Genomic DNA, 57,671 nt, shown 5'->3' on the forward strand with positions numbered 1-57,671 from the left:
TCAGTAATGCTATTGTTTTCGAACGTTATGATATTGCCGTCACCATAGAAATCAAATCCGTAGGCGCCGCTCTTACGCAGAGTGGAATTTTTTACGCTTAAGCGATTTGTCTGATGATAGGTGTAAAGATTGCCATCGCCATTGGTATCGCCTCTTCCGCCATATTCAATCGTAACGTACTCAAGTGCATTGTTAACGCTATTGGAATCGTAGAAACCGAGTCCGTTCCAGGTACCCGGGGTTGGGCTGACGGCAGTCAATAGTATCGGCCTGGATTCCGTCCCAATTGCACGCAGACTGCCTGTCGATTCAACCCGCATACTGCCATTGGTTTCAAATATTAGCTTGGCACCTGCAGCAAGCACCAGATCTGTCTCTACGATTATCGTGCCGCTACGATACGGAACGCCAATCGCACGCCATGTCTGAGGATCGCTTATCCTTTGGTTGCTGCCAGTCGCAATATAGTCTTTGGTATTTCCGGCATAGACACTCTCGGTATCGAGCTTGCCAAACAAATTCGCTGGCAACTTTGCGGTGGTGTCGTTGTTGTATAGCCTGTTGCCGGAAAATGCATCGAGCAAAGTTCCATCGTAAAGCTCAAGTCCATAAGCACTACTGTGACGCAGATGCAAATGCCTCAACTGCAAACGTGTCGTACCACCAAAACTGACAATATTGGCAGTACCGTTGCGACTGTTTCCTGCGTATTCAATATAGGCATGACTCAACTGATTTCGAGCATTGTTGGAACCATAGAAAATAATGCCATTCCAGTATCCCGGTGTATGACTGGCCGCCGTCATGAAAATAGGCTTTTGCGCCTGTCCATTCGCGGTCAGCGAACCATCACTCTGCACGCGTATTCCGGCATTGCTGTTAAAAATTAGCGTCACGCCAGGCAGTATTGAGAGATTGGCGTTATTCTCGACACTGATATCCCGCGTAACGACATTACAAGGCGCTGAAATCGTCGTATTAACCCGTATGTCGCTATCGATCACGCCATCGCAACTTCTATTGGCGAGGCGAACAATAGTAGAACTCACGCCCAATGATGCATTTCCTGCCAGGGAGTCCAGCGTAATCATAAAAGTTTCATCCGCCTCATTGAGTTTGTCTCCTCTCACAGGAATGACAATTTCCTTGTTTTGCGCGTCTCCTGCTGCCCAACTCAGAGTGCCGGAAACACTTTCATAGTCCTCGCCCGCTATCGCCGATACATCAGCTGTCTGAAAATTAACGCTAAGCGCAGATGACGCATCACCACTGCGGATAACCTGTACCAGCACACCGCCATCGGCTTCAGTCGCGCTGTATGATGCATTGGCAAAACCCACTTTTGCCGAGCTCGATTGACTGTCGTTAAAAGTAAAATGTGCGCGATTGGCCGGTGCCTCACGATTTCCAGCTCTGTCCACGCCAAAGAAACGTAACTCTGTATCCTGTTCCAGCCGGAATGCGCTGGTATACACGGTTGAGTTCAATCCCGGTTCGCTTCCATCGAGAGTGTAATGAATCGCACGACACCCGGAACCGTAACCGTCATCACATCGCAAACTGACCAGTATCGGCGCAGTGTAACTACCTCCAACGGGTGAAACGCTGCTAACGGGAGGACGCGTATCGGCCGGATCTTCGCTCAGCGTTGTAGCGCAAACGAAATCACTCATTGCAGATTCATTACCCACCGCGTCGACTGCGCTGACTCCATAGCAATACTGTGTATCAGGACGCAGCTCGTTGTCCTCAAATCCTGTGGCGAACACACTGGCGATTCGACTCGCGGTTTCATCGGCCAAACGCCGATAGATGGTATAAGCGCGTACATCGTTACTTGGCGATGCCGTCCATTGCAAAGACAGGCTACTTGAGGTGTGAGATGTCACGCTGAGCTGACTAATCGGCGCAGGCGCTTGCGTATCGTTGTCATTTTGAGCAGTGACACAGGCTTCGGCGCTTTTTTCACTTCGATTTCCTGCGCCATCGACAGCTTCTACCACATAACAATATTGCACCCCGGAAGTCAGTCCACTATCGACAAATACCGGATAAGGCGTGGCGCCAAGTAACACGTCGTCTCGATAGACATTGTAGGCTGCAACGCCGATGTTATCCGTTGCCACATTCCACAAAACAAACGTTTTTCCCTGTCCTGCATTAAGCGCAACCACGTCTTGTACTTGCTGAGGCGCCAGCGCATCTTCGTCAGCAAGACTGTTCCCCAGATCCAGGCGTAGCAACGTACCTTGTATGTTCAGTTGTGGATTTATGATGTTCACGGTGACGTTGTAGCGGTTATAACTAACGTGAAGCTGATCAAGCACCTGATCAAAGCCGGTACCGTCAGCATCGAATTCCGAGTTTAGAAAATCAAAATCACTTGCTACACCGAGTTCATCGTACAAGCTTGCCAACAATGCTTCTAGCGCTACAACATTCGCATCGATTGCCTCTCTGGCCGGTGCGTTCACAATCGTTTCGTCTGACTCAAAATCCTGATCAATATCTCTATCCTGCACAGCAAACCAATTGCGTAATACGAGATCCGAGATGGGGTGAATATTTGTCACGCCACCGGCATAGGCAATACTGTAAAGACTTTTTGTTTCCGTCGTCTTTGCGCGGAGTAAAAATGGCGGTGCCATGTTTTGTAGCGTTACCGCGTAGTGACCGTCGTTGTCTGTAGTCACTGACTGACGTCTACCGTTGACGTCACGTATGACAACTTCCGTATTGCCGAGCGCGGCGCCAACCGCAACAGTTCCTCTCAAACCGGTTCCATCGATACCGTCACCTCCTCCACAACCCTGGAACAAGGCGATGATCACCCCTGATAAAAATACTTTCTTACATCCGTTTAAGAGTCTCATTACCTAATCCTCTTGTTTATCGTTCTGGAAAAAATAAACTCCCACGCCAACTCTCCCCTTTGTCTCATCATTGTCGGCAGAGATATTTTTCTTGCGCTCCGCCAACCATTGATCAAACTCCACCAGCAAATCCATAGATCGCTGATGACTAAATTCTCTGAATTCTTCGATGATGCTGAGCGGCATCTCGTGATATGTCACCTGACGCTGAAAACGTGCATCTTTCTCATCCTGTGCAATATTGTGAACCGCTGTATCCAGATGATCGGCGACATGTTTGGATAGCACCCGTACCAGTTCTGGTTCATCCTTGCGCGGGATATAGCCCTTGTTCAGCAAACGAACATACTGTTTATCAACTCTCTCTACAGCGCCAACGCGAAGCAACTCATCAAGCACTGCGCGAGAACTGATATCACCGCTATAGCGCGTCACCAGTTCATCAAAACTGCCCGGCTCACCACGCAACGCCAATATTCTGGGTTGCCCTGTCGAATCGACGAATTCCGCATCCTGCATCCAGCCGCTAATGACGCGTGTTGCGCGATTTAATGGTCCACGCGTCTGTGGCGCCTCATCGGCAGGAACCTCACTCAGGCGCACCACTTCCTTACGACTCAAGCCCGTGATCACCGCAACATGGGAATGGGTCGGCGCACGACCGGGAATCGCGAAATCTGTTTTCGCCACATGCACGTAGGAACGGCGGGCGATCTCGGAAAATTCGCTGTGTGACATGTCGAAGCGCAGCAGCAGCCGGACCAGTGGGTTCAGCATATTAAAAACCGCCTTGCTTAGGGTTGTTTTGATATCTCTCATATGCGGGAAAATAATCCCACGTGTGAGATTTGTCAATATTTCACGGGATTATTTTCCCGCATATCTTGACCTGTACGATAGACAATACATGAATTTGCGTTCATATCTTTTTGTATTTTTTATTATTATGAATTTTATCCAAGATAAAATCTACGCTGCAAATTCAAGCAGGGGAATTCCTCCCCAACGATACGCCGTGAAAACCGCTGAGGCTATGAGTTGGGAACGCGATATACATCCGGAACCGATCTTGCTGCATAGCCTTTCGAAAATCCGATTTTCTGCCAACTAAGGAGTGCTATGCGCTTCCTCATTCTCACCGCAATCTCGACATTATTGATGACGCCATATTCTGCATGGTGCGCGCAGACCATCGATGCGGATGGATTTGATCGTCTCTCTCAATCGGGCGTAAGCATCGACCGTGCGTGGAAGAATCTAGGGCCATCCCTCGCCGGTGGAGATTTTAATTTTTTGTTTGATATTGGCGGCTACAGTACAGATTCCGTGTTTGCGATTCCTACCGATACTGGTCAGGAGCAACGAGTAGTTGATCAAGTGCAGGGGCTTTTTTCTCTTGCCTTGAATATCAAGGATCTGAGTGTCGGAGGCTTTCTTATTGGAGAGCAACTTCAACTCAACACTAATACAGACACCGCAATGCCCTCTTGCGATAGCCCGGACTTTCAACGACAGTGGCGAAAATCAGATTTCGTGACAGGAATTCGTACAGCTTATCGTGAAAAATTTAGATTCATTTTTGGTTACCACGTTCTCGAAAACCCGATAGTTAACACCGACGGCTCAGGAAACAGGGTGTTCTCCTCTACCTTAAACCCAGATACTAATTGTCCTGTGACTTATACCAGCACACATGAATACTACAGCGAGTTTTCACTCAACGGGTACCAGTTACGAAGCGCAATTAGTAACTGGGTACTGCAACGTCTAGGTCTGTCGCGGAGATTTGGCTTACCAGTAGAATTCGGTTCGCTCGAACCCGAAGTGAAATATGTTCGCGCTAGCAAAACCATTCAGATTGGCCTTGTTTATCGTGACGACAAGTATCTGGTCAATCACGACCTTCAGCTTGAAGCCTATATACATGCTAATTCAGATGAGTTCAGCATTGATGGTCTATTGTTTACCTACCGTTTACCATTGCTTAGCTGGAAAAAGTATTGGGGCAACACCAACAAGCGAAACATTCTCGTCTGGTCGGGAGACAAAGGAGGAATCAGTTTAGACGTCGAGGCCTCATACTCGAATGAAGTATTTTCCAACATGCTCGGATACTCCTGGCGCTTTACGGTTAAAGAATTTTTTCTATTTGATGAAGTACGCTTTGGCGGCTCACGTAATCACTATCCGATACTACTACGTTTGCCATTACGCAATGAAACCTTGAGCTATATGGAAATGTCAGTTCGCTTCTAAGTCGCCACTCCCAGTCACTTTAGTAAGACGTGGTTCGACGGAAAGTTCTCTTTAATGCATTGACCAGGGTTATTCACGACACTCGCTATTCGAGGCAATGTCACAATCATTTGGCACACTCGAGCGGAATCTGAAATAATGCCTGGCGGGCAACCAATAGACCGGAACCACGGACGACACTATGGAAAACGACAAACTGGGAAAATCAGTAGCAATAATTGGTGCCAGCTATTCTGGACTGCTGGCTGCCAATGTTCTTTCCCCCTATTTTGACAAGGTAACCTTGATAGACAGAGACGACATCCCGTTAGGAACAATCAACACCCATCGTCGCTATACACCTCAGTCGTATCATACTCACGTCCTGCTCTCGGGCGGCTTGCGGGCGCTGGAAGATATCCTGCCCGGCATACGCGAACGACTACTAAAGGAAGGCTCAATCGTCTCCGACGCGCTAGCCAATGTGCGTTCTCTCTTTACCAAGGGTTGGCTACCGGTAACGCGAAGCGAGATCGAAATATTTTCTCAGTCACGCAGCCTGCTGGAGGGAGTCATCAGACAAATGACAGTGGAGCGGGTAAAAAATCTGATACTCAAACCGCGCACGCGTTTAAGTCGTCTGGTGCTCAGTCCACTCGGGGACCACACCCTTGCCCTTGAAGACGAAAACGGCACGGGTCAATATACGTTCGATTTTGTTGTCGACGCACGTGGGCAGACGAGCGATATTTCCGGCCTGCTTGATTCAATTGGAATCAGCACCCGTAGCATTCATATGAAGCCAAACATCACCTATATCACCGCCTGGCTACCAAGTGTCAATACGCCGGAGAACACCAATGGCCTGATCATTCTTCCCAGAGTAACTGAAGGCCCTACTGGGGGAGGATTATTCAAGATTGAAAATGGACAGACTATGTTTACCCTCTACGGGTATAACAAAAACATTCCACCGCGTGAATGGATCGATATTCTCTCATGCAGTCATGGACTATTGTCAGACATGCTTTATCAGGCGGTAAAAGACGCCGCTCCTGATCGAATCGATGTCTTCAAAAAGTCGGAGACTAAGATAAACTACTACGCGAAGACAGGAGACTGGCCTCACAATATTTTAGTTGTAGGAGACGCCGTTTCATCTTTTAATCCGGTATATGGACAGGGTATGGCGACCAGCGCAATATCCTTACAGAAACTTAAACAGGGACTGGGAACGGCGAAACCCATAGCCAGTCTTCAACGGGATATCACACGTATTTATGAACAGGCCTGGTCGATTTCGGGTAACGAAGATTTACGTTGGCCAGACACGCAAACAGATTATCGCCAATTCGGTATCACGGCCATTCATCGTATTGGCGACATGATAAATCGCGCCGCAACAAAAAACCGAGATGTGGCCATTGCGTACATAAAAGTCTTACACATGTTGGAACCTCCCGAAACGATGTTTCGTCCGGATTTACTGCTCAAAATATTCGCTAACCAGAAGACGCCCGCCGAGGCAGAGCCGTGTTTGTTTTAGTATTCCTAGCTGTGTACAATCAACTTTTAGTGAGTTTCTCATTTGCAATTACTAGAACCAAAGCAGAATTTTTCCCCGATTAAATTTAGACAGACATAAAGTTTAGGTAGCTAACACACTATTCTTCACATATCTGCATTCGCACACAGGTCTTTTCTGCCACTCTTTCCCACAACACTTCTCCACCCAACTCATCTATACGTGTGCGTATATTGTTTAAACCCTTCCCTTTGATCCATTGCTGTGGCGAGCCAGACTTCCCATTGTCCGAAAAATTGATCTGAAAACGGTTTTCAGTAGAGACCATTTCGATAACGACTTCGTTCGCTTGCGCATGCCTAATAGCGTTGGTAAGTAACTCGCTGAGAATATAGTAAATATTAAACTGCTGACGTGGGGTAAGTGAAATTGCACTCTCGTCAACAAGCTTCCAGATGACTGACAATCGACCTATTTCTGCTCTTTTTTCAAACTCATCTTGCCACTCAAGCATCCAGACTTTAATGCTTTTCTTTCCGTTATCGTCAATCGTATAGATAATAGCTCTCAAGGTCTTTAAACAGTCTCTGACGCGTTCCCCAATATCTGTCCCGTCCGATAACTGCGCAATCGCCAGCAGCTTTCCGCCTAGTTCATCATGTAAGTCGCGCATAATACGTTTGCGCTCCTCCTCTCTTACACGCTCATGATGCCATTGAAGAGAAAGTAGCTCTTTTCCGATGTCATATATCTGTTGCAACAAGCCAAGGTCGTCGGCATTGAACAAATTCCGTCCACCATTTTTCAAATTCATGATAAGCCGAGTATCAATGCCTGGCACCTTGGTAGACAAGGCCAAACCCTCGTCTAATAACAAATGCCCTCCATCACTGTTTGCACGGTCTATCGATACAGGCCTGAACAAGGCTGACAATAAAGATCGCCAATTGTTCTCAACTTCATCTCGATTTCTATTCATGACGATACTGTTCAGTATCACCGGCACCGCATGCAAGATGCCGACACTATTTCGTGTACGTGAAAGAACAAACTGCCGCAGCGGCAAGTATACCCAGGCAACCAGAATAATACTGGAGAAGAATGCCAGGTTGCGACTGACATCCAGTACATACAACATAAACAGATCAATTAGCAAAAATAAGAAACCCAAGCCTATCCACGCAATGACGGGTTGCCAATATCGGTCAATTTCCATCAATCGATAGCGGGATACGCCAATCGCGACCCCTACATAAAACAAAAACATTAGAGAAAAAACCACTGATGCATCCACCTTCGGTACATTTCCAAGCATGACCGGAACAAAATAGATCGAGGTAGCAACACCCGTAGTAAAAAACGCAAAAAGCAGCGTCCAACGTATCGCCGTACGAGAAAGCGGGTTGTTTTTCGCCATCACCCATTGAACAATCATGAGGACGGTCATCATTACAAGCATCAACACATTGCTGTGAATATGGTAGGCATGTAGCGGCCATTCATATATCTGCCCAGTCTGATTTACCCACAGTCCCATCATAATCAGATACACCGTTATGACGTATCTGCGTCCAAATAGCTTTGTTGGGTAACAAGAAAATATTACCAGCAGCGAATACACAAAAAGAAGACTACCAAACGTACCAAGTACCGACAGTAGATAAAATAGTGTCGGATCTAGCGTTATCTCACGAGAGATGTAAATCGATGTGCTATAGACAATAATGTATGTACCTACACCAAGGAACAAGAAATACCTGGCGAAATATTCTTTTCTTCTAAAACTCCACACCATAACCGAAATTATAAGAGCACATATTGCAATAAGCTGCGTCAACCAGAATCGAAATGGGATCTTCATCAGTATGGAACCTGAGTTCCATTTTTTCAGCGAAACGGTATTCCCATCGATCAAAACAAGTTCTGGACTATTCATAAGTATTCTGTAGAACATCGTATGGTCTACAAAAAACTGGTTATACTGCTGATAGCTAGGCAATTGATCAGGAATCTCCAGCATATTTTTCACTGTCGTTTCCATACGCAGGTCAGAACCTCGCAAGGCAAGCACTCTCTTTCCGACAAGATCTTCAGAATAGGAGCCTGCCACGTCCACTACTTGAACCTGTTTACCTAGATCACTATTGACAACAGACAATCGTACGCCTGTCCATGGAATCCATGTTGCCAATACATAGATGGCTATCAACAACATCAGAACAGATACTAGAAAGACAAAATTTACGAGTTGTATAGGTGATTGCGTTTTCATGAAAAACTCACTACTCGATTGCTGTTTAACAAGGATAGTAACCGGTTTTTGGCAGCGAGAGAATAATGCAAAAGATGTCGCTCTTATACCAAGACGTTGACAACTTGTTTTCCGATTCCTGCGTGGTGAAGTATGGTCAGCAGTAGACACCTCAACGTTGATGAGCACTGGACTTCTCCACCCCCTATACAGGGGGGGAATAACTTGCCTTCTTCTGGCTATTCTTTTATTAATTACATAGTATCGTTATACCCAATAGTTTTAAGGTTTGAAATGAAATCAGCCCTGGTACTGGAAGATCACGACACAACCCGTTTGTGGTTGCAGTCGATTATTTCGGAAACACTCTCAATTGATGACATCGCGCTGACGACCACGCTTGAGCAGGCGAAACTGACATTGCTTGAGCGCGAATTTGATCTGGCCCTGGTAGATATCAATCTGCCTGACGGGGATGGGACTGAGCTTGTCCGATTGTTAGCGGAGTCACATAAAAACACCCATACCATCATGGTCACGATGTATGATGACGACCAACACTTGTTCGAGGCATTAAAGGCGGGGGCAAAAGGTTACTTGCTGAAGGACCAAAGCAGAAACGAGATCGCGCAGCGCCTAAAGGGAATAATCTCCGGAGAACCAGCACTGACCCCAAGCATCTCGCGACGCATTATTGCGCATTTCAATAAAGAAGTTCGGCCACAACAACATCACACACTTAGCGAAAGAGAAGTTGAAGTGTTGGTGCTTGTAGCAAAAGGTTTTCAACGGGCCGAGATTTCCGAACTGCTTTGTATAACAACCAACACCGCCTCCGGCTACATAAAAAATATTTACAAGAAACTTGAGGTGTCATCTCGCTCCGAAGCAGCGCTGGAGGCCGTGCGGCTTGGATTGATCAACTGAAAAACTATACGATTGTCATTAGCCCGATTTTTTCAACGAAGCCAATTCGCATGGATATAAGTCGTCAATCTAACTGGCGATCGATAACGCCAAACCATTTCACTCCTGTCCAAGTTTTTCGTCAACGCCCTGACTTTGGGACTTCTTTCTCCTATCAGCGACTATCCCGAAGCAGGGTATGCTTCCAACAGAATTCCCTACCCCCCAGATAGGGGATGCGAATTCCCCGGGGTCTACCGACTATGTATCTGGTGCACTATTTCCCGGCACTGTATAGCCGAACCGACCTTAACGAATTGAGGGGATTTGTATGTCTAGACTGATTACAACAGCAACACTTCTAACGGGGCTCGGACTCGCTACTGTTTTCATACCCGTTGCTGCTGCCCCGGCACCGACAGGAATTCCCGCTGGATCCGTGTTTGGACCGAGTCCTATCTATAGTCCGGGAATAAAGCCCAGTATGGTTGTTGACGAATTCGGACCGATAGACAGTGAATTATCAACTTCCAGGCGACAAGAAATCACTCGTGCAATCGCGGCCTGGAAAGCAGAAGGCATAAGTTACGGTGCCTATTTCGATATGACACGAATTGAGAGCGGCATAAAATATAGCTTATCAAGTGGCGCGCGTATTGATCTCGACGGTAGTTCCGCTACTCAAAGCGACGCAGGCGGTACGTATTACGAATTCTCGATTACTCGGAGCAGTTTCAAAAACTATTTGATTGACTCCGGAAAGCTGGCCATAGACCTTGGCGCTGAGCATATCTTTCTCGATGTCGGTAGCGTCGATTACAGTCAGGCCAGTTTTGATGCGGAAATCATCGCGGCGTTCGCTACTCATATCGGCAATCCAACATTCGATATTCGTTCACATCTAACAGGGCTAGGATATGCGACAACGAATGACATTGCTACTGCTGTAGGCAATGCAGATGTTACTTTAGTTAGCGACAGCTACTGGCAACAATGGGTGGCATACGACAAAGTCATCGAACGAGAATTTTTCAGTGCATGGACAAGCGCATTAAAGAGCTATGCCAGTTCTTTAGGAAAAACTGTTTATTTATCTGCAAATCGTTATATATCCGATGCCGATAATTTCATTGCAGCCGATCTGTTTGACTACACTCTGGCTGAAACATTTCTCGACACGCTAAACTACCCCTACCAAAACCTGTCCTATGCCTACAAGTCGGCTGTCGCGTTTGGAAAACGTTTCTGGTCCTGGAACGCTCCCGCTAACACAGCAACACTCAATGGAACAGGCGATCCGTACGCAACCGTCGCGGTGGGTAATCTCGATAAGCAGTTTATTGCAGAAGCCTACGCCAATGGTGGTATTTCTCAGGTAATGGGGGCTGGTTGGTCACACTATCACAACTACGGTTTTACACCTGCAGCGGTGGCACCTTACTATGCACTGGTCACAGGGCACTCCGATTTGTTTAATCATCCGGAAGCCGGTGAGATTGCCATTCTCTATACGGAAGCAGGCATCGCTACCGATCCCGGCGGTGTCGGTGGCTCATTCAAAGGCATAAGCATGATGCTGAGCCAGGCGCAAAGAGTGTGGGATGTTGTATTCGCAGCAGATACTTCACGACGAGATGGTAGCGAGACAATGACACTCGCCCAACTAAACAACTACAACGCGCTCGTGTTGCCTGGCACCTCGATGCTAAGTGATGCACAAATTACCATCCTGGAAAACTATCTGAACAACGGCGGAACCGTCATTGGTATGGGAAGCATCGCGACCCATGACGAAACTGGCGTCGATGTAAGCGCGACAAGAACATTTGATAACCATTTCGGCGTCGACAATGTAGATACGACGACGTATACCGGTACCCTCATTTCAATCCAATCTGATCTGGGGGCTGCGGCAAACACCAATTTACTGGCTTCGAGTGCAATCACCACGCAGGTCAGCGCTTTCAAGACGGCAATAGATAGTAGCGTCGCACCAGAAATCACGACCACGCTGCCAGCGACCGTTCATCTGACTCGTTTTGAGGTTAGCGCCGATGGCTCACATATTTATCACCTGGTGAATACCAACTTTAACCTGGTCAGCAATACGACAACTCCCGTGGCTGCAGGCGAAACGCTAACGCTGCCAGTACCACCCAACTATGCAGGTACTATCAATATCGATATCGTGTCTCCAGAAGCGGCAGTGGCGACATTGACCTCAACAGGCACTGGCGCGACTCGCACCGTTACCCTGCCTACTCTCAATGTGTGGGCCATAATCAAAGTCGGTAGCGCTATGCCGACCAATACCAGTCTTGATCACAAACCGTGGTCACAGATTCATCTTGTCGATAACGCGGCGGCAAGCATTGATGACAGTACCGCAACAGGAGGCTATCGCCCCGACACATTGAACATCACAGGTGATATCGAATGGGATAATTGGTATTGGAAAGGCGGCAGCCACGATACCGTACCGTTCAATATTCCTTTCTTTGCCAGCGATGATATAGGTCTGGGATCGATCACACTATTTTATCGCCACAGCACTGACAAGGTTAGCTGGAGTTCATGGGCGGCGTATCAAACACTGGATGTCAGCGCCGCAGGAAGTACAAGCATTGATGTGTTTAGTTTCAATGCGCCTCTCGGAGAAGGACACTACCAGTTCTATACACAAGCGAGCGATAGCGCCGGCCAACTGGAGTCCGTTGTTGCGGGCGACAAAACAGGCTACGGTGTAGACAGCACTCCCCCGGAGCCACCAGCAAGTTTTGTTGCTGCAGGTGGCGTGAGTACTGGATATTGGCAGAACAGCGTTGATACGCCAGTGTTTAGCTGGACAAGCGCGATAGACAACCTTTCTGGCGCCTCGCAAAATATCCATCTCAGTTTGCGAAATTCACTCGGCACGACAGTCGCCAACTGTGTTTTGCTTGGCGGCGAAACTCAGTGGAATACCGCGACGGAATGTTCTCCTGGCGATACAGTTATCGTACCCGGTAGCCTGGCAAATGGTCGTTATGAAGTGTTTTTTAGAACACAGGATAAATCCGGCAACTGGAGTGATCATTATCCCGTATTTAGCTTTATGTACGGCACCAATACCTTGTCTGATGTCGTCAATCCCGTAATCGAAGTCGGCGATGGTCAGCTAAAAATCAGTTGGACAGCACCGACGGTTATCAACTATACGCATGTACAAATCTACAAAAAATCTGCCAGCGATAATGTCAGTGAGTGGATAAACCCGTATCTCACGCCAGATGCTACGACTAACTGCTACATTATTTCTGGACTGACTAATGGCGTCAGCTATGACTTGATGCTCGAAAGTGCCGGCACAGGCGTAACAGGCAACAGAGTGGAGCTCGCTTCTTCCTATACGCCGACCGTGTCTGGCGGTGTACTCTCGTGTACATCAGCGTCAACCGAACCAGCTCCTGTGACAGATCCACCCGCTGATCAGACAGACCAAACCAGTGGTAATCTCATCGAGGCACCGCTTGATGAATCTACTAGCGAAACAACACCAACTGACCCTATTCAACAGGAACCATCACCGTTGGATACCACAACAACAGATACCAGTACCAAAACAAAGAAGGGAGCCGTTAATATTTTTATACTGGCATTGTTGTGGCTTTTAACAATTTGTGTAAGGGGATGCGGCAAACGCCGTACTTCACTGCCATGTAGCTGAAGCCGAATTTTTTTGATATCACGTGTACGCGTTCGCAGCGTACACGTGATGGTGATTCAAGCATATCGGCGATAGATCGGTGAATCTTCGCCGTAACCAGTTGCTTTATTCCCGATACGCTATGGCGTGTACACCTATTTACTGAAATCAATTACTCCATGTCTAGAAGTACTTTGACCTCCAGAACACATCCGTCTCCGCTACTCCCGTTTTCCTCAACGGAATTCATGCGCCAAACCGCATCACCGCCGAGTTCCTGCGCTCGCAGACGTATGTGATGACACCCCCGCCCTGTCTGCCAGGTTTCCGGTGGTGAATCAACGCCATTATTATAAAAATGTAAGTACAGCCACGGATCAGTATAGCTAAGCTTGAAGGTAATCAGGGTTGCTGAGGAGTGTTTTAATGCATTGCTAACCGCCTCACTGCAAATGCGTGACAAATTTATTTTATAGTGAGAATTGAGTGTTATTGCGGGGATTTCGCTCGCAATATCATGCCTGAAATTAACGCCAGCGGCGTTTACCCGTTGCTCCATTTGCTGTACATAGCGCTCAAAATAGTCTTCCAGACTTTCCACTAAGGAATTGTCCAGACTGTAGACTACCTGCTTCAAGGAATCCAATGCCTGAAGCGCGCTGTTTTGAAGCGCCGGCGTCGGTGCCTGGTGCGAAAGAGTCAACAGGGAGCTGGCTACATCATCGTGAAGATCGCGCATAATCCGCTCGCGCTCCTTTTCCGTCGCTTGATTCTTGGCATCTTGAATACTGATAATTTCGCGACTCAGAGACAACAGCTGTTCAACAAATTGCAAATCTTCTTTTCCAAACAGACGCCTTCCCCGGTCTGCGCAGCATAGTACAATAACTCCCGGAGCACCTGGAACAGGAACCAACATATTTAACCCATTCTCGCCGAGCTCAGATTTACTTTGTGCTTTCATATCGACCAACCTGGCCTCTAGTGGTTGATACAAATCTTTCAACACCTTTCGCCATTTTGCACGAAACTCGGAATCGCTGTATTTACCCAGGCTAAGCGCAATCACATCGCGTGTTACATGTGAATTATCATCATGGCTTCTTTTTAGATACCGTTGATACAGCAATTGACGCAAAGGAAAATATAACCAGCCTGCCAGCAAAACCGATAAGGCGAGACTAATCGACTCGGAGGCGTTAACCACATAGGCGAGTAAAATATCTAAAACAAATACCAATACCCCACTGATCAACCACAACCACGTCAGCACCCACCACTTATCGAGTTCGAACAAGCCAAAACGAGAAACCCCAGCGCCGACTCCCAGGTAGAGTAACAACACGACGCCCAGCGTGTTCCATGGTGTGAGTATCGGTGCGCCGTTTAGAATCAATGGTACAAAATATAAAATCAGGCCTAGCCCGGTACTGATAGCTACGGCAAGCACAAACCAGGAAGTCGCCGCCCGCTCTATCGGTTTTCTGGCAGAACGTCGCCACTGTACCCAGGCAAAACTCAACACAAAAATGAACAACGGAATATTCGAGTGAATATGAAAAGTGTGGATAGGCCAGTCAAACCATTGACCCAGCTCATTAGCCCAAATCAATGTTGGTACAAGCAACATCAAAATGCCCAGTGGAAAACGACCGATACGCTGAGGATAAAACCATAACAGTGTAACAATCGCGTATCGAAATAAAAGCCCGCCAAAATGTCCGATAGAGGAAAGCATCAGGAAGATCTGAGCATCCATCGCAATATCACGCGAGACATACACCGATGTGCAGGACGTGATCAACAGAAATCCGAGTCCGGATGCGAGAAATAAGTGTGACTCTATCCGTCGTGTACCGTATGCCCACACGCCAATTCCAATCATGAAGGCGAAAATCCCAAAGGCATTGGTTAGCCAGAAACGTAGAGGTACATCACTCAACTCACGAATACGGGGCTGTAGTTCAACAGTTTCACCACTACTGAGGTATAAAATAATCTCGTTTCCGGCAACTATTTCATATAATTGTTCCTGATCGCTAAAAAAACGATTGTATAACGCAAAGGTCGCTAATTGATCAGGAATATCGACAGCGTTTTGCATACCCATATCCAGGGTAAAACCATTGCCACCTATGGCTCGTATCGTATCGCCTTGACGGATTTTATTCTCAAGCGATCTGTCAACCGAAGTAATAGCCAGAGCTCCGTCGATGAATGTCGTCTGTATTCCCAGTTCACGCTGCTCCAGCACCAGCATCAGTGTCACAAACAATTGAACAAGCACGAGCATACCCGCGAACAAAAGTACGCGCTGGGGGAGAATAATTGAATTTAAAGAAGTATGAATTGCCGCAATCCTCACCCCCTATATAGGGGGTATTACGTTTCTGTATTAAATCGTAATCAACTTTCTGTATTTTTTCTTTCCTCCTCTACACATATCACGAATAGCTGACTAAAATAAATACCTATGAAACGTGCACTAATACTTGAGGATCATGACTCCATCCAGATTTTGGTAAAGGAGGCATTGCAGGTGTCGCTTAATATCAAAGACATTGATATAGCCGCCACCATAGAACATGCCGATTTACTGATTGTCGAAAACCACTACGATATAGCCATCATTGATATCAATTTACCCGATGGCAACGGCTTGAACTTCGTTAGTCGATTGAAAGATCGATCCCCGGAAACCTATCCGGTAGTCCTAACTATCTACGATGACGACCACCATGTCTTTGAGGCGCTAAAAGCAGGTGCAAAAGGATATCTGACCAAGGAACAAGCACACACCGACTTAGTGCAACGGCTCAAAAGAATTCCTGTAGACGAGCCGCCGCTGGCGCCTTCTGTCTCACGGCGCATCATTACCTATTTCAATAGAGAGGGTAAACAGGGAAAACATACTCTAAGCGACCGGGAGGTTGAGGTGCTGGTACTTGTCTCAAGGGGATATCAACGTAGCGAGATATCAGAAATGCTTTCTATCACGACTAACACCACGTCTGGATACATTAAAAACATCTATAAAAAACTAAACGTGTCGTCGCGCTCTGAAGCTGCATTGGAGGCAGTAAGATTAGGCCTGGTGAGCTGATGCAGTGACTCTTTTCCGCTGGACATTTGCTCTCGAACCCTTGCAAATACTTCGTGTATCTTTGCCTATGTCAAAACGAAGCCGAAAACAACGTGTCGCACAAAATAGACAAAGGGTTGATACTCACGTACCAACCCCTTGTGATAAGTTTATTGCACCTGATGCATCCAGTAATTGTGCGAAGTCGTATACAGGTTTGTACCATCCAGGAACATATCCTGAAGATCGTACGAACCACTGTGCCATCCCAGTTTTACTGACGTCTCTGCGCCATCTGCCGCAGCAAACTTCACAAACTCCTTGTAGTCAACGCCAGTGGAAGGCGCCCGATTGAGCAGCGCATACACATCGCCGGCGCTATTCAGAGCAAAACCGGGGGCATTTGATTGCTCAGTCACAATCGTCGTAGTCGACGAAGATATGGTGTATTTCTTGATCGTGTGACTGCCATTAACCGGGATGCTGTAAAACAGATTGCTACCTGCGCCATCGACTTCCAGGTCACCGATATTCTGGGTCTCGGTCAACAAGGTCTCTGCAGTACCACCGGTCTTAAGTACCCGTTTTAGGCTAGCACCCTCGGTCCAATAGACATAGGCACCGCCCTGCATAATGCAACTGATGGTTGAAGCCGACGTATACAAGGTTGTCACCGTTCCATCTAGAAGACTTACTTCAAACACACGACCAGAACCTGCCGCATACAGACTTGTACCGTCTTTAGTAATCTTGTCGAGCAGAACACCAGGCGTGGCGAACGTCGTCTCTATCCAGTCAACCGTCATATCGACCGCGATTTTATGTATTGATGAAGAACCGCTTTTCACAACATAGAGAGCGTTATCAACATCATCGGCGACGACTTCAAGTGTCCCCGTCCCCATTGCAGCTAGTGATGTGTCCTGAACAGTTGTTATGATTGCACCGTCAAATCCTTTAAGCCCTGTACCATCGGCCCAGTACAAACTCGTCCCTAATCTTGCCACCGTGTTACCCTTGCGAGCACCGGTTGTGGTGAACTGCGTATAAGGCGCAAACGGCACGGTTCCTTTGATCGCGCTGTCGGCGCTGACGATACCGGTTCCATCGTCCAGCGTCGCAGCATAGTAATACAACACACCGTCCGTCAGACCCGTACTATCGGTGTACGCAGTTGAGGCACTGTAATTGACAGCCTCTGGGTCCGAACCAGCCACAGTAAACGGAAAAGTAGCAATTGGAACCCCTGCGGTGTCCACAGTCGGTGTCGTAGAACGATAGATGCGCAAGGTTATATCCCTGGACATCGGATTAATCCAGGCAATATTCAAATCCAATGCAGATGAGACGTTTCCACCATTCACCCCAACTCCTGGCGCAGCAACTACCGGTGTATCCTGTACCGATATCGGCAGAGTACCACCGGTAAGGTTGTAGGCCGCGACATTAATACTTGCCAATTGCGAATTCGTAAGACCGCTTACACTAGTTGTCAAACTCGCCCCTGCACCCGCATAAACGGCCTGGCCGTTTACCATGTAGAATTCAATGATCTCACCTACAGGCTTATCAATCGTTAATTGTACTTGTGTGTCCTTTGCCAATGTACTGACAACACCAACACTGGCCGGTGCGATTGGCGGAGCTTTAAAATAGGCCTCAGGTAGTTGAAATATTTTCCCGTAGGCCGTACCAACGAGATAGAATTCGTTTGCAGTCGCATCCCAAACAATTCCTCTACCTCTTTCGCCAGCAATTTGCTCAACACTGGAATCAAGTAGTGACATGCGATAGGTTCCAGCCTCACTAACAAAATACAACCAGTCACCGATCACTTCCAGCACGCCTTTCTTACTTGTAGTATTCTCAACACTGACATGCAACTTGATATCGGTTTCGGTTCCGGTGGATAGCAGTATTTCCCTTATAGGTTGATCCATACCTTTTTGCCAGGCATATAATTTAGTGCCATTTGCATTCAGTGCAATCTGCGTCGCTGGAACAGCGCTTTCAACCGTTGTCGAACCGCCCGCAACCGATACAGAAATAATGCCGTTTGTATCAGCGGCGTACAAAATTCCATTCGTCGCATCCAATTCAAGATCCGTAGCACCAACCAGGCCGGTTACCAGTTCAGTAAAACCGCCACCAGAAAATACATTGGCCTTTGCAACTTTGATGATGGTGCCACGCGTCAATACAAACAAATCGGAGTCGCTCTGCGCCATGTCGAAAATCGAATACGCCGAGGTCGTGCCCAATGTCAATGTTCCGGTACTCGTCGTGCTTCCAGTTGTTGCATCGTGTGAGTATTTGTAGACATTATAACCGGCACCGGAGTACTGGGTTGCTTTGTCCAGACTATCGACTGCGTAGGCGACCACACCGGTCCCTCCACCAACGGGATAGGCGACTACGGCTGAACCATCCAGCGGGTATTCGTATACAGTGCCGGCAGATTTGTTGAGCCAGAAAATACTGTTTCCTACTTTTTGAGGCTCAAGGTGAGCCACATAAGTTGAGGTTCCGTATTTCAAGGCAAAATCTGATAAAGACGGCGTATACGGTCTGATATCGTAATTGTTTGTTGCCGAGTAAAATTTCTTGGTCGTTCCAGACGCATCCGTATAGTCATATGCGGAATAAGTCTCTAACAGATAGTAGTAGACCAATGGATTACCAGCACCGTCGTAGTAGCTTGAAATAGTATGAACAAAATCGATCTGCCCGCCATCGGAGGCAGAATCGTGTATGAGTGTGGCGGTATCCGGTGTGGGGTTAGCGCTGTTAGAAACATAGTATCTGAATTGATTATGCCCCGCCAGATTGCCACGTCTGAGCGTAACGCTATCACCTTCCGTTTTATTGAAACTAAAGCTTCCGGCAGAATCACTCAACCTCAATCCACTCGTAAAACTCAATGACTGCGATTCGCTACTACCTTCCACTTTGCTTATCGCAAAATAGCACAGATTAGCGGTACATAACGTTGGGTTAAAAGTGTGAGAACCGCTTGTAAAAGGGCCGCCTTCTACTTTGGTTGCGGAACTTATTGTGTGCGGATAGATCGTCGACGTGTGATAGTAAACATTGTATCCCTGCCCCGTCGTCACCGGCCATTCAATCGTGGTCATTCTTCCCGTGGCAGAAATCGAAGCAAATTCGGTGGGTGCACCCAAGACTTTTATTGCAACCGGTTCAGAATATTCTGACATGAAACCTTGTGCATCACCCGCCTGAACACGCATATAAAGCGTAGCGTCACCATTTGCGTCCAAAGTTGGCGACAGGATACTCATATTTACGGTAATCGTTCCCTGGGCACTGTTCTGCTCAACCAGTTTGTAAGCGACGATGCCGTCTCTGAAAGTAGCTAGATCACTATTTGTGGAAAAGGAAATGCCATACGAGAATTGGGCGTCCATCCCGTCCAGGCTCAAGGTTAATTCCTCACCCAGCACCGAAAGAACTGTTGGCAAACTAGTCGGTATTGGAATCGAGCTACCGTCAACAATAGTCTCCTCTGTACCCGTAGTAGCATCCCCTCCAGGGTTATTGACGAGATCACCTAATGGGCCATTACAAGAAGATATTACTAAAACGAATGATGAGATAAGTAGATTCTTAGTGAAAGACATGAGTCACCCTGGACGTTTTTTTACAATTGTTTTAGGGATATCGGACGAAAGTATTATAGCGACAGCATATAAATGTGACTTTGCGCACACTATAGCCATAGTAGTATCGATCAGTTTTACCAGGAAGATGAGTATTGCCAAAAAGATAACTCAGTACCGCTCGCGATGCAGATCACCTGTCTATTTCTGGCAGAATATACATATTATTTCGGAACAATCTGGTGCTATCTATTCAATATACTTGACAAACGTTGCTTCAGGCATTCCTGCCAAAATCTTTGGTCGAAAAGAAAGGGGCGTCTATAACGCCCCTTACCGTATTTCCCTTTAAGTCTTCCTGCTATGGCCACATAAATGTTCCCAGTGCGTTTGAGTTTTTATAGTCGATAGCTACATCACCAACTTCCTTCACACCCATCAGATTCTCGCTAAAGGTTTTACCATTTGCGTAGAATGAAACGGAAGGATATACCGCTGTGGCGTTTGTACCTGGCATAAAGCTCACGGTAGTGAAACCGGCAATCGAAGACAGATCCGTCGGCGATAGGCTTGTATCAGTTCCGAGCCATCCAGTCGTCGCGTAGACATTCAAATTGGCCTCCGGTCCGTTTGTGGTATTTCCATCTTGATCCTGTGTATAGAGTACCAAGTATACTCCGTGCGTGTAGTCGACATTGTCCTGGACCTTAGATAGCCCTGATACAACACCACTCACAGATAACGCAAAGTCGGTCGAGTAATTCACCAGCGGATTGATATTTACCGTATAGTTTGTCGCGTTCAACGCATCGTAAATGTTTCTGATACTTACTAGTGTCTGGTCGGCTAGTTCGGCATAAGATTCCATAATCAACAAGTCACCGGTAACCAACTTGCTAAGCGGTGGAAGATAATAGTTTGCATCGGGTAGATTGTAACCCCAGCCGGTTCCGTTCTTGGTCAAAAGCGTCATAGTTGCCGACGAAGTAGAAAATGTTCCAGTGATCGTATTCGTGCGTGTCACCAGATCAGCCGGCGCAAGACTGAAATCGAGATTTACGGTTGTGTCCAATGCTGTAAGGTTGCGCATTAGGATCATTTTGTTTGGTATACCAGGGCCATCGAATTCCATCGACACTAAATCCCCGGGATCCTTGCTCATATTCATCGGCGACGTTGCAACTCCGCCCAGTGTGTCATTCAAACCATCAACATCGGTATATGTCAGGATTCGGCTTGCTCCCGTGGTAGGTGTCCTCGAAACATCAACAATACGCGAAGCGGCGCTTGAGCCGACCATATCGAATGCCGGAACATCGACGATATTGAAGTTATAAATCACAACGGCCTTTAACCCATCGATACTGAACGCTACGGAATAGTTGCCATCGGCATCGCTAACAGAAAAATCAAATGTTGACGCAGTCGTCGTCGATGAAGTAGCGCTCACAAGTGACCAACTACCCAACTTACCATCGCGAAAGGCGGCTTGGGTAAAAGACGCAGGCATAACAAATTGAACATCACTTACTGTTACCGGAGTCGGCGTGGTTGTTGTATCAGTACCGGTTGAAGTATCAGTTCCAGCGGTAGTATCCGTACCGGTTGAAGTATCAGTTCCAGCGGTAGTATCCGCACCGGTTGCACTATCGATAGGCGTTGTCAAATCAGTTGTCGTCGGATCTTCTGTAACTGTCGAAGTATCATCTGTCTGCGTTGCTGGATCCTGATTGCCTGGATCGTTCTGAAGTAGCGCTTCATGCAAACATGCAGTATTCAAGGTAAGCATGCCTAGAATAGGTAGAATAAGTTTTGATCTCATCGTCACAATACACCCGCTCATTTTTGTTCGTGTTATAGGTAGTCATCGGACGGTCAGCACTATCCTTAACCAAATATCCATATTTTTTCCAATATTTTTACTATCTATGTCTTTCAGCTGCCTGGTGACGCTTTCAGAGGAGAATTATTCGGAATAATATCCATTCCGGACACGCATACGACGGACGATGCTTAAAGGGTAATTCAGTCACCGAAATCGAATGTATTTGTATGAAGCAATGCGATGACGACTATTCGTACGCAAGTAGTCGACTCAACATCAAGATATCTTGTTTGAAGACGAGAGATAAAATAATCGCCCCGCACTGCGGAGCGATTATTTTTGCAATATTGGCGCTTGTTAGTCGTGGCTAAGCGTGACTGAACGACCATTAACCGCCTGTACTGGACGAGCATTATGCCCCTCGTGTATCAAGCTTTTAAAATATGCAATTTGCTCGGCTGAGGCTTCGATTTTGTCTTTGAGCACATTCCAGGTAACGATTTCGGAACACGGTGGCGTAGTTAAAGAACCCTGGTAGCCATAATATTCCTCTTCTTCATCACCCAACAAACGCACCGGGCTTATGATTTCATCTGAGTGCGCGATCTCTGTTGTGGCTTCTTTCGGTGCAATATCCCAAATCTTTTGCAACGTACGATTGTGGTATCCCTCTCTTATAAATACACCAATAACCGCTAACTTACCGTCCGCTGCTTTGTTTACAAAGTGAACTTCCATAGGATATTCGTGACCGCTCACTACGTGTTCGGAAGGGCTGTGAAAGTGAAATTGCAACAGTTCGAATGTCTTTCCGTTAATTGTCAGCGTACTGCCGTTTGCCACGTTGACTTGTATAGTGTGTCCGTTATTAACCACATTCAGGCTGGTGTACTTGTAATTTATATTCAGACGTGGATTTTCTCCACGACTATGTGCACCAAGATCAATCGGAGACTGAGCCAGACCATTTCCGCATGCCTCCGCACCTTCGAGATCACCCCACGCAGATGGACCATGCACCAGATCAGCTTCGTCATAATTCCATTCTGCTGCGAAAGACGAGCTTGCGAACGTCAAAACAAGTGTTGCTATTGCAAATTTACTTTTCAACATCAGTATTTGTTCCCTTCATAAATGTGAAAAACATTCTTCCTTCTGGAGGAAAAACACACTTTTAAACTGTCTCAGCGTTGAAACAGCGGGCGCAAAAATCTCATGTATATCAACATACTGACAAGCAATATTATTTTATGCCTAAATAAATTTAGGCTTACTCTCTATTAATATATTTTTTTTCAATACGCGATGAACAATTTTTGTTCATATATTTTAGGGACAGATGCACTTTTTCGCTGCGTGTTCGACATGGTCATTCAGAAACGGATAAAATTTGTCACCTTGTTAATGATTCGAAAACTCAAAAGAGCATCTTTGATGCTTGTGTATCCGACAACCAAAACCTCAATTCCGAATACATTCTATTTAGCAAACTGTATTCATTGTGCTGACAACAATAGCAAAACTCTCACTTGTATTACGACTCGCCTCTCATGCGTATTCTTTTCGAGTCTATACATAGACAGGTATTTCGACACAAGCACATTTAGCAATAGAAAACCTCACAATACCTCTTCCCGTTAGAAACATTCTAGACCTGGGCCAGATCAACTGATTAATAGGCCATTAATCTCCACATGCTATTTACCCTGATAGTGCAATTTTTATAACTCAGAAACGCATGCATCAGCACGGTGTGATGCCTACATATTGAGGTGGTCTATGTCCGTTTCCCGGTCTCTGTGGCGATTTGCAATCTCCGGTTTGACACTCCTGTATTCGTTCAATACGCACGCACTACTAATAGGCGCGGACGACAATATCGCATCAAATTTATACGTCAAAAACTGGAGTTATACGGGTAGTTTCGATATCAATTCAATGACAGGCCTCGATCTTAGCAGCGGAAACTATTTGATTAACTCAGCAAGTATTTCCTTCAGTTTTATTGACGATCAGCAAGATCTATACTTCAGCTACTATACGCGAACAAGTTACGACGGTTCCACCTACACAGGGACTAATGAATATTTTGACATGTATTTCCTTGATCCTCAGGAAACGGTTTCTATAACTTTGGGCGATACTAGCCAAACTCTCGTTGGCGACTATTACTCCACCCCTAGCATTTTTTCTCATCAATATACGAATTCTCGCACGGTTCCTAGCGGCTATTACGTCGAATCGAGTTGCGGGTGGCAGGATTCAGTCTATGGTTGTACTGAGTGGGTAGATACTTCTTACACGGTTTATGACTATGATTACTTTTACAAGCGAAACCAGGGTTACGCCATTGATCAATACGTTGTGATGGATCTCGACAGCATTGCCATTGAAGATCTAATGAGTGACGGTCTATTGAGTTACAAACTGGTTATCACAGGCGACATGATTTTTCAAAATGCCTATCTCAATATCGATTATTCGCCTGCTTATACAATGTCTTCCAATATGGCATCGGTACCTGAAATAAACACCGTGGCATTGTTTGGTTTGGGCTTGCTCGGTTTGGCTGGATTTATTGGTAGGAGAAAGTCCGACGATATCGACAATCACTTTGCTTATTGAGGAGCGGAGTCCTAGCCAACTGGCACCATACCAATCTTGCCCAAGTACCCTGTCGGTTTTTCGCCACAGACTCCAGAAACATAATCCGCTTCTCTATAGATGAGCCAGTTCTCTAGTATGGCCACTCAATCATGCTTTATGTATTGGCTGGGTGGCAGTTCGGATCGACTATCCTATAAAATTTGAATTGGTTGCCGTTAGAGACTAGAACTACAACATTTTCGCCAATGGTAGTCGAATCTCGGTTACTTTGCATGTTCAACACATCACAAGAGTGCGTTGTACCTATCTGAGCTTATCTAAAAACATGATTGGTGTAAAAAGCTCTATGGTGAACATGAAATAGACCAGCGGATTATAATCCGAACCTTTATTACAAAAACTGCATGAACTTGGATTTGTCTGTGAAAAAGACAATCGTGATGACAAGGCTTTGCACTGCGACGTAGAAGATGCGGAAGGCCATCGTATTTCCATACTTGGAGACAAGGACGATGCCTTATCCAACTATCGACGCGAACTGACATTCATAGGATATGGAGATGAGTAAGAGAGAACACATTTTAAATAGAACCAGGGAAGAAAATCTGAAAAACACCAGGGCGACAAATAGGGGTTCTCTATAACGAACTCCCATTCACCTACCGAAGACAATAATCAGAAGGAGCCTGATTTTTGAGCCCGTCTCGTCGCTAAAGTAAAGAACGCTCGAAAAAATACCGGCTACTCAATCTCCGCATTGTGATAGACGTTCTGCACATCATCCAGATCGTTTAGCATAGCCAGGAATTTTTCGAACACGGCTACATCGTCACCACTGACGGTACACATGGCTTGTGGGAGAAAAGTGATCTCATCCACTTCCAGTTCCTGATCGCCAAGCAAACTCGCCAGCGCAGTCTTGGCCTTGAAGTATTCGTTTGGCGGGGTGAAAACAGTGATCATGCCGTCTTCGCTTTCGATGTCACTCACATCGACATCCGCCTCTAACATCGCCTCAAGAACCTTATCTTCATCCTCGCCCGCAAAACTGAATACCGCACGATGATCAAACATGTGAGCAACAGCGCCTTGTGCGCCAATCTTGGCCTTGGTTTTGGTAAAACACTGACGGACATCGTTGAAGGTACGCGTATTATTGTCAGTCAAACAGTCAACGATGACATTGCAACCACCGGGGCCAAAGCCTTCATAGCGAGCCGGTACGAAGTCTTCGCCACCGCCACCGCTGGCCTTATCCAGGGCTTTGTCGATGACATGCCCGGGAACCTGGTCTTTCTTCGCCTTGTCCATCAAGCGGCGCAGGGCCAGGTTGTTGTCGGGGTCTATGCCCCCGCTTTTCGCGCAAACATATATTTCGCGACCGTATTTGGAATAAACCTTGGCCTTGGCCACAGAGGTCTTGGCCATGGCATTTTTGCGGACTTCAAATGCTCTTCCCATAATGTTGATACTCTTCTGTCTATCAAAAGGGCGTTTGCCGGGGATTTTACTGGAGAATAGGCGTGTTCGTCCAAAATAATTAGCAAGCCCACATCCCCGTGAGGGCAGGTAAATCGACTAACTTCTTTGAACGGATAGAAGTTGGTGTTTAGTTCGGCCGGTACTCGTACCCCTACAAAATACCCCGTCTGTCGCTGAAACCTTTACCCGGCCGGCAAAGACTGGGCTATTTTTAAGTCGACGCTTTTCGCTGTACTACCGCTCAGCCCTGGCGCCCAACGATGTGCAAGCTCCAGCCGCGCGCAACACTAATGGGAACATGGTTCCACGCGGTGCGACTATCCGGTTCTGCCTACCTGGTTCCTAATGGGCGCTCTAGCAATAAACCGAATGAGGCACCAAGCAATCCCTTTCACAAGCGAAAAAAGCTGCTGTCATCACTATTATTCGGTCTAACTGAGGTCGGACTCCCCGCCCATTTCCCAAAAAAGTCTCTCGCTCTGTAGCCGACTGTAGCTATCCTTATGCGTATTTTTTCGATAGCTAAGGCATCCGGTATACGCGAAATGGTTTCGCAAGCTTGAAAGTCATGCGTAGATTAGACTGGTGCATCCGCGTGGATAAAGGAAACGGTTCGACTTCCAAAGCTGTTGCAAAATTGACAGGCAGATATTGTTGTTTGATACTGGCGACAAGACCAGGGCTTCTCCGATGACCTCATCAATAAAGTAACAGGCAGTCAGTAAAGTACCCGTGAAAACAACTTCGCGTTTTGCGCATAAATTAGTAAAGTCGCTTGGCATAGAGGAAATCTTTGCCAGACTTGGTAGTGCTTTACCATACACCTTTCGATTCATTCCGCTGCACTACAACTATAGTGCCAATGACCAACGTACTATTTATCGAGATGACGTGTATTTCAACGTCAATATGTCTGACTATATGCAGTGGCATATTTTTGCCAATCTTCCCGAGGCGTCCTGGCTTTGGGCCAACCGTCTCTGCGAAGATGGATCTGTGGTGTTTGACATCGGCGCAAATGTAGGCGTATTCAGCCTGAAGTTAGCGCAACGTTGCCAAAAGGAAGAAAAGAAATTCCGTATTCATGCCTTTGAGCCTAATCCGGCTATATGCCAGGCGTTTGAGGGCAACTTACAACTAAATCCTGCTCTCGCGGATCAAATTCATGTTGAAAAAGTCTGCCTGAGCTCGGAGTCAGGAAAAATTCCTTTCCATATAGACGATGCGAATACAGGGGGCGGCTCGGTGTTGGCGAAAGCGACTGCGGCAGCCCGTGAAATACTGGTTGATGCCATAACACTTGACGAGTTTGTCGCCAGGAATGAATTGGAACGAATAGATTTCATAAAAATTGATGTTGAAGGCTCAGAGCCGCTGGTATTGGCGGGCGCAATCGAGACGATTAAGCAACACATGCCTTTCCTGTATATAGAAATGACAAATCCCTGGTTTAGAAAACTGGACTCCTCTAACCAAAAGATCATCGACATGCTAATAGAACTGGGATACCGATGTGAAGAGGTTGAAGACACAAAGGTGCTGGCTTCGCGACCGCTTAACCAGGCACGGATAGACGGTGACAATCAATTCAACATCGTCGCATTCCCACCGAATTTTGTGCCATGATTAGGCGCGTAAGATTGCGGATTGCCTATCCTATCATCTCTTGAATGACCATATAAAACTTGTCCTTCTCAACCGGCTTCGTCAGATAGGCATTCATTCCGGCTTTTAAACAGCTATTCTTATCTTCGATTAGTGCATTTGCCGTCAGAGCGACTATCGGTGTAACGCAGCCTAGTCTCCGCAATTCTTTTGTCGCAGAAATACCGTCCATAACTGGCATCTTGATGTCCATTATAATCAAGTCGAAGTATTTTCTTGTCGCGATGTCAATTGCAGCCCGTCCATTATCGGCTATCTCAACATCCACACCGGCCCGCACCAGCATTTTCTCAATAAGAATCTGATTCACTTTGTTATCTTCGACAAGCAACACCGTTGCGCTGATGTCGGGTAACATTTCGGTTTTGACCAAATTCAGAGAACTACGATTGAAAAACTCGTTTAAATCTTCAGGCATTTCTTGCTCGATCATTTCTCCGCAATCGATGCTAAAGAAAAAAGTACTTCCTACGCCAAACCGGCTTTCAAAACGCATTTCTCCGCCGAGTTCTTGCGCCAATTGACTGGAAATAGCCAGACCCAAACCAGTCCCACCCGTTTGCAGTGAAGTGTGTGCATGAACTTGCTGGTAAGGTTGAAAGATCTCTTGGAAATATTTTTCTTTAATGCCAATACCTGTGTCTCTCACCGAAAACAATAGCTTTCGATTCTCACAGTCAAAACTCGTATCGACAACTATCTTACCTTTCTCCGTAAACTTTACGGCATTACCAAGCAAGTTGATCAATATTTGTCTTAATCGAACCCCGTCTGTTTCAATCAATGCGGGCAACGGAAAATGGTAATTCAATTCAAACCCAATGGATTTCTTAGCGGTTATTTCCTTGTAAAGCGATGCTGTCTCCTCCAACAGCGGACCGAGCGCTGTCACATGTCTCTCTACGATTAATTGTCCCGCCTCAATCTTTGAAAGATCCAGGACATCGTTGATGATATTTCGCAGGTGCGTGCTGCTGGCCGCGATATGTGCTATTGCTTCTTCTCTTTCCTGCTTACTTAGATCATTATGCAAGAGTTCTTCAACAAATCCGATGATGGCATTCAATGGCGTGCGTATTTCGTGGCTCATATTGGCGAGAAAGGTACTCTTTGCGGAGTTTGCATCCTCAGCCAATTGTTTGGCCAGGCGAAATCGCGTTTCATTCCCTGTCACCAGGGCATATACAATATTGCCGATCAGGGCAAATGAAACAAACCCTATCGCAGAGAGAATCAGCAGATACACACTCGTTTGCGTATGACTTTCATTGGCATCATTGATAACATTATTAATTTCGACACCTTGAAAGGCCAGCATAGCGCGTAGCTGTTGAAGCATGCCCGCTTGCCTATTCAACATTCCGTCAGCCAATAGCTCTCTCGCCTTTAAATCCTCACCTTCCACCAGTAACCTGGCCGAACGATTTTGATGCTCCGACACTTCAGCGACGATAGGAGATATGCTTTTCCAAATCTGTAACTCATAGTCGGATAGATTTTCCATCGCAAGTAGTGCATCTCTGGCTTCGATAAAGTGGACTGCCTCACTTTTAAGCTCCATAAATAGCTCATCGCGTTCGAATACGTCAGATGTGGCGGTCATACGGAGCAATAGAGAGGTGCGATTCATCGCAGCGTCCCGCATTTCACTAATGAAGTGCGTGTGCGAATTTTCAGATGAAACACGACCTAAGTGAGAGAGCACCGCATTATTGAGAAAATGAGAACCGACTACCAATATCATCAATATGGCAAATCCGGTGACGAAACCCAGAATAAGAATTGTTCTTGATGATTTTGGATTCACGATATTGGTAATGTGCATGACTTTCCTAGGCTATCGGCTTCGGCCATAATTCCTAAATTAAACACTGTTGCTAAATAGTCATAGTGTGTTGCCTGCCACATAGACAAAAAACAAAGCAAACCCATTTGATTGTGATGAACATTCTTTTCAGACGGTCTGTATAACTCCTTAACCGGAGTATCCCAGTCGCGCCGAAATTTTTTTTCCTGCGTCAACAAGCCGTTCTACCCATTCAGATTTTCTGCGTTCGATCGGGGCAGACACCGAAAGCCCTGCGACCACAGAACCCGATGAGTCCCGTATCAATACGCCGATACAGCCAACCCCGAGCTCTGCCTCCTCATCATCGAAGGCATATCCATTGCGCATGTCGCGCTCGATTTGTTGAGCCAGTGCTGTTTCATTACTCAAGGTGTTTTTAGTAAACCCCGGTAAGCCGGTGCGTTGCGCAAACTCGCGTATCGACTGCTCACCCAATTCTCCTAACATCAACTTGCCGACGGCCGTAACGTGCAGTGGCGCGCGACTGCCGATGACCTGTTCGACTCGTATCGCGTGTCGGCCGGTCACACGTTCCACATACACAACCTCGTCACCTTCGCGCACGGTCAGATTGACCGTCTCGCCGACCTGGTCGCGCAACCAGGCCATCACGGGTCTCGCCTCGCTACGGATATCGATACGCGAGCGCACCTGATCCCCCCAGCGCAACAGGCGGTTGCCAAGGTGATAATCCCCACCCTCGGTACGCTCGACCAGACCATGCACAATCAGCGAACCCAGAATGCGAAACGCGGTTGAGGAATGCAGGCCTGTGTCAGCGGCAAGAAATTTGAGGCTGACGGGCTGATCATAATTGGACAAGGCATCGAGCAGACTCACCGCCCGATCTATTACCTGAATACTGCTGGTGATTTCATTCATAAAATTTCACATTGTGAAAACGGTTACATATTGTGAAATGCTACCCGATTAAGTATGGTATGGCAAGAAGTAGAGCAAAGCAGTCAGTTTTTCCTGACACATACACCTGACAAGCTCACACCGAATTCATAAATATTAAGGAGATCAATACTATGTCTGCGATACCTGATTCCAGCATCAAGAATGCCCCGGCCTTTTGCGAAGGCATACAGCACTTTGGCGAGGAGTGGCCAAAGTTCGATACCCTCGGCGCGAGCCCGGTAATTGCAGAAAATCAGTCGGCGGTTGCCAATCCCCGCGACCCGAAGGCGGGATACCAGACCTTATTAATGGCCGACGCCCTGCGCTACCTCACCCTGCAGGTTTGTGGCGCCAAGGGTTCAGGTCACCCGGGCGGTTTCGCCTCCAGCGCCGAGGCCTATGCCGCGCTGGTCATGCTTGGCCATACCAATATCATCACCGAGGTCGGTCACCACGCACCCGGTTTCTATTCCGCTATGTTCCTCGACACCTCGCTGGAGGAAATGGGTATCCGCACTGTCGCCGAGATGCGTGCGCGCTTCCGTGAGCGTCACGGTCTGCTTGGCCACCTCTCTGGCGCGATCCCCGGCATACTCGCCCCGGCGGGCCCGCTGGGTCAAGGTCAGCACTTTGCACTCGCTGGCGCGATGCTACACCGCGACAAGCTATTCCCGTTTACACTCGGTGACGGCGGTATGGGCGAGCCCTATATTCTTTCTGCTATGCAGCACTTCAACGTTGCCTACCCTGATATCACCAATTTCCTGCCGGTACTAATCTGGAACGGCTATAGCCAGGAACACCACTCCATGGTGTCGCGCATGTCGAATGAAGAAATGGCAGCGTACTGGTCAGGTCATGGCTTTAAGAAGATTGTTATCGTCGATGCCAAGGACTTTGACGACAGCGGACAACAAGGTGCATACGTTGACAGTTCGCGCTTCTCATTTGAAAAGCGTAACGCGTTTGCCCAGGCGGTACTCGAAGGTGTCAATGAGGCAGCGCAGTCTGCGCTGAACGGCACGCTGACCTGCTTCATCATCAAACAGATGAAAGGCACTGGTGTACACACCGTTGGTTCCAAGTCGCACAATCTGTATCCGAACGACACGCTCGACCAGCAACACATCATCGATGGCCTGCAGCGTCGCGCGATTTCACCGGCCGCATGGCAACTGGTACGCGACAACTTTGTTCGCGCCGGTGGTGGTCCTGCGGTAAAGACATCGGTCACTGAGTCCGTACTCGATATCGCGCCACTGGGCAAACTGCCAATCACCGATTTCGCCGTCGGTGACAAGCAGGTGCCGTCCACCGCGATGGGCGTACTGGTTGGCGCGGTTGGCAAAATGGACCCGCGTTATGTCGTTACCAATGCCGACGGCAACGAAGCGTCTGGTATGAAGAACATCAATGACGTACTGAAGATTCGTCACCCGACCGAAGACGCCCTGTATAACCAGACACCGACAGGTCAGGTCTACGAGCCACTGAACGAAGACGCGTGCGCCGGTCTCGCGGTTGGTCTCGCGCTGTTCGGTTCGCGATCCATCTGGTTGTCGTATGAAAGTTTTGCCATCAATGGCTGGCCGATCTTCCAGACCGTCACGCAGGCGATGGCCGAACTGCGTCGCAAGACACCGGCGGCAATGTGTATGTTTACTGCCGGCGCGCTGGAACAGGGTCGTAACGGCTGGACGCATCAGCGCCCTGAAATCGAAAACTACTTCGCGGCACAGATGCGTAACGGTAACGTCTATCCATTGTTCCCGTGTGACGCCAATGCGATTCAGGCCGCCTATGAATGGGGTACGCAGCAGCACAACAAGGGTATCGCAATCATAGCGTCCAAGAGTCCGCTGCCGGTCTATGTTTCTATGGAAGAGGCACGCAAGGGTATCGAAGACGGTGCGATCACGATTTACGAAAGTGAAAAAGGTAGCAAGGGTACTGTTGTAATCGCCGCGACGGGTGACATGGTGTTCCTGCCGGTATTTGAAGCAAAGGACAAGCTGGAAGCAGAAGGTTATCGCGTACGCGTCGTTGCGGTAATGAATCCGCGTCGCCTGTATCGCGAGACAGATGTTTCCTGGGACACCGTATCTGAGCCTGACAACCGTTTCATGCCTCGCGATCAGTTCAATGCCATGTTTGACGGTGATCTGTTGATCGCGGTCAGCGGCGGACCGAGCGCCTCGCTTGAACCGGTATTGTTGCGCACACGCGCACCGCAGCGCGAAACCATTTGCTGGAAGCGCGGCGAAACCACGGCTTCACCGGCGGAAATCATGGGCTTCAACGGCATCACCGCCGCGGCCATGGTTAATGCTGCGAAGTCCATCGGCAAGTAAACAACACAGGAAGCACTGAGCATGAGCCAGACAAAAATCGTTGTACTGGATGACGATCCAACCGGTTCGCAAACGGTTCACAGTTGCCTGCTGCTAACGCGCTGGGATGTGGATACATTGAAAGCAGCCTTGAAAGATGCGTCGCCACTGTTCTTTGTGCTGACCAATACGCGCGGCATGGACGCCGCGCAGGCGGCAGATGTCACGCGCGAGGTGGTTAAAAACCTGCACATGGCGCTTATAGAACTCAAGGCCGTCGGCAAGGCAATCAACCCCATCATGGTCAGTCGCTCCGACTCGACATTGCGCGGACACTATCCGGTCGAAACCGATGTGATCAATGACGAAATGGGGCCATTCGATGCGCACTTTCTGGTGCCGGCTTTTTTCGAAGGTGGACGCATCACGCGCGATGGTGTGCACTATCTATTGGTCGATGGCAAGCCAGTGCCGGTTCACGAAACCGAGTTCGCACGTGATTCAGTGTTTGGCTATAAGCACAGCTACATGCCCGACTATGTGGAAGAAAAAACGAAGGGACGCATTCCTGCATCTGCGGTAAAGCGGTTTACGCTGGACAAGATACAGGGTGACGCATTGACGGATTTGCTTGCGTTACACGATAACCAGTGCTGCGTCGTCGACTGTGAACAGCAATCCGATCTGGATCAGTTTGCAGCGCAAATTCGCAAGGCAGCGGCACAGGGCAAACGTTTTCTGTTCCGCAGTGCGGCCAGTTTGCTGACCTCGCTGGCGCAACTACCACCGCAGCCTGTTGCCGCGTCTTCCATGCGTGAGTACGTGCGCAACGGCAAACCCGGCGCGGTCATCATCGGTTCGCACGTGAAGAAGACAACTTCTCAGTTACAAGAACTGTTGAAACAACCAGACATAACTCCGATTGAAATCGACGTCAGTCTGATCAGCAAAGAGCGAGACGCCCTGCTGAAAAACGTTCTTGAGACTGCGCTAATGGCGCATCAACTGGGAAAGACATCGGCAATCTTTACCAGTCGCGTTGAGCTGACCTTTGCCGATCAGCAAACACGTCTGCAATTTGGTGAAAGCGTTTCCGCATTCCTGATGGACGTCGTACGCGGTTTGCCACAGGACATTGGTTTTCTGATCAGCAAGGGTGGCATTACTTCTAACGATGTGTTGAGCAGTGGTCTGGCCTTACACACATCACGCGTGGTCGGACAGATACTCGCCGGTTGTTCGGTGGTGCGCTGTCCAAAAGATCACGCACGCTATCCAAATCTGCCAGTGGTAATTTTCCCCGGCAATGTAGGTGACGAATTCGCTTTGGCAACCGTCTATCGGCGTCTCAGTGGCCTGGACCAGCACGCGCGTTCTGATAAAGAACAGGCGGCATCCGCCTAAAAGGAAAACAGGAGCTCTCATGCGTGCAAATCTGAAGCAGGTTCTTGGTGCGAGTCCCGAGCGTGCCGTAGGATCGTTTAATATTCTTGATGTAGATATGGCCTTCAGTGTGATTGATACGGCTGAATCCGTAGGCGTCCCGGCGATCATTGGAATTGCCTCACGACATTTCCACGCCATCAATACACCGCGATTGATTCCGTCCATCATCGACGCCATGGAACAATCCTCCGTGCCTCTGGCCCTGCATCTTGATCATGCATCGCCACAGCAGTACGACATGATACGTCGTGCCCTGGATCTTGGTTTCTCCAGCATCATGATTGACGGTTCCCTGTTACCCTTTGATGAGAACGTCGACATTACTGCGCGCGTGGTTCATACCGCGAATGCTTACGATGCAGGCGTTGAGGGCGAGATCGGCGGTATTGCCGGCGAGGAAGGCGTTGCGGATACTCATGGCGCAGAACTTGAAGCCCTGCCCTATACCGACGCCAGTGAAGCCAGACGTTTTGTCGATGCCACTGGTGTAGACGCTCTCGCCATCGCCGTTGGTACAGCGCATGGCATCTATGCCGCCGCGCCACAAATCAGTTTTGATACCATCAAGGCCTGTAACAATTCTGGTGTTCCGCTCGTCATGCACGGTGCTACCGGCGTCAGCGACGACGATTTGCAATACGCTGTACGATGCGGCATACGCAAGATCAATTATTTTTCCGGTCTGCTACAGGATGCCATGAACACCGTACGCGCCAGCAGCCGCAATACTGATAATGATTTCCTCGCTTTCAAGCAGCGCCTGCAAGGCAACTGGCAACAGACGCTGCGACAGCAGATGCGACTATACGCATTGCATGCACTCGTACCAGCGGAGGAAGAAGCGTAATCATGCACGCCGTCTCTGAACAACTCGACGCCGTCCCGCAGGCGAAAACTGGTAAGACACAGCTTCTGCAATTGATGCGCGCTTACTTGCCCGTCGACGCCATCCTGCACGAAGCCGAAGACCTTCGTCCGTATGAATGCGACGGTCTGTCTGCCTATCGTCAGTTGCCGATGATGGTGCTACTACCGACCACAATTGAACAGGTGCAACACATCATGCGCATCTGTTACGAACACCATGTGCCGGTTGTTGCGCGTGGCGCAGGTACTGGATTGTCCGGCGGCGCCTTGCCACTGGCACAGGGTATCGTGCTTAGCCTGACGAAATTCAAATCGATACTCGATGTAGACGCACTGGCGCGTACTGCACGCGTGCAACCCGGTGTGCGGAATCTAGCCATTACCGACGCGGCAAAACGCTTCGGACTGTATTACGCACCGGACCCCTCTTCACAGATTGCATGCAGTATCGGCGGCAATGTGGCTGAGAATTCCGGTGGCGTGCATTGCCTGAAATACGGCCTGACCGTACACAATATTCTCGAACTCAAGGTTGTTACCGTCGACGGCGAGTTGCTCACTATTGGCAGCCAGGCACTCGATAGCGCCGGTTTTGATTTGCTGGCCTTGATGACAGGTTCCGAGGGCATGCTCGCTATCATCGTCGAGGTGACCGTGCGTCTGTTACCGATTCCGGAACGCGCACAGGTAATCCTTGCTGCATTTGACGACGTAGAAAAGGCCGGCGCCGCTGTTGGTAATATCATCGCCGCCGGTGTTATTCCCGGTGGGCTGGAGATGATGGACAAGCTCGCAATACAGGCGGCAGAAGATTTTGTTCACGCCGGTTATCCACGCGATGCCGAAGCGATTTTATTGTGTGAGCTTGACGGCACCAATGAAGAAGTCTCCGAGCAGGTCATGCAGGTGCGCGAGGTGCTTGAACAAAGCGGTGCCACAGAAGTACGGACCGCGAAAAACGAACAGGAACGCGCGACATTCTGGAAAGGCCGAAAGTCCGCCTTCCCTGCTGTAGGTCGCCTGGCACCGGATTATTACTGCATGGACGGGACAATTCCACGCAAGCGACTGCCGGAGGTGTTGCGCGGTATCGCTGATTTATCGAAACACTATAATCTTCCGGTCGCCAATGTCTTTCATGCCGGTGATGGTAATCTGCATCCGCTGATACTGTACGATGCAAACAAGCCAGGCGAGCTTGAACGCACCGAGGAATTTGGCGGCAAGATACTGGAGCTTTGCGTCGAGGTGGGTGGCACCATCACCGGTGAACATGGCGTAGGTATGGAGAAGATCAACCAGATGTGTTCGCAATTCGACAGCGCGGAGCTAACACAATTTCATGCAGTGAAGCATGCGTTCGACCCTGCCGGTCTGCTCAATCCTGGCAAGGGTGTGCCGACACTGCATCGTTGTGCAGAATTTGGCGCCATGCATGTACATCGCGGTCAACTACCCTTTCCGGAACTCGAACGTTTTTAACGGATGGAACAAGACGTGTCGGATATAGAACATCAACTACAGCAACAGATCGAAGGTGCACTACAAGACGGCAAGCCGCTGAATATTGTCGGCGGTAATAGTAAGTCGCACCTCGGTCGCGCCTCGCACGGTGAAACCCTCAGGGTCAGCGGACATCAGGGTATATGCAGCTATGAACCCACCGAGTTGGTCATTACCGCCCGCGCGGGAACGCGCGTGGAAGAAATTGAACAGGTGTTGAGTCAACATAATCAGATGCTGCCATTTGAACCGCCGCACTACGGACCAGATGCCACCATCGGCGGTACCATCGCATGTAATCTTTCGGGGCCCGCACGTGTCAGCAATGGCGCAGCGCGTGACTTTCTGCTCGGCACGCGCATGATTAACGGCAAGGCACAGGTATTACGCTTTGGCGGTGAGGTGATGAAAAACGTTGCCGGCTACGATGCCTCGCGCCTGATGTGTGGCGCGATGGGAACGCTAGGTGTTTTGCTGGAAGTCAGCCTCAAGGTATTGCCAAAACCCGCCACCGAGGTGACACTGGTGCAGGAAATGACGGTGAGCAAGGCTATACAATTTATGAACGAATGCGCCGGCATGCCGTTACCTGTATCCGCGAGCGCATGGTGTAATGGTCAGCTTTATATTCGTCTCTCAGGAAGCACCAATGCGATAAACACAGCGCAGCGATATATCGGTGGTGAGGTACTGGATTGCGCCGCGGCGTTCTGGTCGCAAATGCGCGAACACCAGCTGGCTTTCTTTCAAACTGACAAACCATTGTGGCGAATTTCCCTGCCCTCCACCAGCCCACAATTTTCAGTGGATGGTGAGACACTCATCGAGTGGGGAGGCGCATTGCGCTGGCTGATCACCGACGCACCGGCGGAAACAATATTTACGGCGGCGGCTACGACCGGCGGACACGCTATGTGTTATGCAGGACATAATCGTGACGCACAGATTTTTCAGCCCCTCGACACAGGGCTTATGGCGCTACACCGTCAGCTGAAAAATTCTTTCGATCCACACGGAATATTCAATCCAGGCAGGATGTATCAGGAGTTCTAATGCAAACCCAAATACTGGACAGCTATCGGCAAACCGCGGAAGGTCTGGAGGCCGAATCGATATTACGCAGCTGCGTACACTGCGGTTTTTGTACCGCAACCTGTCCTACTTACCAGTTACTCGGCGATGAACTCGATAGCCCACGCGGTCGCATCTACCTGATGAAGCAGGTTCTCGAAGGCAAGGAAGTCACGCAGAAAACACAGACCCATCTCGATCGCTGTCTGACATGTCGTTCCTGCGAAACCACCTGTCCGTCCGGCGTGCAATATGGTCGACTAATAGATATCGGCCGTCACATTGTTGAACAAAAGGTGAGTCGTCCCTTGATCGCACGCATACAACGCAAAATGTTGCGTACTGTTGTACCCAATACCGGATTGTTCAAAACAATGCTCGGACTCGGACAGGTATTCAAACCACTTTTACCACGCGCATTGAAACGCAAGATTCCTGCGATGGGAAAGGCCGTTGCCTGGCCAACCCGACAACACACACGCAAGATGCTGATACTGGAAGTCTGCGCACAACCCGTTACTGCGCCACAAACCAACGCTGTCACTGCGCACGTACTCGACAGCTTAGGGATACAGCTGGTACGTACCAACGGTACCGGTTGTTGCGGTGCGCTCAGTCATCATCTATCCGCACACGAAGAAGGTCTCGACTATATGCGTCGCAATATCAATGCGTGGTGGCCGCATATTGAACAGGGCGCAGAAGCCATTATCAGCACCGCCAGCGGTTGTGGCGTAGTAGTAAAGGAATACGGCAAATTACTGGAACACGACAGCCACTACGCCGCCAAGGCGAAACGAATTTCTGAACTGAGCAAAGACATTAGTGAAATATTATCGGCGGAAGACTTGTCAGGTTTCCGTAAAGAAACGCCAGTAAAAATCGCCTTTCACTCTCCTTGCACCCTGCAACACGGACAGAAGTTGGTCGGCAGTGTCGAAAACATTCTTCGTAGTGTCGGATACCAACTCACCGAAGTCAGTGATCCGCATTTGTGCTGTGGTTCTTCCGGAACCTATTCCATATTGCAATCAGAATTGTCGCAACAATTGCTGAACAACAAACTCAACAGCCTGGAATCAGGTACACCGGACATCATCGCTACCGCCAACATCGGCTGCCAGATGCACATGGCCACCAAAGCAAAGGTACCGGTAAAGCACTGGATTGAACTGCTACGCGATTAAATAAAATTGAAGAATCGCCACTCGAGATCTATACAACAGTAGCTAAGCCACAGTTGAGTTAGATAATGCTTCTATTTCTATGGCGGAAATTCGCTCAAGCGCCCTCTGAACGACTCTGCTTACGCATCAAATACGTCGCAATCAATATCGCGGGCAAGCCCAGCATCGCCGCATAAACAAAAAACCCAAAATACCCCTGCGCCTCAACTACGATACCTGAGAACCCGCCAATAAACTTTGCCGGTAATGTCATGAGCGAGCTAAACAAGGCATATTGCGTCGCCGTATAAGCGGAGTTAGTCAGACTTGAAAGATAGGCAATAAACACCGAAGTCGCGATTCCGCCGCTGAGATTATCGGCACTGACCACTAGCGCGAGCATAGTAGTATTGGGTTCACTTAGCGCCAGCGTAGCGAAAAGCAAATTGGTCGCAGCAATTAATACCGCCCCCAAGACCAGAGGTCTAAATAAGCCATAGCGCACTACTAGCACGCCACCGAGGGCTGCGCCGGCAATCGTCATGAAAAAGCCAAAGACCTTGGTCACATTGGCAATCTCGATCTTGCTAAAACCTAGATCCAGATAAAAGGGATTGGCCATCACGCCCATGGTGATATCGCTGATCTTGTACACCGCGATCAGGCCGAGGATGATCATGGCCTGTTTACCATTGCGTTTGAAAAATTCCACGAAGGGGCTAATTACCGCTTCACTAAACCAGACAGCGAGCCTCACCACGGGAGTGTTGGCGCTTTTAAGGTGCAGTTTGTTTTTTATCTCTTCCTGTAAAGCTTCGGTATGTTGGTTCTGTGCATGTACTGGCTCACGAATAATCAATGTTGTTGCTATACCGATCAACATACACGCCGCCATGCTGATATAAGCCGTAGGCCAGTCCTGAAAATCCGCGATGTAAAACGCGCCAGCCCCAGCCACCAAAAGTGCCAGCCGATAACCCAGGACGTAGGTCGCCGCCATGGCCGCCTGGAATTCTTTATCCAGGGCTTCGATACGATAGGCATCAATACTGATATCCTGAGTTGCGGAGGAAAAGGCGACCAGCAAGGCAAACCAGGCGATCACTTCAATATGAGTGGAGGGATTCGTCGAGGCCATTCCCAATAACCCGATTGCAATACCCGCCTGCGCGACAAGCATCCAACTGCGGCGCTTGCCCAGCAACCTGGTGAGCAGTGGTATTTTCAGGTGATCGATCACCGGCGCCCAGAATACCTTGATCGAATAAGTAATGCCTACCCAGCTGAAAAAGCCGATCACACTTTTTTGAATCCCAACATCGTTTAGCCACGCGGACAACGTGGAAAACACCAGCAGGAAAGGCAATCCAGCGGAAAAACCCAGGAACAACATGCCCAGAACTCTGGGTTTGCTATAAACCCGGAACGCTTCGGCCCAGCTTTTAATTGGCGCATTGTTCGTCGAATTCATACAACTTCCTCGCGATTAGACAGAATGCCTAACAAGAACTATTCCGCTAACGCAGAATTTGTGTAGATTATAGTGACGAGTTGTGAAGAAATCAGTACGAAAGCACTGAATGTTGGGCTTCCCTGCGAGTTTCCGTTTTCCAAAATGCCACAGCATCTCCAACCGTTTATTGGTATGTAGATCGCTATCGCATCTATTGTTTGGCGCCCCAACAAATGAGGCAGTAGCAGGACACGCTATCCCGTACTAGAGTTTGAAGAATCTCATCGTGTCAACCAGGCTATGGGCCTGACTCGACATCTCCTCCGCCGTACTCGCCAACTCTTCAGACGAAGCGGCGTTTTGCTGTGAAACCCTGTCGAGTTGACCAACAGCAGTGTTCATCTGAATGACACCCTCAGATTGTTCCTCGGATGCGCAGGTAATTTCGCGTACGAGTTGCGCCGTACGTTTAATGTCAGGAACTATTTCATTGATTAGCCTTCCAGCCTGCTCGGCAATCTTCACGCTTTTCGCTGCGGTGTCGTTAATTTCCTGCGCAGCCGCCTGGCTACGTTCCGCCAGTTTGCGCACCTCATCCGCCACAACCGCGAATCCCTTGCCATGTTCACCGGCACGCGCAGCCTCTATCGCGGCATTTAAAGCGAGCAAATTGGTCTTGTAAGCGATGTCTTCGATCATGCTGATACGCTCCGCGATATCACTCATCGCGCTGACGGTATCCACTACGGCCTTACCGCCTTGCTCTGCCTTCTCCGAAACTTTGCCGGCAATCTCGTCAGTCAACTTAGAATTATCTGTATTCTGATTGATCGAGCTACCCATTTGTTCTAACGAAGCACTGGTTTCTTCCACGCTAGCTGCCTGTTCACTGGCTGCCTGACTGAGTGTTTGCGCGGTTGAACTGACTTGCGCGGATGCGCTGGAAATATTGTCTGTCGCAATTGTAATTTCTCCAATGACCTCACGTAACTTTTCGACCATGTCAGACACGCTTCGACTAACCTGTGAAATTTCATCTCGACCTTCTGTCTGGACATCAACTGCCATGTTCCCGTTTGAAACGCTTTCGGCGGCAATAACGAGATTTCTAAGCGGATTGACGATGCTGCGTGTAATCAGTGTTGCGAAAACGGCGGCGACTCCCATAGCAACCAACAAAACAAAAATAATCACGCCGATAGTTTTTTTCGCTACGCCATCAAATTCTCTATCCGCTTCGAGCGACTCTTCAGTCATGGACTTGTCGATGAAGGCTAAGGACTCGAGTACGGCATCGCGCATCTCGTCCAGTTCACCATCGATCTTTCGAATCTGACTCATATTACGGTCGGCGTCGTCTGCTATAAGCGGAAGCAGTTCCATTTCAAACTTTTGTATATACTTATCCAATGCCTGCGCAAACTTGCGCGTCTCACGATGCTCTGCATCTGTATCAGACATATTCGCCAGTTTTTTTTCGCTTTCCAGCGCTACTGATTTAATTTTTTCCAGATCAGCGCGTGTTTCATTCAAATCGCGATTAATAATAGAGTCGCCAATAACGGCGTAAATGCTTTCCACCCAGGCACTAATATCTTTAATCGCCATAGCGTCGCTTGCCCGCCCGGCGCCCTCGTCCTGTAATTCGGAGAGTTCTATTGTATTGACTATTTGATATGAGGCCAGACCGGCAAACAACAGAATAACCGCAAAAAATGCCCCGTATAATCGCTGTCCGATACGAAATTTGGAAAACATGTCTTATTACCTATTGTTTCTACATTCTGTAATCTTAGTTTTCGACATAACAAATCAAAAGATTAGCTCATATCACTATTTTATTTACATTATCCAATAGCGGTTTCAATACAAAGACTTAATTAACTTGTATTCCAAATAGTCTTTTGTCATCTCTCACACTAATGTACTAGGCTTTAACCTCTCTATAGAAATGGTTTCACAAAATATGTTGCGCTAAACGCTCTAGCGTCGACAAAAACTACTGAATGTTTGTGTTTTACTAGCCTGACATTTTTATGCGCGTGTTATCTACTGCAACTATGTGAGTGACAACGCCTCTTTGTATTACTCGATTTTTAACGTAGATAATCACCGAAACCCAACAAAAATATGACCGGTACTGGACAGACTGCAATCGTCGTTGTTAGCAAGAAACGAGACCACTTCATCTTTTTCGACATACCGTACATAGCTGCAATGCCACCACCACCGCCGAGCATAGAATTACCAGGCATGTTTAACAAAAGCCCGAGACAAACGTACTGATTTCGCATTGCGTGTGGTATCGCTAGACGGTGTGGCCAGGAGCATCTATCAGATGTCGTGAGTTGTTGAAGAATCGGCTTTAAATGCGTCTTTCGCTCCCCTGCTACGTCTACGTTCCAATCACCTTGCAACCATCGCCCACACGCAAAGGCCAAGGACAAACCCGCAATCGTACTCAAATAGACCAACACCACGCCGGTTTTACCGAATACCAGCATCAGCAAAATACCCAACTCCACGCCTGGCACAAAAGGTATTGCCAACAACGCGATGTAACACAGACTTCCGATAATCAGACCGCTTGTCGTTTGGTTTTCACACAAGCCAATCAAATATTGTTTCCATTGCAACATCAGAGGTGAATCAGAGAACCAACTCACAACAGTGACCGCTATAATTCCGATCACAAGCAACCGGAAAATCAGAGCTACATTCAGCATCGAGTTGGCTCCATGTTTTCGTTGTGGTAGGCGCATGGTGATCACTCCTTTGCGTTGTTCAGCGTCGCTCCGTTATTGCCAGAGCACGGAGTGAGTATCCCCTGTTGGTATTCGCAAATGAATTCCCTATAATGACAAACCATATTTGCACATGCGCACATGATTTTTCCTACCAGAGGGGCCAGTATTTGAGCACTATTCATACGGAATCCACCCATAGAGCCCAAAACATGTCGCTGGAATGGAGTGATCTGGCGGTCATCCTCGCCGTCTGCCGTAGCGGTACTTTGGCCGGTGCGGCCCGCGTTCTCGGCCAAAACCACAGCACCATATTTCGAAGAATCAACGCTATAGAAGAAAGAACCGGAGTGCGTTTTTTCGAACGCCTGCGTGAAGGCTATGCCATGACAGATGCCGGCCGCTCTGCCATGCGCTATGCCGAACGCATCGAGGCCGAGGTCCATGCGCTTGGTCGCGAGGTACTCGGACAAGACTTACGTATCCAGGGCAAGATCCGCGTTACCGCGCCTGAGGGAATGTTATGGAAGGTGTTGCCGCCAGTATTCGATGCCTTTGTGAAGCGACACCCCGAAACCAGTATCGAAATCCTCGGCGGCCACTCCATGGTTGACCTGGGACGTCGCGAGTCAGACATTGCTGTTCGCGCCACCGCCAAACCACCCGATATCAGCCTCGGCAAGAAATTGTGCAATTTTCGTTTCGCTCTCTATGCCTCGCCGCAATTCCTCGACAGCATGGACGAACGTCCTATCCATGAACAACCCTGGTGTTTCATCGAAGGCACACATGAATGGCTGGTTCCCTCGTTGTGGAAAAAACCAGAGCAGGCAGAGCGAGTCATTGCATTCAGCAGCGCCAGTGTCTTTGGTGTACTCAACTGCACTGCCGCTGGCATGGGCTTGACGCTAATGCCCTGTTATCTTGCCGACGCCGAACCACGGCTGGTGCGCGTCAGTGAATTTACTGGACCAACATTAGAGTTATGGATACTGACGCATCCGGATTTGCGCCACACCGCCAGAGTGAAGGCATTGATGGCATTTTTATTTGAGAACTTGAGTAAGGATGCCGATTTGTTTGAGGGCAGCAGACCTGCGGGGAAGCCGAGGCTGATCTGGGGGGCATGATGCATTTGCGCATGTTATCGCATGAAGATACACAGATCGATTGACAGTTCCGCTTCATTTTCCGATTTTATACGTCGAACTCCGGCCGCGCGGATCTCGCAATAGCATTTCCTTGCTTAATTGCCTCCTATCCTCGATCAATGGCATCTCTATTTCGCATTCTCTGCAACTCCACATCTGATAATATCTTTACTCTTACCTGCCCATAGTTTTTAATCGAAAGGCTTTTTGGATCTTATGACTAGCCGCATTGATGTGTTGATTGGTGCATAATACCGACTGCAGCCCGGAATCAGGCTAATAGCATTTCCATACCGTTTAATGGCGTAATAGCATGGAAAAATTACGGAAAATGATTGATGTCGCAGGTCTACTAAAGCCTGGAATAGGCAGAAAATTTGCGCTTTTCATATTATTATTCAGCTCTGTCGTCACCTTAGTCTCAACAATCGTTCAGCTGACAATTGAATTTAAACGCGATGTTGGCGATATAGAACGCTCACTTGTCCAGATTCGCACAAGTTATTCAGAAAGTCTGGCTGGAAGTCTATGGGTTGTCAGCAAGCAAGACGTAAAGCTACAACTCGATGGCATTTTGCGCCTACCAGACATGCAATATCTCGAAGTCCGAAATGAGAATGATGATATTGTTTCGAAGGTCGGTACTTTTATTGGCGTCCGTGTTTTGCGCGAAGAAACGCCACTCTTCTACAAACACCAAGATAAACTTGTATTCGTTGGGACATTAATCAGCATAGCCAGCCTGGAAGGCGCTTACCAACGGCTAATTGACAAAGCACTTGTCATTCTGCTTAGTCAGACCATAAAAACCTTTCTCGTATCTTTTTTCATTATTATTCTATTTCAGTACTTGATTGGGCGTCATTTAGCGAAAATTGCGCGTCATTCCGAGGTACTGGATGCGATTACGCCTGAGCAAAACCTGGAACTCGACAGAGATGACGCAAATTCGAAACACAAAGACGAGCTAAGCCACGTTGTATCCGCTATCAATAAAATGCGGTGTCGCTTAAGCAACGCATTTAGAAAATTGCTACACAGTGAAGAAAATACACGAATGATGGTTGAGTCAGTTCAAGACTACGCCATTTTTCGCCTTGATGTCGATGGGCATATCAGCACATGGAACAGTGGCGCACAGCGTATTTTTGGCTATGCCGCGTCGGAAATAATAGGTAAGCCATATAGTGTTTTCTTTTTACCGCACGATATTGAAAACAATGTGGTGCGTCAGTTACTGGAAAATTCCGTAAAAAATAATCGTGCCGAAAGCGCAGGGCTTCGCACACGCAAGGATGGAACCGCGTTTTGGGCAGAAGGAACGCTTACCGCGCTTTTTGATTCCAGTAACACTCCCAAAGGTTTCTCATCTGTTACGCGCGACATTACAGAACGCAAGACAGCGGAAAAGGAACAACAGCGACTCAATCGCGCTTTGCGCCTGCTAAGCGACTGTAATCTACTCCTCGTCAATGCAAAATGTGAGTACGAATTACTAACTGGCGTCTGCCAACTCATCGTCAACACAGGGGGTTATATCGCCGCTTGGGTGGGAGTACCAGAAAACGATCAAGACAAAACAGTTAAGTCCGTCACTCAACATGGATTTGACCAACAGTTTTTCAACGAGTCTCCCGTCTCCTGGGATGAGTCACTCAGCATTGGACGCGGCCCGACGGGTATTGCGATACGAACACGTAAACCGCAATTCTTTCAACAGGGTCAAACGAATTCCCAGATACTACCGTGGCGATCAACCGCAGAAAAGCACGGTATACAGTCTGGTCTTGCCATGCCTATGATTTCCGGAGATGAACTCATCGGTATACTATCCCTGTACTCTTCTGATCCCATGGCATTTACACAGGCGGAAGTAAACCTTTTCGAGGAGTTAATCCGAAATATTGTTTTTGGCATCGAACGTCTGAGATCTATAGAAAAACACGCCATTGCTGAGGCTGCCAGCGAGGCAAAATCCACATTTCTTGCGAATATGTCACACGAGATTCGCACACCGCTTAACGCCATTCTGGGTTCAACCCAACTGCTACGCCGCGAAAATCCCACGCCGAAACAATCAGAACGGCTTGACACAATCGATACCGCTGGCGAACATTTGCTCGACATCATTAACGCAGTCCTCGATTTATCAAAAATTGAGGCTGGCAAATTTTTTATTGAATCAAGGTCAGTTAGCGTTGTTGAAATCATGGCCGGCATAAACTCCCTCATGGAGGAGCGTGCCACTGCAAAACATCTGTCCTTCAAAATAGAAATCGAAAAAGTGCCGAAACTCTTAGTAGGAGACGCCACTCGAATAAAGCAGGCCCTGATAAACTATGTAGGAAACGCTATAAAATTTACCGAAAAAGGCATGATAACTGTGCGCGCTACTACTTTAGCGGAAAGTGATGACGATGCAGTTATACGCTTTGAGGTGGAAGACACCGGCATTGGAATTGCCGATGAAAATATTCATCACTTGTTCACCGCATTTGAACAAATTGATAGCACTTCTACACGCAAGTATGGTGGCACAGGTTTGGGTTTGGCTATAACGAAAAAGCTTGCCGAATTAATGGGGGGCGATGCTGGCGTAGAAAGTAAACCCGGCATCGGCAGTAAATTTTGGTTTACTGCACACCTAAAGAAGGAAATATTACCGCGAGCAGAACATTCTTTTTCTGATAACAATCGCGATCAAATAGACATCGAAAAAGATTTCAGTCGAAATAGAGTATTGATCGTGGACGATGAACCTGTCAATCGAAAGCTATTGATCGATATATTGAAGATACTAAATCCTCAAGTTGACCAGGCGGAAAATGGTTCAGAAGCCGTTGAACTAATAAAAAATAATCCATATGACCTAATCTTCATGGACATGCAAATGCCTGTCATGAATGGACTGGATGCAACGCGAAGGATTCGAATGTTGCCGAACGGTAAGACCGTACCCATCATCGCTTTAACCGGAAATGCTTTCTATGAGGATCGCCTTCGATGCCTAGAGGCGGGAATGACCGAGTTTGTTTCCAAGCCATTCAGTGTAGTTCAGCTATTGAGCAATGTCCGGAGGTGGCTATCCGAAACTGTACATTCAAACGACAAGGAGCTTGTCTAATGTTTCTTAACCAAGTCTACAATTTACGATTAAGAGTCGTTGTCATATTCGTTTTGGCATTTTTTTCTGCACATCCCAGTTACGCGTCTGCACTGCCTGACTGTTCTCGCACATATACCCTGGCCTACCACGACCATGGCATGCTGTATTCGACCACACTAGACGCAGGCATCGATAGAGACGTTGCTATCGAAATGGTTAAAAGAAGCGGCTGCAATGTCGAAATCTCTGTTATGCCGAGAGCTCGCATATGGACCTGGATAGAGTCTGGCCAACTTGATTTCAGCATGTCGGGAATCACCAATGCATCGCGTGATAAATTTGCCGATTTTGGTTGGTATCTGTACAACAAATATTATTTTTTAGTCCGAAAAGACGCAAACATTGATAGTCTTGCGGAGTTTGAAAATAATCCCAAACTTGAAATCGGTGCAATCCGTAGTTTTCGTTATAGTGAAAACGCGAACAAATTGGTCGACCGATTGGCGTCGCAACATCGCGTTACCGACGTACCGGATCATGCACAGTTGCTCAGCATGCTCAAGCTAAACCGTATTCAGGGTATGATTATCGAACCATTCAATTACACACAGGTCGACAGTCGTGAGCTGAATGAAGTTACGAAAATCATCGACACTGGCGATCAGCCGGTACTACATGGACTCATCATGTCAAAGAAATCCCTGTCTGAGGAAGAGAGAACGAAATGGCGTAATATCATCGATGGAATGAGAATGGATGGAACGCTGCTCAAGATCATGAGCAAATACTTCGACAAGGAAATGGCAATATCGATGGTTGATTTCTAGTCTGCACGGGAGTGCCCCCCTGCAAACGCCAGTGTTTAGATATTTAACTTATTAAAAATAAAACCTGGCAAATGCCTTAATGCCATCATGATCACCCACCACTTACCTGGCACATATTCGGTCGTCTTGCCCGACTCGACTGCCAGCACAATCTGTTTCGCCACAGATTCAACACTGGCTAGCTTTACTCCCTGTGCCTTCAAGTGTGCCGTCATGGGCGTATCGGTCGGGCCCGGCTTTATAAGCACCACTTTCACTTGTGTGCCTGCAAATCGGTGTTGCAAGCCTTGTGCATAACGGGTCACCAGTCCTTTTGCCGAACCATAAATATAATTGGACTTTCTGCCGCGATCACCAGCCACTGAGCCTATAATCAGTAATTTACCACTATTCGTCTCGGCCATATGCTTGGCAAAGGCTTCGGCAAAGAGTACTGGCGAGACGGCATTGATCTCCAGGGCTCTCTGCATTTGTTGCAAGTCGTTCTGACAAGCGTCTTGATCAGGCAAATCTCCATGTGCGATCAGAACAATATCGCAACGACCCTGTATTGCAATACTGTCAACCGTCGTTTGTATAGATTTCGCATCGACAAAACTTGTCTGAACATTCTGGATATTGGTTTGCGGACTACGCACTTTGAGATCGGCGGCAACTCGCTCGAGTTTTTTTTCATCACGCCCAAGCAGTACCAGTTCAGCAGGCCGTTTTTTCAACCACAATCTGGCGCAATGTGACGCAATCGCCGAGGTCGCGCCCACAATGATAATGCGTTGTATGTCGCTCAACTCAACTCCCCATTAATCGTCGTGACAAACCGGAACTGATACCGGGATCACGGTATTGACAGAATTCATTCAATCGCGGATAAGCCGACTCAAATAAATCACGCGGCATACGCGCATCTTTGGCCGGATAAATTCCTCCGCCTGCCTCTCTCACTATGGCGTCGAGGCGTTCAAACAGTTTCAGCGTCCTGTTGCCACGGTTGGCGAAATCCAGGGCCAGGGTTACACCGGGTCGAGGAAAACTCAACATGCCACGCGACTGTCTGTTGCCAAAGGTTTTGAGTACCGTTAGAAATGAACCTTCACCGGTACGCGAAATTTCTTTTAGCATTGCCGCCGTCGCATCATTCCCCGCCTCACGTGGGATCACGCTTTGATACTGATAGAAACCTTTGGGTCCATACATACGATTCCATTCGAGAAGATTATCCAACGGATAAAAAAATGATTCATAGTGACTGACGGCACACCCTGCCTGAAATTTTTTCATGCGAAAATAGATGCTGTTGAAACAGCGCAATGTCGCCTTATTAACCAGAGAAAAAGGTGGCTCTAAAGGCATGCGCAATGTGTCGTGTTTACGCGACGGCACCTGTTCAATTTCCGCTGGATTTGCGCGCATGAACAGGCCGCGCGTATTTTTTCCAGACAAACAGTCCACCCACGAAACCGTGTGTTCCCAGTCTGCTTCAGAACTATCCGCTAGATGGAAAAACTCGCCGAGGTCAGCATAGGGTATAGTCTCTGTTTCCAGCCATGGTCCCTTAACCGCTTGCAACTGTATTTCAGCTTTCGCAATAACACCCGTCAGTCCCAACCCGCCGACAGTCGCTTCAAACCAGTCACGACGCGATCCAGGACCGCAGACAATAACTTCGCCGTCGCTGCGAACCAGTGTCAGTTCGTGAACATGATCGCCAAAGCTACCCTGGCGATGGTGATTTTTTCCGTGGATATCGTTGGCAATGGCGCCCCCGACAGTCACTATTTGCGTGCCTGGCGTCACAGGCAGCATCCAGCCACGTGGAATCATCAGTTGCTGTATATCTCGCAACAACACACCGGCTTCGCACATGAGCCGTCCGGAGTGTTCGTCAAATTCAATAAAGTAATTGAGACCGCCGGTCATCCACAGGCTTCCCTGTGGATTCAGACACACATCGCCATAGCTACGTCCCATGCCGTACGCAAGTCCAGGTAATGCCGCCTGGGTAATCACTGTATGGATATTGTCTGGCGTTTTTAACTCAACAACTTGATGCGGATCAGCTGACAAACGTCCCCACGAGGAAACCAGTTTCATCTGCCCCCCGCACCAAAAACATAGCGTTTATCCAGTTGGTACTTGATCAAATAACCTATTGCAAGACCCATAACTCCGCCAAGATAGCGCATTTCTTTATTTGCGAAGATAGTGTGAAACATCCACTCAAAACCCCAGAATATCGCCGTGGTCAGAACACCCATAGTCACGTAGAGTGTAAATGTTTGCGCATCGTGTTTTGTGTCTCGGGCGCGAAAGCGAAAAATAAAACGTTTGTCGAGCACATATTTGACCACCAGTCCAACCCCCGTGCCAATCAGAACGGAAAGTGTAATCGCGTAGTCGCCAGGGTATACCCTTATGATAATATCCTGGGCACCGATGTTTGCCACCGTCGCGATAAATGCGAAAATAGCGTAGTCAAACACCAGTCTGGTCTTGGCAAACATGGAACCATCGTTACCCGGATGAAAATAATGCATAATACCCCAGTCTCCCATTCTCCCCTAGCACGCGCACTCGGTTTATTGAAACTGATGCGACCGATGCAGTGGATTAAGAATGGTTTCGTACTGGCCCCTCTGTTCTTTTCTGCCCGTTTTTTTGATTTGGTTGCCGTCAATCAGGCGCTTCTGGCCTTTGGTCTGTTTTGTATCGCAGCATCGGCGACCTATATTGTCAACGATATGCGCGATATCGAACACGATCGTCGCCATCCGGAAAAATTGATAAGCCGGCCACTGGCTTCGGGTTTGGTTAATCTCCCCACGGCATTGATACTTTTAATTTTCCTCTATGGCATACTCATCTTCGCCTGGTTTTTCGTTCCCCTGGTGATGATGGTTGTCACAGGCTATATCGTGCTTAATCTTGCCTATTCCTTTTTTCTCAAACATCAGCCTGTTGTTGATATCTTCACCATCGCCATCGGTTTCGTATTACGTGTTTACGCAGGTGCTTTGGCGATAGATGTACCGCTGTCGGCGTGGATGTTTGTCACCACCTTGTGTCTGGCCTTGTACCTCGCATCGATAAAACGCCGGCAAGAACTCAGTAAGAATGGTAGCAGTAGTCGTCGGGTATTAAACGCCTACTCCGTTCCACTCATTGATCGCTACGCAGAAATGTCGGCCACCGGTGCCTTGCTTTTTTACAGTATGTTTGTGATGTCAGCAAAACCGCAGCTGGTCATTACCGTTCCACTCGTACTCTTTGGACTGTTTCGCTATTGGTATGTGGTAGAGCAACTCGATGGCGGCGAATCACCTACCGATGCACTCTTTGCCGATTGGCAACTATTACTCACCGTCTTGTTGTGGGTGGCGGCGTGTGCCTGGGAACTGTGGCCGGGAACGATGTAAGCAAGCAGTAACCGCACAAGCGTTACGGAGATTGCACGCAAGTTTGGTTAAAACCTGACGCTGAGTTATAGTCGATGTTTTTCAATTCGAGCGGGGATTATTTGGATGAATTCTGCGGGAATTGTATTACGTCAATCTTCTGGCATGGAATGGATCGCCTTGCTATTAGCCTGTTTTTTCTCCCTGCTACTGGTTACCTATCCCATTTTCGATTTTGATTTTTACTGGCATCTCGCCAACGGTCGCGAGATGGTCAACTCTGGAAATATCGTCAGCGAAGAAATCTTTTCCTACACCCATCCCGGTGAGCATTTTTCCAATCACGAATGGTTAGGACAGATTTTGTTCTATCAGGTCTGGGACACGTTCGGTCCGATGGGATTATTCACATTCAAACTATTCATCGTGACTGCCATTTCATTCCTGTTATTTCGTATCGTACGCAATCAAGATCAGACATCGGGTATCGCATTATTACTAACGGTGTTAGTGGTATTGGCCGGGTTAAACCGCTATCACATTCGACCCGAATTATTTTCCCTGTTTAGCATGGCATCGTTGGTTTTTCTGCTATATGGCTATTGCGCGCAAAAACTTCCACGTGGCTTGATATGGGCAGTCCCGGTAGTCATGCTTACCTGGGACTGGTTACACGGTGCGGTATACGGTTTCGCCTTTCTTTGTACATTTGTTATTGCTGAAAACATGAAGTTTCGTTTTAAGTGGTTCGAGCGCCAGACGCGTCTCTCAGCCCCCAACCTGAAATATCTCAACATCTGTTTTGGCGTCACGCTACTCGTGATGCTCGCCAATCCGTTCGGTATTCGTTCCTACGGCATATTCGTCGGTTATGTTGTTGGTGAGGCCGATTTCAATTCCGTGATAAGCGAGTTCACGCCGATCAGTTGGGAATATTCCAAAGTGTTTATTCTAATGTTGACCTGGCTCCTGGTCATGATGGTCAGGAACTGGCGTCAATTGGATTTTACACAGCTCGCAACCAGCGTGATGTTTTGTCTGGCCGCATTGCGATTCAGTCGCATGGGTGGCGCGGCGGCGATTGTCATACTGCCACTCATCGCGGACTTGTTAAAGATAAGCATGCAGTCTACAAGAAAACAGTTTGAAAGACGCATACACTTATTCTCGGTTGCTACAATATCGGCGCTGGTATTCTGGTATAGCTACGCCGTCAAATTCGGCGCTGAAGAGGCTGAAGCAGACAGTGAAAAATATCACTACGTAAAAGCCTATGATCTATCTTTTGGCTACCATATGAACGACGACATGTATCCTGCCGGAGCTGTACATTTTGTCGAAGAGAATCAAATCTCGGGCAATCTATACAACTCAGGCAATCTTGGCGCCTACCTCTCCTATCAAATTACACCGGAACGCAAGATTTTTCAGTACAACATGGGACGTGTATTCGGCAATCCCATGCACTATGTCATGCACCCCGAAGAATTGACAAAGTGGAATATTGCCTATGCCCTGGTCGACACCGAAGCGGAAATGAATCTTTTTCCCAATGCACAATGGGCCAATGTGTATCGTGATAAATCTTCCGTACTCCTGATCCGACGCACGCCAGAAAACGAAGCGCTAATCAATCGTTTTGAAATTCGAATCTTTAGTCCTGTGTATTCGGACGCCAGCCTGCTGGAAATGGCGCAGGATCCAGAAGTGTTACAAACACTGGCCATCGAAATGGGCGACTATCTCGACTATCGCCATGATCCCCGAATTGCCGCGATATGGGCAAAAATTTTACGCAATCACGAAGAATTGCGCAGCGAAGAACTTTTCCAACATTTACTAGGCAAGGCGATCAAATATAACCCAGATAGTAAATTGGGAGACTTATTGGATCATGCCTGAAACCGGGGTAATTGTCGCGACACGAACTATATTCGGTATAGATTACTCTCAAAGTACTTCAAGTTCTCAAGCGCCGACCAGTTGTGCGGCCGTTTTTATTTACGACCAAGAGACCAATAGAAGTTGCTGAAAAAAAAATAGCATGTGACTGTCTTATGGTTGTGATTTCATCCCATCGAATACGCATATAGACCGCCTAACCTGTTGTCCTAAATAGTGTAGTTGGTAGAACTTGTGTGACAGAACGACTCCGTGTTAGTCCACCCATTACGATATTTGGTGACCAACGCCACTTTTTTACAGATTTTCGGTCAAAAGCCCCCACCCCCAGCCGCTATGACATTGGGGGCGCAAATTTTCCATAATTATTCACAAGATGGATGAACGCGCTTCCTATAATCCCCGACAAACTATATATAAAACCCATATGGCCGTAGCAAAAGACGCAGTGAATTCGGGCATTATTGCCTTAATTAAGGTAGGTGCCGATACCGGAAAGATGGCGATCACTGAGCTTTCTATGCAGGGATGTAGCTCTCTCACCAAACTACCACTGACTAAATCACAGCCGGTTATCCTGCATCTGTTGCAAGAAAAAGCAAACGGCAAATACGGGGCGTACCAGCCCATCTCGGCGGTGGTACAGTCGGCGACGCGGGATAAAACGAATATTTATCAAGTCACGCTATCCTTTAAGGGTGCAATCGCAGCCAATCAAGGCGTGGCCCAGATTTTGGAAAAAAAGCAGGGTGCAATAGCGCGTGATAAGCAGGGACACGCCCACTCTGCCCTTGGAATGATAGAAACCAGTCTCGAAGTCACTCATCCTTCGTTATATGTCATTCCGATGCGTTGTCATTTATGCGATCAGGAACATATTCCATTCATCTCACTGCAAAGTCGTACGATGGAAAGCAAAATGAATATCTTTGGTGTTCCCCAATACCGGAATGCCTTACCAGGCAAGGAATTCTGTGACTACAATTTGCTACGCATCACAGTTTGTCCCAAGTGCTTTTTCGCCTCTGGTGAAACAAGCGACTTTATTCGTGAAAAAGAAAAAAGCGCCACTGAACCTTTTAGCAAGGAAGTGATAGTTGAACACTGGCTTAATAGCATAGCCGAACGTCAAACACTGATAGGAACAAACTCAATCGGATTTTTTAGCGAAAACCGTAGTGTCGAACAGGCGCTGATCTCATATGATCTCGCCGTCTTGAGCAGCAACGCCCTGCTCACAATACAGGAGCAAAAACACGAACGAACCCGCAACTACGAAGTGGCCCGTAAAGGCGTTGCCAGCATGTTGATTAAAGCCGAATTACTTATGAGCAACAAGAAACCCAAAGAGGCTCAACTGATTCTCAAAAATGCCTTGAAACGTCTCCTGGAAATATTTCCGTTTCTAACAAAAGAGTCCAGCATAAAGGCTGCCTTTCTCATGGGTATGTTGGGTCTATATTTTGAGAACGGCAAGATTGCAGGCGAGAACTTGAATTTTCTCCGCCAGTACGAGCAAAACAACCGTATTCGCTTTAACAGCGAAGAACAAAAAACACTAAATACCAGCCGAAAGATGCTGGAAGATGCGTATCAGAATCGAGCGGACTTTAGCTTTAGAGCTTTAAAAGGGTTTGATAAGCCATATTGAGAGACATGTAATCCACGAGGAAGAGACTGTAAACCACTTTGTGAAATACACTTCTAACCAGTTATTCTTCTATGATTGACGATTTTTCACGTCTCTTTAGCTTTAAATCGAAACATTAGAAATATGGCATATCGAGATAAGTATTCTCCACTTGTGTCATTCCACACCAATAGCGTTGCTTTCGAATCGATAACTTCCTAAACTGAAGTGGCGCTAATTGCGCCACTTCTTCTATCCTATTAAGCCGCGTTTTGACTTTCAGGACTAATTCGATTTTGTTCTATATCTGCGATGTTGTTTTCACATTTTTCACCATGCACTAAATGATCGTTCATATAAATTTCCCGTATAAAGTAATCTCCATCCCCGTCTCGCAAGAGTGCAATTCCGTTTACATTGGACAGTGGGACGTCCCCAAGATGTTTTTCTCGGAAAAATTCTCTGATACCGTTAACAATTGATATTGACGAGGGATCTCTGTTTTCACTGACCATACGTGCTAACTCTATGCTCCTCACTTCTTGATCGATGTTTTGTTGCAGAATGTCCTTTGTTTTGCCAACTATTTCCGCTTGTTGTTCTTTGTTCCTCCCTTGAATTGACGATGAAAAATGAGCACATAGAACACGTGTTCTATTATTGTATAAGACCACTAACCCAACACATGGACCAACCCCTTCAGTTCCAATAGTATCGGCGTTTATATTCTGCAAAGCACTCATCATTACTCTGTGGTTAACACGAATATCCATCCTATTTCTCCTTACTTTACAGTAATACTGTTTATCAAATCGTCAAACAAGTCCACTAGTCGAATTCTGACTTTATTATTCGTCCAGTCGTGTCCGCGATAAAGAGGGGGAAACGTAACCGCTTGTGTTTTGTCCAGCGGCGCGTGAAACTTCGGGTCATCCAAATCCTGACAAACCAGAGTACCTGCTGTACGTCCGTGGTTATTGCCGTTGTGATGTACTTCATATACTTGGTCCATAACAGTGATCACGCCGTTATTTGCATCAAAGGACCAATAGAGATTCAACCAGGGGTGATCGTCATGGGCTGCCATTGCCATCAACATCTGAGTCTGGGGAAAGCTTTGGTTAAAAGTCAGAATATTATGATAATAGCGATTGGCATTATCCTCGAACTGAAGATTAAACGGAAGCCAACTACATTTCAATTGCGCCGGCGCCCAACCCTTGCTACACGTTAATTGAAACTCAACCTTGCATCCTTTTCTTGAAATGAGATCCAGGGTTGCATCGACCTTGTGAAATAGTTTATCTATGCTGACTTTTTGTTTGTCTTCTCGCTCAATCTCTAAAACATCTGCGAGTTTTAGTGTCGCCACATAGGGAAGATCCCATGACGTAATAGTATCTATGTAGTAAAGACACTCTCTTTCTATTTTGTCAATCACATCCAGATGATAGTTCTTGACCAGTTTTGGATTATTCTTCAACTGGTCAAAAGACGCGTATATATCAAATAGATCAAGAACTGTTTTATTTACTTTGTTTAACACGCCCTGGTCGACGTATGGCGTCAGGGTTATGTCGACGCCCGGATAGTACTTTTTCAGGGCTACACTGATTGCGACATGATCGACCCATGGCTGACAAATGTACGACATGGCAATTTCTGCATTAGAGAATATTTTGTCGTCTGGCGACAAAAAGCTAGAAAATGCCTTGTTAATCGAATCGGTATCGCTATGGTCGATATTGGCATTCCCCGAATATCGTATATTCGTCGACGTTGAATATTTCGCGCTAAGGCTTTTAAATTTACTTACAAAATTCACGTCAACTTTTGTCTTTGTTCCCCATGCATTAATCTCAGCACTAAGATCTACTTTCATTTGCTCAAACTGAGATTTCGATGATGATTGAAACTTATAGTAGCCAATAAAGTAACCACCCCGGTTTTGACCTGTTACAAAATGATAGGAATAACGATCGATAAACTCATCAATTCCGCCACCGGTATTGTCGTCCAACATACTTAAGGCGTCAGGTATCACGTCTTTTTCACTGCCATCCATCATCCACTCAATTTTTTTTGTCTTTATCAGTTTATAGAAGGTAAAAACGATCGAGTATTCGTCAACCTCCATTTCCTTAATGACCTGAACCGCCCCATCCACCTTGGATCCCCATCCAGAGAACGAGAACTTAGAAGTGACATCCAGCATCTCGTTGTATTCCTTAACAGACTTAATACACTTAAATTTTGAATCGGTTTCGTAATTAAGGGTTTCCTTGAATTTCATGGTTTCCTCGCGAAACACTCTTCCTTTTGTCTCACCTCTTAACACATCAATACCAACTCCAAACAGATTTCCGCCAGCATATACTTCCAGGGGAGAGGCATGACGAGAACTCATCAAGCTATTACTAATACCTGGAATGACCTCAGATGGTTGGGTAGCCATTTATAACCTCCGATAATTATTGACAATTTCCTGTACGAATAACTACAAGCCGTATTGTTGTAGATATTCGTTTTCAGTTATCGACACAAGGCTAAATTAGCGCATCACCGAAACAGGTGATAT

General features: G+C 47.6%; 37 protein-coding genes (1 of these 37 only partly in view). 19 read left to right on the top strand and 18 right to left on the bottom strand.

Features of this window, described 5'->3' with window-relative positions; genetic code table 11:
• A protein-coding gene (locus tag OEZ43_05760; GenBank protein MDH5545078.1) for a chitobiase/beta-hexosaminidase C-terminal domain-containing protein crosses the window boundary here: on the bottom strand, window positions 1–2,873 show its 5' portion. Its footprint begins 598 nt before the window's first position; 2,873 of the gene's 3,471 nt are visible here — the first part of the coding sequence; the start codon lies at window positions 2,871–2,873; its stop codon lies beyond the left edge, outside the window.
• A gap of 3 nt (window positions 2,874–2,876) precedes the next feature.
• Complete coding sequence (locus tag OEZ43_05765) at window positions 2,877–3,692, bottom strand: DUF6502 family protein (protein MDH5545079.1); 816 nt, start codon at window positions 3,690–3,692, stop codon at window positions 2,877–2,879.
• A gap of 300 nt (window positions 3,693–3,992) precedes the next feature.
• Here OEZ43_05765 and OEZ43_05770 point away from each other — a divergent pair, with 300 nt between their 5' ends.
• Both OEZ43_05770 and OEZ43_05775 read left to right on the top strand, forming a co-directional pair.
• The gene (locus OEZ43_05770) at window positions 3,993–5,129 is read left to right on the top strand and encodes a hypothetical protein (GenBank protein MDH5545080.1); all 1,137 of its coding nucleotides are present in this window, start codon (window positions 3,993–3,995) and stop codon (window positions 5,127–5,129) included.
• A gap of 181 nt (window positions 5,130–5,310) precedes the next feature.
• The gene (locus OEZ43_05775) at window positions 5,311–6,654 is read left to right on the top strand and encodes a hypothetical protein (protein ID MDH5545081.1); all 1,344 of its coding nucleotides are present in this window, start codon (window positions 5,311–5,313) and stop codon (window positions 6,652–6,654) included.
• A gap of 118 nt (window positions 6,655–6,772) precedes the next feature.
• Here the strand turns inward: OEZ43_05775 and OEZ43_05780 are convergent, their stop codons facing one another.
• On the bottom strand, window positions 6,773–8,905 hold the full coding sequence (locus OEZ43_05780; GenBank protein MDH5545082.1) for a hypothetical protein: 2,133 nt from the start codon (window positions 8,903–8,905) through the stop codon (window positions 6,773–6,775).
• Window positions 8,906–9,178: 273 nt separating this feature from the next.
• Between OEZ43_05780 and OEZ43_05785 the strand changes: the two genes are divergently transcribed.
• On the top strand, window positions 9,179–9,811 hold the full coding sequence (locus tag OEZ43_05785) for a response regulator transcription factor (protein ID MDH5545083.1): 633 nt from the start codon (window positions 9,179–9,181) through the stop codon (window positions 9,809–9,811).
• Between the two features lie 310 nt (window positions 9,812–10,121).
• On the top strand, window positions 10,122–13,496 hold the full coding sequence (locus OEZ43_05790) for a hypothetical protein (protein MDH5545084.1): 3,375 nt from the start codon (window positions 10,122–10,124) through the stop codon (window positions 13,494–13,496).
• 151 nt (window positions 13,497–13,647) lie between these two features.
• Here the strand turns inward: OEZ43_05790 and OEZ43_05795 are convergent, their stop codons facing one another.
• Window positions 13,648–15,762, bottom strand: coding sequence for a hypothetical protein (locus OEZ43_05795; GenBank protein MDH5545085.1), 2,115 nt, complete (start codon window positions 15,760–15,762; stop codon window positions 13,648–13,650).
• 186 nt (window positions 15,763–15,948) lie between these two features.
• On the opposite strand from OEZ43_05795, the gene OEZ43_05800 reads away from it, so the two are divergent.
• Window positions 15,949–16,578, top strand: coding sequence for a response regulator transcription factor (locus tag OEZ43_05800; protein ID MDH5545086.1), 630 nt, complete (start codon window positions 15,949–15,951; stop codon window positions 16,576–16,578).
• Window positions 16,579–16,727: 149 nt separating this feature from the next.
• Here the strand turns inward: OEZ43_05800 and OEZ43_05805 are convergent, their stop codons facing one another.
• The 3 genes from OEZ43_05805 to OEZ43_05815 form a co-directional block, all read right to left on the bottom strand.
• Entirely contained in the window at window positions 16,728–20,195 is a 3,468-nt protein-coding gene (locus OEZ43_05805) for a hypothetical protein (GenBank protein MDH5545087.1), read from the bottom strand.
• Window positions 20,196–20,535: 340 nt separating this feature from the next.
• A complete protein-coding gene (locus OEZ43_05810) occupies window positions 20,536–21,996 on the bottom strand; it encodes a hypothetical protein (GenBank protein MDH5545088.1) in 1,461 nt (486 codons plus the stop codon).
• Window positions 21,997–22,356: 360 nt separating this feature from the next.
• On the bottom strand, window positions 22,357–23,112 hold the full coding sequence (locus tag OEZ43_05815; GenBank protein MDH5545089.1) for a carbonic anhydrase family protein: 756 nt from the start codon (window positions 23,110–23,112) through the stop codon (window positions 22,357–22,359).
• Between the two features lie 666 nt (window positions 23,113–23,778).
• Here OEZ43_05815 and OEZ43_05820 point away from each other — a divergent pair.
• The gene (locus tag OEZ43_05820) at window positions 23,779–24,624 is read left to right on the top strand and encodes a hypothetical protein (GenBank protein ID MDH5545090.1); all 846 of its coding nucleotides are present in this window, start codon (window positions 23,779–23,781) and stop codon (window positions 24,622–24,624) included.
• 723 nt (window positions 24,625–25,347) lie between these two features.
• Here the strand turns inward: OEZ43_05820 and OEZ43_05825 are convergent.
• A complete protein-coding gene (locus OEZ43_05825) occupies window positions 25,348–26,067 on the bottom strand; it encodes a YebC/PmpR family DNA-binding transcriptional regulator (GenBank protein ID MDH5545091.1) in 720 nt (239 codons plus the stop codon).
• 753 nt (window positions 26,068–26,820) lie between these two features.
• On the opposite strand from OEZ43_05825, the gene OEZ43_05830 reads away from it, so the two are divergent.
• Complete coding sequence (locus OEZ43_05830; GenBank protein ID MDH5545092.1) at window positions 26,821–27,714, top strand: FkbM family methyltransferase; 894 nt, start codon at window positions 26,821–26,823, stop codon at window positions 27,712–27,714.
• Window positions 27,715–27,739: 25 nt separating this feature from the next.
• Here OEZ43_05830 and OEZ43_05835 read toward each other — a convergent pair whose 3' ends face one another.
• Together OEZ43_05835 and OEZ43_05840 are read right to left on the bottom strand one after the other, a co-directional pair.
• Window positions 27,740–29,578, bottom strand: coding sequence for a response regulator (locus tag OEZ43_05835; protein ID MDH5545093.1), 1,839 nt, complete (start codon window positions 29,576–29,578; stop codon window positions 27,740–27,742).
• Window positions 29,579–29,728: 150 nt separating this feature from the next.
• The gene (locus OEZ43_05840; GenBank protein ID MDH5545094.1) at window positions 29,729–30,484 is read right to left on the bottom strand and encodes an IclR family transcriptional regulator; all 756 of its coding nucleotides are present in this window, start codon (window positions 30,482–30,484) and stop codon (window positions 29,729–29,731) included.
• Window positions 30,485–30,636: 152 nt separating this feature from the next.
• Here OEZ43_05840 and OEZ43_05845 point away from each other — a divergent pair, with 152 nt between their 5' ends.
• Genes OEZ43_05845 through glcF form a run of 6 tightly spaced genes read left to right on the top strand, consistent with a single transcriptional unit; the run spans window position 30,637 to window position 38,909 of the window.
• Window positions 30,637–32,856, top strand: coding sequence for a phosphoketolase (locus OEZ43_05845; GenBank protein MDH5545095.1), 2,220 nt, complete (start codon window positions 30,637–30,639; stop codon window positions 32,854–32,856).
• A gap of 21 nt (window positions 32,857–32,877) precedes the next feature.
• A complete protein-coding gene (locus OEZ43_05850; protein MDH5545096.1) occupies window positions 32,878–34,239 on the top strand; it encodes a four-carbon acid sugar kinase family protein in 1,362 nt (453 codons plus the stop codon).
• Between the two features lie 19 nt (window positions 34,240–34,258).
• Window positions 34,259–35,128, top strand: coding sequence for a class II fructose-bisphosphate aldolase (locus OEZ43_05855; protein ID MDH5545097.1), 870 nt, complete (start codon window positions 34,259–34,261; stop codon window positions 35,126–35,128).
• A 2-nt stretch (window positions 35,129–35,130) separates the two neighbouring features.
• A complete protein-coding gene (gene glcD, locus OEZ43_05860; protein MDH5545098.1) occupies window positions 35,131–36,630 on the top strand; it encodes a glycolate oxidase subunit GlcD in 1,500 nt (499 codons plus the stop codon).
• Between the two features lie 15 nt (window positions 36,631–36,645).
• Window positions 36,646–37,704 carry a glycolate oxidase subunit GlcE gene (glcE, locus tag OEZ43_05865; GenBank protein MDH5545099.1) on the top strand — a complete coding sequence of 353 codons (1,059 nt, stop codon included), beginning with the start codon at window positions 36,646–36,648 and terminating at the stop codon, window positions 37,702–37,704.
• Window positions 37,704–38,909 (top strand): glycolate oxidase subunit GlcF, encoded by a 1,206-nt coding sequence (gene glcF / locus OEZ43_05870; GenBank protein ID MDH5545100.1) that lies wholly within the window; start codon window positions 37,704–37,706, stop codon window positions 38,907–38,909. Before glcE ends, glcF begins: the two co-directional genes overlap by 1 nt.
• A gap of 94 nt (window positions 38,910–39,003) precedes the next feature.
• On the opposite strand, the gene OEZ43_05875 is transcribed toward glcF, so the two are convergent.
• From OEZ43_05875 to OEZ43_05885, 3 genes are all read right to left on the bottom strand, one after another.
• The gene (locus tag OEZ43_05875) at window positions 39,004–40,359 is read right to left on the bottom strand and encodes an AmpG family muropeptide MFS transporter (GenBank protein ID MDH5545101.1); all 1,356 of its coding nucleotides are present in this window, start codon (window positions 40,357–40,359) and stop codon (window positions 39,004–39,006) included.
• Window positions 40,360–40,605: 246 nt separating this feature from the next.
• The gene (locus OEZ43_05880) at window positions 40,606–42,099 is read right to left on the bottom strand and encodes a methyl-accepting chemotaxis protein (GenBank protein ID MDH5545102.1); all 1,494 of its coding nucleotides are present in this window, start codon (window positions 42,097–42,099) and stop codon (window positions 40,606–40,608) included.
• Window positions 42,100–42,437: 338 nt separating this feature from the next.
• On the bottom strand, window positions 42,438–43,103 hold the full coding sequence (locus tag OEZ43_05885) for a hypothetical protein (protein ID MDH5545103.1): 666 nt from the start codon (window positions 43,101–43,103) through the stop codon (window positions 42,438–42,440).
• A 152-nt stretch (window positions 43,104–43,255) separates the two neighbouring features.
• Between OEZ43_05885 and OEZ43_05890 the strand changes: the two genes are divergently transcribed.
• The 3 genes from OEZ43_05890 (at window position 43,256) to OEZ43_05900 (ending at window position 48,169) form a co-directional block, all read left to right on the top strand.
• Entirely contained in the window at window positions 43,256–44,215 is a 960-nt protein-coding gene (locus tag OEZ43_05890) for a LysR family transcriptional regulator (protein ID MDH5545104.1), read from the top strand.
• Window positions 44,216–44,549: 334 nt separating this feature from the next.
• Entirely contained in the window at window positions 44,550–47,360 is a 2,811-nt protein-coding gene (locus tag OEZ43_05895; GenBank protein ID MDH5545105.1) for an ATP-binding protein, read from the top strand.
• Window positions 47,360–48,169, top strand: coding sequence for a transporter substrate-binding domain-containing protein (locus OEZ43_05900; GenBank protein MDH5545106.1), 810 nt, complete (start codon window positions 47,360–47,362; stop codon window positions 48,167–48,169). Before OEZ43_05895 ends, OEZ43_05900 begins: the two co-directional genes overlap by 1 nt.
• Window positions 48,170–48,204: 35 nt before the next feature.
• On the opposite strand, the gene OEZ43_05905 is transcribed toward OEZ43_05900, so the two are convergent.
• Genes OEZ43_05905 through OEZ43_05915 form a run of 3 tightly spaced genes read right to left on the bottom strand, consistent with a single transcriptional unit; the run spans window position 48,205 to window position 50,670 of the window.
• Window positions 48,205–48,957, bottom strand: coding sequence for an SDR family NAD(P)-dependent oxidoreductase (locus tag OEZ43_05905; protein ID MDH5545107.1), 753 nt, complete (start codon window positions 48,955–48,957; stop codon window positions 48,205–48,207).
• A gap of 1 nt (window position 48,958) precedes the next feature.
• On the bottom strand, window positions 48,959–50,260 hold the full coding sequence (locus tag OEZ43_05910; GenBank protein ID MDH5545108.1) for an FAD-binding oxidoreductase: 1,302 nt from the start codon (window positions 50,258–50,260) through the stop codon (window positions 48,959–48,961).
• Window positions 50,257–50,670, bottom strand: a complete 414-nt coding sequence (locus OEZ43_05915) for a GtrA family protein (protein MDH5545109.1) — start codon at window positions 50,668–50,670, stop codon at window positions 50,257–50,259. The genes OEZ43_05910 and OEZ43_05915 overlap by 4 nt, the downstream gene beginning before the upstream one ends.
• A gap of 27 nt (window positions 50,671–50,697) precedes the next feature.
• Between OEZ43_05915 and OEZ43_05920 the strand changes: the two genes are divergently transcribed.
• The 3 genes from OEZ43_05920 to OEZ43_05930 all read left to right on the top strand — a co-directional run bounded on the left by OEZ43_05920 (window position 50,698) and on the right by OEZ43_05930 (window position 55,114).
• Window positions 50,698–51,582, top strand: a complete 885-nt coding sequence (locus tag OEZ43_05920) for a decaprenyl-phosphate phosphoribosyltransferase (protein MDH5545110.1) — start codon at window positions 50,698–50,700, stop codon at window positions 51,580–51,582.
• A 105-nt stretch (window positions 51,583–51,687) separates the two neighbouring features.
• Entirely contained in the window at window positions 51,688–53,463 is a 1,776-nt protein-coding gene (locus OEZ43_05925; GenBank protein ID MDH5545111.1) for a hypothetical protein, read from the top strand.
• 427 nt (window positions 53,464–53,890) lie between these two features.
• Complete coding sequence (locus OEZ43_05930) at window positions 53,891–55,114, top strand: DUF2225 domain-containing protein (GenBank protein ID MDH5545112.1); 1,224 nt, start codon at window positions 53,891–53,893, stop codon at window positions 55,112–55,114.
• Between the two features lie 239 nt (window positions 55,115–55,353).
• Here OEZ43_05930 and OEZ43_05935 read toward each other — a convergent pair whose 3' ends face one another.
• Entirely contained in the window at window positions 55,354–55,866 is a 513-nt protein-coding gene (locus tag OEZ43_05935; protein MDH5545113.1) for a hypothetical protein, read from the bottom strand.
• A gap of 11 nt (window positions 55,867–55,877) precedes the next feature.
• On the bottom strand, window positions 55,878–57,548 hold the full coding sequence (locus tag OEZ43_05940) for a hypothetical protein (protein MDH5545114.1): 1,671 nt from the start codon (window positions 57,546–57,548) through the stop codon (window positions 55,878–55,880).
• Between the last annotated feature and the right edge of the window lie 123 nt (window positions 57,549–57,671).

The organism is Gammaproteobacteria bacterium (assembly GCA_029881255.1).
Taxonomy (GTDB): domain Bacteria; phylum Pseudomonadota; class Gammaproteobacteria; order S012-40; family S012-40; genus JAOUMY01.

Bases quoted from the DNA above. Each gene is read 5' to 3' on its own strand.
- OEZ43_05825 (MDH5545091.1), bottom strand. From the start codon at position 26,067: ATGGGAAGAGCATTTGAAGTCCGCAAAAATGCCATGGCCAAGACCTCT.
- OEZ43_05920 (MDH5545110.1), top strand. From the start codon at position 50,698: ATGCATAATACCCCAGTCTCCCATTCTCCCCTAGCACGCGCACTCGGT.
- OEZ43_05885 (MDH5545103.1), bottom strand. From the start codon at position 43,103: ATGCGCCTACCACAACGAAAACATGGAGCCAACTCGATGCTGAATGTA.
- OEZ43_05810 (MDH5545088.1), bottom strand. From the start codon at position 21,996: ATGAGATCAAAACTTATTCTACCTATTCTAGGCATGCTTACCTTGAAT.
- OEZ43_05815 (MDH5545089.1), bottom strand. From the start codon at position 23,112: ATGTTGAAAAGTAAATTTGCAATAGCAACACTTGTTTTGACGTTCGCA.
- OEZ43_05910 (MDH5545108.1), bottom strand. From the start codon at position 50,260: ATGAAACTGGTTTCCTCGTGGGGACGTTTGTCAGCTGATCCGCATCAA.
- OEZ43_05930 (MDH5545112.1), top strand. From the start codon at position 53,891: ATGGCCGTAGCAAAAGACGCAGTGAATTCGGGCATTATTGCCTTAATT.
- glcF (MDH5545100.1), top strand. From the start codon at position 37,704: ATGCAAACCCAAATACTGGACAGCTATCGGCAAACCGCGGAAGGTCTG.
- OEZ43_05790 (MDH5545084.1), top strand. From the start codon at position 10,122: ATGTCTAGACTGATTACAACAGCAACACTTCTAACGGGGCTCGGACTC.
- OEZ43_05820 (MDH5545090.1), top strand. From the start codon at position 23,779: ATGTCCGTTTCCCGGTCTCTGTGGCGATTTGCAATCTCCGGTTTGACA.
- OEZ43_05875 (MDH5545101.1), bottom strand. From the start codon at position 40,359: ATGAATTCGACGAACAATGCGCCAATTAAAAGCTGGGCCGAAGCGTTC.
- OEZ43_05855 (MDH5545097.1), top strand. From the start codon at position 34,259: ATGCGTGCAAATCTGAAGCAGGTTCTTGGTGCGAGTCCCGAGCGTGCC.
- OEZ43_05850 (MDH5545096.1), top strand. From the start codon at position 32,878: ATGAGCCAGACAAAAATCGTTGTACTGGATGACGATCCAACCGGTTCG.
- OEZ43_05880 (MDH5545102.1), bottom strand. From the start codon at position 42,099: ATGTTTTCCAAATTTCGTATCGGACAGCGATTATACGGGGCATTTTTT.
- OEZ43_05915 (MDH5545109.1), bottom strand. From the start codon at position 50,670: ATGTTTGCCAAGACCAGACTGGTGTTTGACTACGCTATTTTCGCATTT.
- OEZ43_05770 (MDH5545080.1), top strand. From the start codon at position 3,993: ATGCGCTTCCTCATTCTCACCGCAATCTCGACATTATTGATGACGCCA.
- OEZ43_05785 (MDH5545083.1), top strand. From the start codon at position 9,179: ATGAAATCAGCCCTGGTACTGGAAGATCACGACACAACCCGTTTGTGG.
- OEZ43_05840 (MDH5545094.1), bottom strand. From the start codon at position 30,484: ATGAATGAAATCACCAGCAGTATTCAGGTAATAGATCGGGCGGTGAGT.
- glcD (MDH5545098.1), top strand. From the start codon at position 35,131: ATGCACGCCGTCTCTGAACAACTCGACGCCGTCCCGCAGGCGAAAACT.
- OEZ43_05780 (MDH5545082.1), bottom strand. From the start codon at position 8,905: ATGAAAACGCAATCACCTATACAACTCGTAAATTTTGTCTTTCTAGTA.
- OEZ43_05845 (MDH5545095.1), top strand. From the start codon at position 30,637: ATGTCTGCGATACCTGATTCCAGCATCAAGAATGCCCCGGCCTTTTGC.
- OEZ43_05765 (MDH5545079.1), bottom strand. From the start codon at position 3,692: ATGAGAGATATCAAAACAACCCTAAGCAAGGCGGTTTTTAATATGCTG.
- OEZ43_05800 (MDH5545086.1), top strand. From the start codon at position 15,949: ATGAAACGTGCACTAATACTTGAGGATCATGACTCCATCCAGATTTTG.
- OEZ43_05835 (MDH5545093.1), bottom strand. From the start codon at position 29,578: ATGCACATTACCAATATCGTGAATCCAAAATCATCAAGAACAATTCTT.
- OEZ43_05900 (MDH5545106.1), top strand. From the start codon at position 47,360: ATGTTTCTTAACCAAGTCTACAATTTACGATTAAGAGTCGTTGTCATA.
- OEZ43_05935 (MDH5545113.1), bottom strand. From the start codon at position 55,866: ATGGATATTCGTGTTAACCACAGAGTAATGATGAGTGCTTTGCAGAAT.
- OEZ43_05775 (MDH5545081.1), top strand. From the start codon at position 5,311: ATGGAAAACGACAAACTGGGAAAATCAGTAGCAATAATTGGTGCCAGC.
- OEZ43_05940 (MDH5545114.1), bottom strand. From the start codon at position 57,548: ATGGCTACCCAACCATCTGAGGTCATTCCAGGTATTAGTAATAGCTTG.
- OEZ43_05895 (MDH5545105.1), top strand. From the start codon at position 44,550: ATGGAAAAATTACGGAAAATGATTGATGTCGCAGGTCTACTAAAGCCT.
- OEZ43_05805 (MDH5545087.1), bottom strand. From the start codon at position 20,195: ATGTCTTTCACTAAGAATCTACTTATCTCATCATTCGTTTTAGTAATA.
- OEZ43_05925 (MDH5545111.1), top strand. From the start codon at position 51,688: ATGAATTCTGCGGGAATTGTATTACGTCAATCTTCTGGCATGGAATGG.